Annotated in this window: 47 protein-coding genes (1 of these 47 cut by a window edge); 15 read left to right on the top strand and 32 right to left on the bottom strand. The window is 56.3% G+C overall.

Going from position 1 to position 44,720, the window contains the following annotated elements; all coding sequences use genetic code 11:
• Positions 1–183: 183 nt before the first annotated feature.
• The 15 genes from K5E19_RS08675 to gspC form a co-directional block, all read right to left on the bottom strand.
• Entirely contained in the window at positions 184–1,998 is a 1,815-nt protein-coding gene (locus tag K5E19_RS08675; protein WP_221550847.1) for a chitinase, read from the bottom strand.
• A 132-nt stretch (positions 1,999–2,130) separates the two neighbouring features.
• Complete coding sequence (iagB, locus tag K5E19_RS08670) at positions 2,131–2,571, bottom strand: type III secretion system invasion protein IagB (protein WP_221550846.1); 441 nt, start codon at positions 2,569–2,571, stop codon at positions 2,131–2,133.
• A gap of 110 nt (positions 2,572–2,681) precedes the next feature.
• Positions 2,682–5,387, bottom strand: a complete 2,706-nt coding sequence (locus K5E19_RS08665; protein WP_221550845.1) for a glycosyl hydrolase family 18 protein — start codon at positions 5,385–5,387, stop codon at positions 2,682–2,684.
• Positions 5,388–5,642: 255 nt separating this feature from the next.
• Entirely contained in the window at positions 5,643–6,440 is a 798-nt protein-coding gene (locus K5E19_RS08660) for an A24 family peptidase (RefSeq protein ID WP_221550844.1), read from the bottom strand.
• Positions 6,437–6,922 (bottom strand): type II secretion system protein GspM, encoded by a 486-nt coding sequence (gene gspM, locus K5E19_RS08655; protein WP_221550843.1) that lies wholly within the window; start codon positions 6,920–6,922, stop codon positions 6,437–6,439. Before gspM ends, K5E19_RS08660 begins: the two co-directional genes overlap by 4 nt.
• Positions 6,919–8,052: a type II secretion system protein GspL gene (gspL, locus tag K5E19_RS08650; RefSeq protein WP_221550842.1), complete on the bottom strand. Its 1,134-nt coding sequence runs from the start codon at positions 8,050–8,052 to the stop codon at positions 6,919–6,921. Before gspL ends, gspM begins: the two co-directional genes overlap by 4 nt.
• Before the next feature lie 15 nt (positions 8,053–8,067).
• Positions 8,068–9,078, bottom strand: a complete 1,011-nt coding sequence (gene gspK, locus K5E19_RS08645) for a type II secretion system minor pseudopilin GspK (protein ID WP_221550841.1) — start codon at positions 9,076–9,078, stop codon at positions 8,068–8,070.
• Positions 9,075–9,710, bottom strand: a complete 636-nt coding sequence (gene gspJ / locus K5E19_RS08640; RefSeq protein ID WP_221550839.1) for a type II secretion system minor pseudopilin GspJ — start codon at positions 9,708–9,710, stop codon at positions 9,075–9,077. Before gspJ ends, gspK begins: the two co-directional genes overlap by 4 nt.
• On the bottom strand, positions 9,707–10,087 hold the full coding sequence (gene gspI / locus K5E19_RS08635; protein WP_221550837.1) for a type II secretion system minor pseudopilin GspI: 381 nt from the start codon (positions 10,085–10,087) through the stop codon (positions 9,707–9,709). Before gspI ends, gspJ begins: the two co-directional genes overlap by 4 nt.
• Entirely contained in the window at positions 10,080–10,565 is a 486-nt protein-coding gene (gspH, locus tag K5E19_RS08630; protein ID WP_221550835.1) for a type II secretion system minor pseudopilin GspH, read from the bottom strand. Before gspH ends, gspI begins: the two co-directional genes overlap by 8 nt.
• Positions 10,565–11,014, bottom strand: coding sequence for a type II secretion system major pseudopilin GspG (gspG, locus tag K5E19_RS08625; protein ID WP_028012525.1), 450 nt, complete (start codon positions 11,012–11,014; stop codon positions 10,565–10,567). The genes gspH and gspG overlap by 1 nt, the downstream gene beginning before the upstream one ends.
• 3 nt (positions 11,015–11,017) lie before the next feature.
• Positions 11,018–12,226, bottom strand: coding sequence for a type II secretion system inner membrane protein GspF (gspF, locus tag K5E19_RS08620; RefSeq protein ID WP_221550833.1), 1,209 nt, complete (start codon positions 12,224–12,226; stop codon positions 11,018–11,020).
• Positions 12,226–13,704, bottom strand: a complete 1,479-nt coding sequence (gene gspE / locus K5E19_RS08615; protein WP_221550831.1) for a type II secretion system ATPase GspE — start codon at positions 13,702–13,704, stop codon at positions 12,226–12,228. The genes gspF and gspE overlap by 1 nt, the downstream gene beginning before the upstream one ends.
• Before the next feature lie 12 nt (positions 13,705–13,716).
• Positions 13,717–15,633, bottom strand: coding sequence for a type II secretion system secretin GspD (gene gspD / locus K5E19_RS08610; RefSeq protein WP_221550829.1), 1,917 nt, complete (start codon positions 15,631–15,633; stop codon positions 13,717–13,719).
• Between the two features lie 13 nt (positions 15,634–15,646).
• Positions 15,647–16,378, bottom strand: a complete 732-nt coding sequence (gene gspC, locus K5E19_RS08605; protein ID WP_221550828.1) for a type II secretion system protein GspC — start codon at positions 16,376–16,378, stop codon at positions 15,647–15,649.
• A 300-nt stretch (positions 16,379–16,678) separates the two neighbouring features.
• Here gspC and K5E19_RS08600 point away from each other — a divergent pair, with 300 nt between their 5' ends.
• Together K5E19_RS08600 and K5E19_RS08595 are read left to right on the top strand one after the other, a co-directional pair.
• On the top strand, positions 16,679–18,244 hold the full coding sequence (locus tag K5E19_RS08600) for a peptidoglycan-binding domain-containing protein (protein ID WP_221550827.1): 1,566 nt from the start codon (positions 16,679–16,681) through the stop codon (positions 18,242–18,244).
• Positions 18,244–18,870 carry a hypothetical protein gene (locus K5E19_RS08595; RefSeq protein WP_221550825.1) on the top strand — a complete coding sequence of 209 codons (627 nt, stop codon included), beginning with the start codon at positions 18,244–18,246 and terminating at the stop codon, positions 18,868–18,870. The genes K5E19_RS08600 and K5E19_RS08595 overlap by 1 nt, the downstream gene beginning before the upstream one ends.
• On the opposite strand, the gene K5E19_RS08590 is transcribed toward K5E19_RS08595, so the two are convergent.
• The 3 genes from K5E19_RS08590 to K5E19_RS08580 form a co-directional block, all read right to left on the bottom strand.
• Positions 18,871–19,494, bottom strand: coding sequence for a helix-turn-helix domain-containing protein (locus K5E19_RS08590; protein WP_221550824.1), 624 nt, complete (start codon positions 19,492–19,494; stop codon positions 18,871–18,873).
• Positions 19,495–19,765: 271 nt separating this feature from the next.
• Positions 19,766–20,596 carry an N-acetylmuramoyl-L-alanine amidase gene (locus K5E19_RS08585; RefSeq protein WP_221550823.1) on the bottom strand — a complete coding sequence of 277 codons (831 nt, stop codon included), beginning with the start codon at positions 20,594–20,596 and terminating at the stop codon, positions 19,766–19,768.
• Complete coding sequence (locus tag K5E19_RS08580) at positions 20,593–20,916, bottom strand: heavy metal-binding domain-containing protein (RefSeq protein ID WP_006174327.1); 324 nt, start codon at positions 20,914–20,916, stop codon at positions 20,593–20,595. Before K5E19_RS08580 ends, K5E19_RS08585 begins: the two co-directional genes overlap by 4 nt.
• Before the next feature lie 97 nt (positions 20,917–21,013).
• On the opposite strand from K5E19_RS08580, the gene K5E19_RS08575 reads away from it, so the two are divergent.
• From K5E19_RS08575 to artJ, 6 genes are all read left to right on the top strand, one after another.
• On the top strand, positions 21,014–21,532 hold the full coding sequence (locus K5E19_RS08575; RefSeq protein WP_221550822.1) for a lipoprotein: 519 nt from the start codon (positions 21,014–21,016) through the stop codon (positions 21,530–21,532).
• A 226-nt stretch (positions 21,533–21,758) separates the two neighbouring features.
• Positions 21,759–22,487, top strand: a complete 729-nt coding sequence (artP, locus tag K5E19_RS08570) for an arginine ABC transporter ATP-binding protein ArtP (protein ID WP_119934911.1) — start codon at positions 21,759–21,761, stop codon at positions 22,485–22,487.
• Between the two features lie 19 nt (positions 22,488–22,506).
• Positions 22,507–23,238 (top strand): arginine ABC transporter substrate-binding protein ArtI, encoded by a 732-nt coding sequence (gene artI, locus K5E19_RS08565; protein ID WP_020689903.1) that lies wholly within the window; start codon positions 22,507–22,509, stop codon positions 23,236–23,238.
• Positions 23,239–23,244: 6 nt separating this feature from the next.
• Positions 23,245–23,961: an arginine ABC transporter permease ArtQ gene (gene artQ / locus K5E19_RS08560; protein WP_221550821.1), complete on the top strand. Its 717-nt coding sequence runs from the start codon at positions 23,245–23,247 to the stop codon at positions 23,959–23,961.
• Entirely contained in the window at positions 23,961–24,629 is a 669-nt protein-coding gene (gene artM, locus K5E19_RS08555; protein WP_010429086.1) for an arginine ABC transporter permease ArtM, read from the top strand. The genes artQ and artM overlap by 1 nt, the downstream gene beginning before the upstream one ends.
• Before the next feature lie 179 nt (positions 24,630–24,808).
• Positions 24,809–25,540 carry an arginine ABC transporter substrate-binding protein ArtJ gene (gene artJ / locus K5E19_RS08550; RefSeq protein ID WP_221550820.1) on the top strand — a complete coding sequence of 244 codons (732 nt, stop codon included), beginning with the start codon at positions 24,809–24,811 and terminating at the stop codon, positions 25,538–25,540.
• 86 nt (positions 25,541–25,626) lie between these two features.
• Here the strand turns inward: artJ and K5E19_RS08545 are convergent, their stop codons facing one another.
• The 11 genes from K5E19_RS08545 to nfsA form a co-directional block, all read right to left on the bottom strand.
• Complete coding sequence (locus tag K5E19_RS08545) at positions 25,627–27,096, bottom strand: ATP-binding protein (protein WP_221550819.1); 1,470 nt, start codon at positions 27,094–27,096, stop codon at positions 25,627–25,629.
• Complete coding sequence (locus K5E19_RS08540) at positions 27,080–27,787, bottom strand: response regulator transcription factor (protein WP_221550818.1); 708 nt, start codon at positions 27,785–27,787, stop codon at positions 27,080–27,082. Before K5E19_RS08540 ends, K5E19_RS08545 begins: the two co-directional genes overlap by 17 nt.
• Positions 27,788–27,892: 105 nt before the next feature.
• Positions 27,893–29,032, bottom strand: coding sequence for a 23S rRNA (uracil(747)-C(5))-methyltransferase RlmC (gene rlmC, locus K5E19_RS08535; RefSeq protein WP_221550817.1), 1,140 nt, complete (start codon positions 29,030–29,032; stop codon positions 27,893–27,895).
• Between the two features lie 40 nt (positions 29,033–29,072).
• On the bottom strand, positions 29,073–29,546 hold the full coding sequence (locus K5E19_RS08530; protein ID WP_120158432.1) for a YbjO family protein: 474 nt from the start codon (positions 29,544–29,546) through the stop codon (positions 29,073–29,075).
• 65 nt (positions 29,547–29,611) lie between these two features.
• The gene (gene potI, locus K5E19_RS08525; RefSeq protein WP_028012508.1) at positions 29,612–30,457 is read right to left on the bottom strand and encodes a putrescine ABC transporter permease PotI; all 846 of its coding nucleotides are present in this window, start codon (positions 30,455–30,457) and stop codon (positions 29,612–29,614) included.
• Positions 30,454–31,407: a putrescine ABC transporter permease PotH gene (gene potH, locus K5E19_RS08520; RefSeq protein WP_221550815.1), complete on the bottom strand. Its 954-nt coding sequence runs from the start codon at positions 31,405–31,407 to the stop codon at positions 30,454–30,456. The genes potI and potH overlap by 4 nt, the downstream gene beginning before the upstream one ends.
• Positions 31,408–31,416: 9 nt before the next feature.
• Entirely contained in the window at positions 31,417–32,550 is a 1,134-nt protein-coding gene (gene potG, locus K5E19_RS08515; protein ID WP_024907855.1) for a putrescine ABC transporter ATP-binding subunit PotG, read from the bottom strand.
• Between the two features lie 103 nt (positions 32,551–32,653).
• Complete coding sequence (potF, locus tag K5E19_RS08510) at positions 32,654–33,766, bottom strand: spermidine/putrescine ABC transporter substrate-binding protein PotF (protein WP_221550813.1); 1,113 nt, start codon at positions 33,764–33,766, stop codon at positions 32,654–32,656.
• 352 nt (positions 33,767–34,118) lie between these two features.
• Positions 34,119–34,595 (bottom strand): YbjN domain-containing protein, encoded by a 477-nt coding sequence (locus K5E19_RS08505; protein ID WP_010429060.1) that lies wholly within the window; start codon positions 34,593–34,595, stop codon positions 34,119–34,121.
• A gap of 63 nt (positions 34,596–34,658) precedes the next feature.
• Complete coding sequence (rimK, locus tag K5E19_RS08500) at positions 34,659–35,561, bottom strand: 30S ribosomal protein S6--L-glutamate ligase (RefSeq protein ID WP_213751029.1); 903 nt, start codon at positions 35,559–35,561, stop codon at positions 34,659–34,661.
• Positions 35,562–35,630: 69 nt separating this feature from the next.
• Positions 35,631–36,353, bottom strand: a complete 723-nt coding sequence (gene nfsA / locus K5E19_RS08495) for a nitroreductase NfsA (RefSeq protein ID WP_221550811.1) — start codon at positions 36,351–36,353, stop codon at positions 35,631–35,633.
• Positions 36,354–36,537: 184 nt separating this feature from the next.
• Here nfsA and K5E19_RS08490 point away from each other — a divergent pair, with 184 nt between their 5' ends.
• Positions 36,538–36,807: a GrxA family glutaredoxin gene (locus tag K5E19_RS08490; protein ID WP_010429050.1), complete on the top strand. Its 270-nt coding sequence runs from the start codon at positions 36,538–36,540 to the stop codon at positions 36,805–36,807.
• Between the two features lie 30 nt (positions 36,808–36,837).
• Here K5E19_RS08490 and K5E19_RS08485 read toward each other — a convergent pair whose 3' ends face one another.
• Positions 36,838–37,212: an inner membrane protein YbjM gene (locus tag K5E19_RS08485; RefSeq protein WP_221550809.1), complete on the bottom strand. Its 375-nt coding sequence runs from the start codon at positions 37,210–37,212 to the stop codon at positions 36,838–36,840.
• A 273-nt stretch (positions 37,213–37,485) separates the two neighbouring features.
• Between K5E19_RS08485 and K5E19_RS08480 the strand changes: the two genes are divergently transcribed.
• The 4 genes from K5E19_RS08480 (at position 37,486) to arsC (ending at position 41,518) form a co-directional block, all read left to right on the top strand.
• Positions 37,486–39,171, top strand: a complete 1,686-nt coding sequence (locus tag K5E19_RS08480) for an aspartate:alanine antiporter (RefSeq protein WP_089598996.1) — start codon at positions 37,486–37,488, stop codon at positions 39,169–39,171.
• A 252-nt stretch (positions 39,172–39,423) separates the two neighbouring features.
• Positions 39,424–39,744: a metalloregulator ArsR/SmtB family transcription factor gene (locus K5E19_RS08475; RefSeq protein ID WP_221550807.1), complete on the top strand. Its 321-nt coding sequence runs from the start codon at positions 39,424–39,426 to the stop codon at positions 39,742–39,744.
• A 40-nt stretch (positions 39,745–39,784) separates the two neighbouring features.
• Positions 39,785–41,074 (top strand): arsenic transporter, encoded by a 1,290-nt coding sequence (locus K5E19_RS08470; protein ID WP_221550805.1) that lies wholly within the window; start codon positions 39,785–39,787, stop codon positions 41,072–41,074.
• A gap of 12 nt (positions 41,075–41,086) precedes the next feature.
• On the top strand, positions 41,087–41,518 hold the full coding sequence (gene arsC / locus K5E19_RS08465; RefSeq protein WP_221550802.1) for a glutaredoxin-dependent arsenate reductase: 432 nt from the start codon (positions 41,087–41,089) through the stop codon (positions 41,516–41,518).
• 22 nt (positions 41,519–41,540) lie between these two features.
• Here the strand turns inward: arsC and K5E19_RS08460 are convergent, their stop codons facing one another.
• Complete coding sequence (locus K5E19_RS08460; RefSeq protein ID WP_221550800.1) at positions 41,541–42,092, bottom strand: TetR/AcrR family transcriptional regulator; 552 nt, start codon at positions 42,090–42,092, stop codon at positions 41,541–41,543.
• A gap of 81 nt (positions 42,093–42,173) precedes the next feature.
• On the opposite strand from K5E19_RS08460, the gene K5E19_RS08455 reads away from it, so the two are divergent.
• A complete protein-coding gene (locus K5E19_RS08455; protein ID WP_221550799.1) occupies positions 42,174–43,388 on the top strand; it encodes an MFS transporter in 1,215 nt (404 codons plus the stop codon).
• Entirely contained in the window at positions 43,378–44,190 is an 813-nt protein-coding gene (locus K5E19_RS08450) for a Cof-type HAD-IIB family hydrolase (protein ID WP_221550797.1), read from the top strand. Before K5E19_RS08455 ends, K5E19_RS08450 begins: the two co-directional genes overlap by 11 nt.
• 69 nt (positions 44,191–44,259) lie before the next feature.
• On the opposite strand, the gene K5E19_RS08445 is transcribed toward K5E19_RS08450, so the two are convergent.
• Positions 44,260–44,720 carry the 3' portion of an MFS transporter gene (locus K5E19_RS08445; RefSeq protein ID WP_221550795.1) on the bottom strand. It continues 772 nt past the right edge of the window, so only the last 461 of its 1,233 coding nucleotides appear in the window; its start codon lies beyond the right edge, outside the window; it ends in the stop codon at positions 44,260–44,262.

The raw sequence follows: 44,720 nt of genomic DNA, 5'->3' as shown, positions 1-44,720 counted from the left end.
GTACGTAATGACATGGTATCTCTCGCATCCCAGGGCATAAGCGACTCCATAAACGGGTTCTTATGCCTTAGTTGTAAGTGTCTACCATGTCCCCGAACAAGTGTTCACTATGTCCCCGGACCGTACACCCACGGGGAGAGGGTGCAAACACTAAAACGGCAACCTTTCGGTTGCCGTTTGCTTTTACAGAGCCGTCCAGGCATCAGCCCATGCCAGACCTGCGCCTGGTTCATAGTATGTCGGGGCGCTGTTACACCAGCCGCTGTACGGGAATGGTTTGCACTGGAACAGTTTACCGTGGTTGTTCACGATATCACCTGCGTTGTACTTGCTGTTCGCGCTCCACGCGGCGTAAGAGCCGGAAGTGCCTTCGTCCTGAGACGGCGCCGCTTTCGCTTGCACGTTCAGCAGGTAGGACGTGGTGCTGCTCAGCTCGCCATCGCTGACGGTCAGGCTGACTTCAATCTGCTGAGCCGTTGCCGCTTCTGGCGCCTTGAAGGTCACCACCGCTTTATCCTGACCAGTGACGGTCTGACCATCCTGCGAACGCCAGGTGTAGGTCAGCTTGTTGCCATCCGCATCGGTAGACCCTTCCGCGCTCAGAGAGACCTGCGCGCCCGCTTCAACCGCACCGATTGGACCCGCAATATGCGCGACCGGGGCGTGGTTCACCGCCACTGGCTCAGCCGGGGTTTCATCCGGCGTTGGCGCTGGCGTTGGCTCTGGTGTCGGCGCTGGCGTTACCGGAGTTTCATCCGGCGTGGTGGCAGAGCCGTCGTCGTTCACGATGTTAACGTTATAGAACTTCTGCACACACTTGGTGTAGTCACCGTCTTTAAAGGCGCTGAACGGCGTCTGGTAGCCCACCAGCTGACAAGCGTAGGTTTGACCACTTGGGGTATCCGCGCTCCACCCCCAGTCCTGTTCCCAGTAAATCTTCAGGGCACCGGCACCGCCTTCGTCGAACTGCTTCATGTTGGCGCAGCCCAGCACTTCATTTGCCGGAACAGGCACTTTCAGGTAGTTCGCAAACTCTTTGTAGTACTTGATACGGTTCTGCGACTGAGCAATTTCAGTCGGGCCGCCGCACTCTACGCCGCCGTTGATGATCTGGGTGGTCACGCCAAAGCCCGGTACCAGACCGTTGGCCTTATCGTGATCGTTCGGCTGCCACGTGCCGTCGATAACCTGCAGCATGCTTGGTTTTGGCGGCTGCGGGTAGGCGAAGAAGAAGATCGCGCTCGCCAGGTTCAGCCAGGTGTCTGCCACCAGCTCAGGTTTGTCGAGCAGGGTACGCACGTCGCCGTACATCGCTTCAGAGAACGGACCGTAGTTGTAGTTGTAGGACAACTGCTTCGCACCGCGGCCGAAGTAGCTCAGGAAGTCACCGTCTTTATCTTTACCGCACGGCCAGGTCTGCCCCTGCCAGACGTCCGGGTTACATTCGCCGTTGTAGCCGCCCTTCTGGCCTTCGGTCCAGCCCATTTCACGCACGTGAACCAGCGCCTGACGCCACTCGGCTTCCGGACGCCAGCTTTCGTGGCCGCCGGTTTCCTGGGCAAAGTGGGCAAACATGGTTGCCAGCTCTTTACGGCAGATGGCGTCGCTGTCGCGACCGTCATTGTAGGTCTTACACAGCGCCGGGAATTTACCCACCGCTTTCAGGAAGTTGCTGTAGGTGTAGGCCTGCGCGCGCATCGGGAACAGGTATTCCCAGTCGCTGGCCTTCACGATCCCTTCTACGCGCTTCACGTTTTCCGGGTTCGCCGCACGGCCTGGCTCAATCATTTCTACCTGAGCATTGTCCAGCGTCTGGATGGTCTCTTTTACGGAGGCCATCAGCGGGAAGCTGGTCAGCTCTTTTTCCTTCTTCGCCAGATCGCTGGCTTTCATGGTGTACGGCTCACTGGTGGTCGCTTGCAGCGACGCAGCCTGTGCCATAAAGGGGGCTACGCACGCGCCGGCAACGAGTACACTCAGTAACGTCCTTTTGTTCATTTCAGTATTCCTGTTAATTGAAGTTAAAGTTAAATCCCGGCTTATGTATTAATCCATTAATAAATAAACCACAGACAGCTGTTTTCATTTTTCGAAGAACACCCCTGGGGAATTCTTCAAAAATAAAAAACCTTAATAACGTGCCGCTAATTTCAACTGCTGATATTTTTTCCAGACCTTATGTGCATATAGCATTCGCTGAGGATAATTCTCTTTTTTTAATCCGGCGTTATAGGCGCCTACCGCCTCCCAGTTATAGCCATAGACTTTAATCATTCCGGACAGGATGGACGCGCCCACCATAATGGAGGTACAGGGCTCGGTCATCAGCTGGTACTCATCAATCCCCCTGCTCTCCAGCTCCGTAAAATGCGAGCTGTTTATCTGCATCAGCCCGACATCGCGGGTGCCGTCGTGGTTTTGCCCAACCGCATACGGGTTCATTCCGGATTCAACGTTAGCAATGGCATACAATAAATAGGGATCGACATGATAATAATGCGCCGCTTTATCCCAACAGTTTGCCAGTGCGCTTTGGCTTATTATCAGTAACAATAATATTAACTTTTTCATTTTTACCTGCTGACAGTTTCGGTTATTTCTCCTTGCCCACATCCTGTAAAATGAATTTTTGAATCGCTCACCACCCTCACAAGAGAGCGGTGAGCGTTTATTGGGTTAGATTATTTGCAGTCTGTTGCTGCGCCCTCTTTCACCCATACGTCGCTATTAGCCGGGTTATCACCGCGGGTCCACCATTTGGCACGGTAAACGTTGCCCTGGTAAGTGGTGGTTTCGCCGCCGTTGTAAACCAGGTCAGAACGCCAGTTCATCTGCACGTCACTCACCAGTTCCCATGCATCCACACCGAAGCCAGGCTTGTTGCCCTGCGTCCAGTACTTCGCTTTCCACACCAGATGATCGGCACTTACGGTGTCGCCACTGTTGTAGATTTTGCTGGCATCCCACGCGGCATATTTGCTGGCGTTAGCATCGACAGGCGCGTCGCAGCTACCGGTTGCCGTGCCTTCGTCAGATGGCGGAGTCACGTCATCAGCCGGAGGGGTAACGTCGTCCGATGGAGGCGTCACGTCATCAGCAGGCGGCGTGACGTCTGCTGGTTTCGGATTGACCGTTACCTGCACGTTTGACTGCACGCTGGTTTTGCCGTCGGTCACGACAACGCTCAGGGTGTAGGATGAGGTGTTGTTGACCTCTGGTGCAGTGATGCGAACGTTAGCGGTATCGGTACCCGTTGCGTTCATATCCGCCGGTACGCTCCAGCTATAGGTCAGCGCGTCGCCGTCTGGATCGGTTGCCTGTGCATGCAGGGAAATCGCTTCACCGGATTCAACGGTGACGGCTTCCATGGCATTGATCACTGGCGCCTGGTTCGCTTTCGGCGCTTTGTTCACAACCTGAACATCAATCGCGTTGCTCAGACCCTTCGCGTCAGTCACGGTCAGACGGAAGAGCAGATTCTGGTCGCTGGTGACGGCCGGTAAGCTGAAGCTGGCTTTCGCACTGGTGCTGTTTGCCAGCGTCACGGTCGCGCCGGACACCTGAGTCCATTTGTAGGTCAGCGCGTCGCCGTCCTGGTCGCTGGATGCAGAGCCGTCCAGGGTGACGGTTGCCGGGCCGGTTACCGTCATATCGGTAGCGGAAGCCACAGGCGCATGGTTGGTCACAACCGGCTCAACAGGCGTTGAGCTGCCGCCCAGCAGGCCTTCATTCATGGCATTCAGGATATCGCCGTTATCGGATTCGATAGACCATGCGAACAGACCACCCAGGTTTTTGTTCAGCACGTATTTGCCTTTCGCCATCACGGAACGGGCGTTGTCGTAAGTCACCAGCTCGCCGGTAGACTTGTTGAACACGTACGGCGCTTCTGCCGCTTCATCGTATTTGTATTCCCAGCCTGGTTTGCCCAGCATCTGGTTCACAATCTGACGATAGTCAACAATGCCGTTTTCCCATGTGCCTTTGATTGGGCCCGTTGCCGTACCGGTAAACGGATTATCGCCGGTATAGCCGTGAACGCCCGTCCAGCCGCGGCCGTACATGCCTGCACCCACTACGATCTTGCCAGGCTTAACGCCCTGCTCCAGCATCGCTTTCACGGCGTTATCGGTGGTGTAGTTGGTATCCGGTTTCCAGGACGCACCGTACAGCGCGGTCTGGTGGCCGAGATCGGTATTGCTCCACGCGCCGTAGAAGTCATAGCTCATCAGGAAGATATGGTCGATGTACTGCTGCGCGGTGTTGTAATCCACGTCTTCGATCTTATCTTTGCCCGCACCGATTGCGGTGGTCAGCTCGTAGGTACGGCCCGTTTCTGCAGAGAGTTCGTTCAGCATCTGACGCAGGTCGTGCATCAGCGCGGTATAGGTCGCTTTATCGGTCTGAGGGTTGCCCAATTTGGCGTTCTCACCGCCGCCGCCCGGGAATTCCCAGTCGATATCCACGCCGTCGAACACTTTCCAGGTGGTCAGGAAGTCTTTCACGGAGGCCACGAAGCGGTCACGCAGGACTTTGTTATCCATCTGATAGAACGGGTCAGACAGGGTCCAGCCGCCTACGGATGGCAGAATCTTCAGGTCAGGATGGGCTTTTTTCATCGCCATCAGCTGGCCGTAGTTGCCTTTGTACGGGTCGTCCCAGTTGCTTACGCCCTGCTGCGGCTTCTGCAGCGCAGCCCACGGGTCGTGGATCGCCACGGTGTAGTCCGGACGGCCCTGGCAGGCGCGCTTCAGGGATTCCAGCGCGCCGGAAGATTTAGCGCTGTCGTTAATGCCGTCACCGCCGCAGATTGGGATGAAGCCGTACAGCAGGTGGTTAATGTTCGCCACCGGGATTTTGTCCGCTGAGAAGTTACGGTCATACACGCCCCACTCAGGGAAATACGCACCAACCACTTTATCGGTGTGCTGCGCGAAGGCTTTGTTGTTTTCCAGCAGAGGGGTATTCAGCGGCAGCAGGTGGCTACCGTCGGTATCCGCAACGATGATCAACTTGCTGGCGCTCTTGGTGCAGCCGCTGTCGTTACAGAGCTCAACCTGCTCCTGATAACGGCCACCTTTTTTCACTTTAAAGGTCGCTGAGCCTGCGGCGCTGCCCGCGCCGGTCCAGACGGTCTGGCCGTCCAGCAGCACTTTTGCAGACGTTGGTGCGTCGCCGCTCCAGACGTTCCACTCAACCTTCACATCCACGCCATCTTTGTGCACTTTGATAAGGTTGTTATAATCTTGTGCCGCCTGATCTACTTCTACCAGCGCAAATTTATCATTGCCTGACGTAATAGAAGGCGTACCCGGTGCCGCTGCAAATACTGAGCTTGTTGCAGCTGCAACAAAAAGCGCCAGATATTTAGGCTTCATAAATTTCATTTTTATATCCTGATAAATTTATTCGTAACGTTAATAATCCATGTCTTCCGTGAGCACATGGATGCGTTTCGCGTAATGCGTATTTAACCAACCTGAAAACCGTGACAAGAAACGTATTGCTGCGTTGTATTCCTCCATAAAAAGATACAAGCCTAAATTCCGTGTAGCTTATATCCTTTACGATACACTGAGCGCAAAGAGACGTCCTTCTCTTCCACCGTCGAAAAAATTTATAAAAAACCTTGACCTGAATATTTAAAATATGAAAGCAAACTGCTGCCCAATAAACACCACTATTCCAGCAAATGAGAGGTAGGGTCCGAAAGAAATCGTGAGGTTATTTTTATTTAAATTATTTAGCGCGAAATAGCCGATAATACCGCTTAGTGCGGCGGCTAATTCAATCGTGGGTAACGCCTGCCAGCCGCACCACGCGCCCAGGGCCGCCAGCAGCTTAAAATCGCCATATCCCAGCCCTTCCCGCCCTGTGATCAGGCGGAATGCCCAGTAGAGCAGCCAGAGCGAGAGATAGCCCGCGACCGCGCCGAACAGCGCATCGCACAGCGCCAGCCGGTGGTCAACCGCGTGAAGCAGTAAACCCGCCCACAGCAGGGGTTGCGTCAGGCAGTCCGGCAGCAGCTGGTGCCGCCAGTCGATCATCGCCAGGGGCAATAAAAACGCCGCCAGCAGCCACAGGGAGAACAATGCCTGGACGTCGGGCATACACCAGGCGGTGATGCCAAAAAACAGGGAGGAAAAAAGTTCGATTAAAAATATCCGCAGCGGGATGGCGGTGCCACAGCGGCTGCAGCGCCCGCGTAAAACAAGCCAGCTAATGAGCGGGATATTCTCCCAGGCGGCCAGCGCGTGCTGGCATACCGGGCAGTGCGACGCCGGGAACAGCAAATTGCCGCCCCCTTCCTCTTCCATCACCATGCCCGGTACGCGCTCGGCGACGACGCCCAGAAAGCTTCCCACAATACCGCCCAATATCGCACTCATCACCGGGAACCCCACCGGGTAAACCTCCCGTATCAGCGCGAAGGTGTTCATGCGGTTTTGCTCCAGGTAAGCTGCACCTCGGCCTTCACATCGCTAAGGTGATCGACTGGCGTAAGGTTCATTTTTTGCAGCCTGACGCCGGAGGTCTGGTTAATTTCCCGCAGCCAGTTCTTTAATTCATACACGTTTACGCGGTTCACGATGAACGATAATGTTTGCCCATCCTGACGTACATCCGTCAGTGAAAGATTAATTTCATGCGCGCTGCTCTCCACCACCGTGCGCGGATTATCCGTTTTGATAATCTGCACCTGGAGATGGTTTTTATCTATTTCACTGCGCATCCAGTTCAGGGTCTCTTTTTGTCTGGTCAGCGTTGCTCTACTGTTTTGAATCATATTATCCAATGGGATCACCCCTGCGTAATAAATGGCTGCACCTAACAGCGACACGGCACATATTTTTAAAATGACTTTTTCCCGGGCGCTGTAATTCTGATAGCGAGACTTAAGCTGCGCGATTCGCTCTTTCATTTATATTTCCCTGCGATCATGGCGGTATAAGGTGCAGTGGCGGAAACAGGCTGTAGGGTAAAATCGAAATTCTCACCGGCCTGATTCACAAACGTCTGCAACGCGGTTTGGTTTTGCGAACTGACGCTCAGCGTCAGCGTGTTCTGTTGGGCATCGTATTCCAGCAGATCGATTTCCATCGCAGGCACCGCCTGCCTGGCTTTCTCCAGCTCTTCAAGCTGCAAAAAGACCCCTTTGGTCTGCTTCTTCATGTTTTGACCAAAGTGATATTTGATGTTGGTCTGCTGGCGCATGCTGGGGAAATGGTGCTGGTATACCTGCAGGATCTCCTGCTGAACCTGGTTTTCCTGCTGTACAAGCATCCAGGCCATGGCGACGCGCGGGCCCAGCAACAGGCCGAGAGACAACAGACCCGCGGTGGCCATCGCCACTTTCATGCCTTTCGCTGCCCGGCCGTTTCCCGCTTTGGGGCTAAACTCACCGTGCAGAAGCGTGACGCGGCAGGCTTGCCACTGCGGCTGGATCAGCACCAGCGGATGCTGCCAGGGGTGCCCGACGTCAACGTCGACGCCAGCGGGCGCGTCACCGTAGCAGCACACATCGCCCTCTCCGGCTTTCTGCATCAGCAGCGGCAGCAGGCTCGCCTCCATTTCACCCGCGACATGCGGCGATAAACGCAGCCAGTAGCCGTCGTCCTGGGCGACAAGCGTGCTTCCGCCCGCCGTCACCGGCAGCAGCCAGGCATCCGGCAGCGCCTGAATCACCTTCAAACCGGCCTCCTGACAGCGGCTTAACCACCCGCGCAGGCAATCGGCATCGATGGCCACCGCATCAACTTCGGCGCCCTTTTTGTGAAGCACCGTCCAGTGCAGGTTGTCCACGTCGCCAATCAGCGTCTCTTCCGCCATCCAGGAGAACGCGGTCGCCTGAGAGGCAACTTTCTTCGGCAGCGTAAAGTGGCGGAAGATCATCGTGCTGGCGGGCAGGAGTAAACAAACGCGTGCCGCAAGCGGGTGGTCTGCCAGCGCGTCCAGGCTTTCAAGCTCCTCAACCTGCTGGCTGCCGGAGAGACACCACATTATTTTCCCGCCCTCGCGGCTGTCGGGACGAACAAAAAGGACCTGTTTCATAGCGTTCAACTTTTCTTATTCAATCATTCGGTAACGACGTTGCCACGTCACGATCTCACCGGCTTCGTTATTCACCTGAAGCTGGCTCACCACGCGAAGCGTTAATTCATCGGTATTGCCGGTATAGTTCACGCGGAAATACCGGCTATTAATGGAGAGATAGTCGGCCACCTGCGGGAGGTCGTCTTTTAACTGCGGGAAGGTCTGCTCCAGCGCTTTGCTGAAGGTTTCCATATTTTCCCAGCCGGTTTCAGGACGCGATTCAATCAGGCGAACGGCATCATCTTCATTGAGTTTTCCCGGGAACAGCGCGGCCAGCAAGGCGGCCTGCTCCGGTTTCAGGGTATTCACATCCACCTTGCTGGCGGAGTCAGGCAGCGCGCACAGCAGCTTGCTCACCTTCGGGTAAGCGGCAGCCGGGAATGCGGGCAGCAGCTTGATCTCGGCAATGGTGCGCATCATCTGATTCGCCGGTTGGCGAGCAGGCACCACGCCTGCCCAGGCATCGGTCTCTGCGCCCTCTTTTGCCGTCGTCGTGTCGCCATCGAGATAGTCCACCAGTTGCTGATACACCTCTTCCGCGTTGGTCTGGCTCAGGCCACTCTGCGTCAGAAGCTGTTCAACAATCTGCTCTCTGCGCGGCTTTTCAGGCACCGCCGGGGCGTTCTGCCCCTGCGCAATTTTTTCCACCGCCAGCAGGTTGTTGACGTTAAAGCAGTCCTGCGCGTCTTCTACCTGGCTGACCACCGTGTAGTCTTCGCCCCGGGTTTCCAGCGGCTGATGCCAGTCGCCGTCGAGGGTGAGCGCTTTGCTTTCCCCGCTGGCGTCGGCCTGCAGCCGGTCTTTCACCACCTTTTCCTGGGCCTGCATCGCCCAGCGCAGCTGCTGCTGGCTCACCTGGTAATGCGTTTTTTGCAGATTGCGGCAGAACTGCTGGCTGATTTTGGCGGCCAGCGCCGACATAATCACCAGCAGGATCAGCACCACCAGCAGGGCAACGCCTTTCTGTTTGCGTAATGCACTCATGATTTTGTTTCCGGTGCCGGCTGCGGCGCAGGCGCGGCCTCTGGCGCTGCGGCAGGCGCTGGCGTAGCCGCTTCAGGCAGATCGCCCGGCGTCGTAAAGACCCAGCGCCAGGTATCGCCGTTTTCCATGGTCAGCGTCAGCTCCACGCCGTCCGGCAGGTGGGCCGGGTCGCTCCAGCTTTTCAGCCAGCTCTGACGGTAAAAACGCCACTCCAGCGATTTCACCTCGCTGACAATCGGTACTTCATCGGGTTTAACGTCCGCCGGGCCGTCAATCACCGGCCAGACGTCGCGATACAACCGCCCCGCTTCCAGCCGCCAGCGCACGCGCTCCAGCTGGACCGTTCCGCTCACGCCGTTCAGCGTGGTCAGTTCAAGCGCATCGTCCGCCTGGCGGAACAGATCCGGCTCGTTGCGCGGCGCGCGCGCCTGCAGCTGGTAGAAATCGCGCTCCATCAGGCTCCAGGCCCGCTGGAGCTGATTGAGCTTCGCCGCGCTGGCATCGGTGGCCGAACTGGTGCGCATCGCCCCGTCCAGAATTTGCCAGGCCAGGGTGCTGATCACCGCAAAGATGGTCAGCGCAATCATGATCTCCAGCAGGGTAAAACCGCGCTGGCGTCGGGTGTTCTTCACTTGCTCTCTCCCGGCGGAGCGATCTGCAGCGCGATAACCGGCTGGCTGTCGTCGCCTTCCGCATACACGCGGATCGCGTTAGCCCAGCCGCTGTCGGCGGTTTTGACCCGCTGCTTGCGCCAGTTCCAGCTGCGCCCGCCCATGATTTCCGTTCCCTGCTGCTCAGCATCCGGGAAGTCGGTTTTCGCGAGCTGCGCTTCTGCCAGCTGATTTTCCGCCACCCAGCTCGCCTGCAGGGTGTCGGCCAGCCCGTGGGTGAAGCGCACGTTCAGGGAAACGGAGTTCATCAGCGCCAGCGCGGCGGTGGAAAAGATCACCAGCGCGACCATCACCTCCAGCAGGGTCATCCCCGTTTGCTTGTTCTTGCCGTTAGCCATCGTTTTCCACCGATACCGGGGCCGCGCCCTGCGACACCACGCGGAAATGGTGCTGTTTGTCGTAGCTTTGCAGCGTCAGCGTGAAGCGGCTGATTTCGCCGTCCGGCAAAAAGAGCACCTGCGGGTCGGACGTGACCGTGGCGGCCAGACGCTGGGGAGAGAGCGAAACGTGCATCTCCTCCGGGAAATCGCCTTTGGTGGTAATACGGCCCGCGGATAACGGCACCCAGCGGCGCTCGCCGTTTTTATCTTCGAGCGTCACCAGCTGATAGCTATCCGTGGTCATCACCAGCCCCACAATATTTCCGTCCATCACCGCGCGGTCAGAACCATAATCAACGAGGGCTTTTAATTGCTGGCCAAATATATCCGCACCGCTGCGCGAGGGTATTGTTGACACCACCATCATGGCGCAGCTGGCAAATATCACCAGCGCCAGAATAATTTCCAGCAACGTAAAGCCGCGTTGACGTTTCATTATTTCTCTTTCTTATCCAGAGACCAGTTCGTAATATCGTCAGCGGTATTGGCTTCACCGTCCGGACCGGCCGAGAAGACGTCAACCGCGCCGTGTTCGCCCGGGCTCACCAGGATATAATCCCCGCCCCACGGATCCTGCGGCAGGCGGCGGATATAGCCGTCCGCGCGGTAGCCGTTCGGGATAGGTGCGATTTCAGGCTTGGTCACCAGCGCCTGTAAACCCTGCTCGGTCGTCGGGTAGCGGTGGTTATCCAGCTTGTACATATCCAGCGAGCCTTCGAGCGCGACAATATCGCTGGTCGCTTTTTGCGTATCCGCTTTTTCTTTATTCCCCATTAAGTTTGGCACCACCATACTCGCTAAAACACCGAGAATAACGATCACCACCATTAATTCGAGCAACGTGAAGCCCGCCTGGCGAGCCAGGTTTTTACGTTTTAAAGCCATGATTTAACCTACCATATTATTAAGTTGCAGAAGCGGTTGTAATATTGACAGCACGATGAATAAAACAATCGTCGCCATGGATACCACCAGCGCCGGTTCAAATACCGACAGCGTTAACGTAATTCGATGCTGTAATGCCGATTCCTGGTTTTCCGCCGCGCGGTCCATTAAATTGCCTAATTCCCCGCTCTCTTCGCCGGAGGCAATCATGTAAAGCATGGTTGGCGGGAATAGCTTCGCCTGCTCCAGCGCCGCATAAAGCGATGCCCCCTGGCGCACGGTATCCGCCGCCTGCTCCAGCACCTGCCGGGCGTAGAGGTTTTCGATACCGTCCATCGCGATATACATCCCCTCCAGCAGCGGCACGCTGCTGGCCTGCAGAATGCTCAGGGTGCGGATATAGCGGGCGCTGTTGATGGCGCAAACCAGCTTTTTAATCGGCGAACCGTTTACCAGCCAGCTGTTCCAGCGAAAACGGTTTTTGGCATTCCTGAGCCAGGTTTTGAAGCCGATAAAGCCACCGCCCAGGATCCCGACAATATAGATGCCGTAGGCCTGCAGGAAATCGCTCACCGCAATCAGCGTACGGGTGGTAATCGGCAGCTGCTGCTTCATGTGGGTGAACTGCTCGATCACCTGCGGCACCACCGCCACCAGCAGAATGCTGATGACCGCGATGGCCACCACCGTCAGGGTGATCGGGTAGACCATCGCCTGCGTCAGCTTGCTTTTCATCTTCTGGCGCTGCTCGTTGTACTCCGCCAGCTTCTCCAGCACGTCACCCAGGTGGCCGGTCTTTTCACCGGCCATCACCAGCGTGCAGTAGAGCTTGTCGAAGGTGCGCGGAAACTGGCTGAAGGCGTCAAACAGCGTGTGCCCTTCCACCACTTTTTCACGAATTTCCACCACCATCGCCGCCAGCTTTTTGTCTTCCGTCTGCTTAGAGATGGCCTTCAGCGCGCTCTCCAGCGGCAGCGCGGCGTTGACCAGCGTGGAGAGCTGGCGGGTAAACATCGACAGCACCGGCGTGGAGAGCTTTACCCCGGTCTTTGCCTTACCGGACGCCGCCGCCTCGCGGGTTTCGGTGATGGTGACGGGCATCAGCTTTTGCTCGCGAAGCATCTGACGAACCTGCTTTTGCCCTTCGGCCTGCAGCGTACCGCGCCGGGTTTTCCCCGCCGCATCCGTTGCCGTCCAGGCGTAGAAGGCCATTATTCATCCCCCCCACGCTCGGCGGTGACGCGCATGACTTCTTCCAGCGAGGTCACGCCGCTAATCACCTTCAGCAGCCCGTTTTCGCGCAGGCTGTAGGCCTGCTTAAAGAGCTGCGTTTCGATGGACATCTCGTCTTTATCTTCATGAATGGCGCGGCGCATGGTGCTGTCCACTACCAGGAACTCATGAATGCCGGCGCGGCCCTGGTAGCCGCTCTGGCGGCAGTGCTCGCAGCCCACCGCGCGGTAAATCGCTTTAGGCGGCGTGTCCATAAAGCTGAACAGCGCTTTTTCATTGGCGTCCAGCGGACTGGTGGTCCGGCAGTGGGTACACAGCCGACGCACCAGACGCTGGGCAATGACACCGAGCAACGATGAACAGATTAAAAAGGACTCCAGCCCCATATCCCGCAGGCGGGTAATCGCCCCTGCGGCGCTGTTGGTGTGCAGCGTAGACATGACCAGGTGACCGGTGAGCGACGCCTGCACCGCAATTTGCGCGGTTTCGCCGTCACGAATTTCCCCGATCATCACCACGTCCGGGTCCTGACGCAGAATGGCGCGCAGCCCGCGGGCAAAGGTCATGTCCACGCGCGGGTTCACCTGCGTCTGCCCCACCCCTTCCAGCTCGTATTCAATCGGGTCTTCAACGGTCAGGATGTTGCGTTCATGGCCGTTCAGCGCCGAGAGAATGGCGTACAGGGTGGTACTTTTACCGGAACCTGTCGGCCCGGTGACCAGGATGATGCCGTGCGGGCGGTCAATCAGCCCTTTTAACTTCTCCAGCTCTTCATCAATCAGCCCCAGCTTGTTGATGTCGGGCTTGAGGTTACTTTTGTCGAGCAGACGCATGACCACGCGCTCGCCGTACTGGGACGGAATGGTCGACACGCGCACGTCGATGGCCTTGCGGCCAATGCGCAGGGAGATACGGCCATCCTGCGGCAGGCGCTTCTCGGCGATGTCGAGTTTTGACATGACCTTGATGCGCGACACCAGCAGCGGCGCGAGCTTACGCGCCGGCTGCAGCACCGGGCGCAGCACGCCGTCGACGCGAAAACGGATGCTCAGCGTGCGCTCGAAGGTTTCGATATGAATATCCGACGCGCCGTCTTTGACCGCCTCGCCGAGAATGGCGTTGATCAGGCGGATCACCGGGGAGTTTTCGTCGTTATCAAGCAGATCCTCGTTGTCCGGGATCTCCTCGGTTAATGCCATCAGATCGATATCCGCGTCCATGTCGTCCACAAGCTGCTGCGACACGCCGCTGCTCTGCTGCCAGATTTTGGCCAGCATCTCGTCAAAGGCTTCCGGCGTCAGGGTCACCGGGACGAACGCGCGTCCCAGCACCCGGCGCACCTCCAGCAGTGCAAACGCCGGGGTGTCATCACGGATAAAGACGTCATTGTTGTAAAACAGAACGCCGTTATCTTTCGCGTAGCTGCTGCTACACAGGGTTTTAGTCAGTTCGTCCACGGTGCCCCCGCCTTAATCTTTAAACGGATTGCGTGTCGTACTGGTTTTTACCGGTGCGGCAGGGGTTGAGGGAAAGGCTGGCAGAATGGCGTTATCCACCGGTTCGATAATGCCGAGCTTTTTCTCTTCAACGCGCTGCTGCTGACGGGCGCGGATCTGGTCATATTTCTCTTTCGACGCCGCGCTGTAATTGTCGTCGTCGCGCAGGACGGTGGTATGGATAAACACCATCAGGTTGCGCTTCGACGTATCCTGCGAGGTGTAGCGGAACAGCTGGCCGACCAGCGGGATATCGCCCAGCAGCGGCACTTTGGAGACCGACTGCTTGGTGACGTTTTCCATCAGGCCGCCGAGCACCACCGTCTGCCCGCTGTGAACCATCACTTCGTTATTGATGGTGCGGGTGTTGAAGGTTGGGCCGAGGCTGGCGTCTTCCGTCGCGCTGTTGTCAACGCTGGAGACTTCCTGCTCAATCTTCAGGTGGATCATGTCGCCGTCGTTGATTTGCGGCACAATTTTCAGCTTGGTACCGACCGTCTTACGCTCGACGGAGTTAAAGACGTTGTCGCCGCTGGTGGTCTGCGAGCCGGAGAGCACCGGCACATCCTGACCGACGTTGAACGACGCCTCTTTGTTATCCAGCGTCACGACGCTTGGCGTGGAGAGAATGTCGTTTTTGCCGTCGGTGGAGAGCGCGGTCATCAGGGCACCGAAATCGCCGTTAAAGAAGCCGGTCGCCAGGCCGGTAAAGCTCGCCCCCTTCATGGTGCCGTTCTTAATCTGGCTGATTGGCAGGCCGGTAGATCCGAACTGCACGCCGCCGTGCTTGCTGGTCCACTGCACGCCGAGATCCAGGCCGTTACCGTCCTGCACTTCAGCAATGATCGCTTCCACCAGCACCTGCGGACGGCGGATGTCGAGCTTGTCGATCACCTTCTCAAGCGAGTTCATCACGTTAGGCTGGGCGGTGATCACCAGCGAGTTGGTTGATTCGTCGGCGGTAATGTTCAGATCCGTCGAGGCGCTCGCGGTTTTCGCTTTTGCGGTACCCGGCTTGTCCTTCAGCTGTTCGCCAATTCCGGTAAGCACCGGCACCACCTTCGTGGCGTTGGCATATTTGAGGTAGAAGACGCGGGTATTCCCCTCGTTGTTCTGCTCGCGATCCAGCTGATGGATCAGGGAACGGGTGCGCATGCGCGCATCTTCCGAGCCGCTGATCACCAGGCTGTTGGTTTCGTCATCCGCCACCACTTTGGTCGCCAGCTGCGGCGCGTTCTGCCCCTTCTGCTCTTCGTTGTTGAGGTTGTTCAACATGTCGGAGAGATCTTTGGCGGAGGCAAAGCGCAGCGGCACGATCTCGCGGCGCTGAATACCGTCTTTATCGACGCGCTGCACCAGATCCACCAGGCGGTTTACCACCGAGGCTTTACCGGTCAACAGCAGCACGTTGGACGGCTCAAAATGCACCACGTTGCCGATGCCGGTGGCGTCGTTGAGCTGGCGCAGCAGCGGAGCCAGTTCGCGCACCGGCACGTTTTCCATGCGCACCACGCGGGTGATGATCTCATCGCCCTTGCCGGGATTTTTGCTGTCGGCCAGCGGCGCGCCGGCGGTGCGGGCGACGCTTGAGCGCACCACTTTCACCATGCCGTTGTCCATCGGGATCACCGACAGGCCGTACAGGTCCAGCACGCTCAGGAAGAACTGGTAATACTCATCTTCCGTCAGCACGTTGTAGGTTCTTACCGACACCGAGCCCTGAACGGACGGGTCGACGAGAATGGTTTTATTCAGATTGCGGCCTACCGTATCGATAAACTCGCGGATATCGGTATTTTTAAAGCTCGCGCTAAAGTTGGCTGCAAGCAGCGAACTCGAATATAACGACAATGCGGTCAGCGCCACGCACGCCCAAGGAAATTTCTTCATGTCTGTACACTTGTTAATTGTTTAGAACATTAACCCGAATATTTTCAAGGTGAGCGTGACGTCTGACGACGACCTCCGCTTCTTTCATTTTCGACCAGCTGGCAATAATACTTTTTGCCTTTGCTTCATCGGTCATATCGACAGAATTGACTTTTACTGCCACATCACCCTTTTTCAGCCCTGAATGGCTGTAGAAGGAGGAGGCATTCCTTGGATTAATGTTGTAGCCTTCCAGCTGGCCCTTATCGATTAACGGCTTTAACACCAGATAATCATCCAGATGCACGCTGTCCGCGCCTGCATCTTTCGTCGATTTGCTTGCCGGGCCGCTGTCAACGCCGCCCTTAAAATAATCAGGCTTATTTAACGCCAGTACCTGCGTAGCACCTTCGTAATTAACCACCACATTGTCTTTATTAATTTCCTGTATAAAGGCATCGTTGAAACCAGTCAGCGCCTCACCCTCACGATAGCTCTTTTGTCCTCCCGGCGTTTTGATGACCGCGAAGGAGAGCCAGGCGTCATCGCTGCTCACGATCCCTTCGATTTCCGCCGCCAGCGGGGCTTTTACCGCCGTCGGAACGTTATCCTGGCGAACTGCTGCGGTAAAAAGCGTGAATGTCTTTTCATCACGGCGGTTTTTAAGCGGCTGTTCATCTAAATTAGCCAACTTATTCGTAACTTTTTTATACTCTTTAAACGTGAGATAACCTTGTTGGCCGCAAAAAATTAACAGCACAAACATAATGCAAGGCGTTATCCACCGTGACAGAAATGAGAACCTCATTTTTCATCTGGCCTTTAGCAAAGCGAAAATAAGCAGCGTCGTACTGCGCCAATATGTGGGAAAATAGTAATTATCTGTTGCTAATACGACCACCGGCTTCGCCACTAACTTTCATAAAGAAAAATATTGACCGTATAAAATCCAGATGTTAGGCCTCACCGGCAGGATATTTTTACCCTGTGCGCAAATTGACCACCCTATAGCGTTGCTTTACTTTCTCGTCCTGTTGCTATTCCTAATCAGAGACGGTAAGTCGTTATGTATCAGAGCCACTTCAATTTTAAAAATCCGCCCTTTCGGAAGATCGTCCGGTTATCCGGTGATTTTCTGGTGCCTTATCATCAGGACGTGTTCAACCTTCTGAAAGAGAAAGCCCAGCAGGCGGGAATTAGCGGCCTCTTTTCAGACGACGCCCAGCTGTTGAGCCAGTTCAGCAATGCGCTGAAATTCACGACCCCCGGCGTGCTTGCCATCAATGCGTTTCCCAAACTGAGTGCCAGTAGCCTGCTGTACAAGCTCAGTCCGGGGACGAAAGAGAGCAAGAACCGTATTCAGGCGGTGGATGCCGTGCTGCGTCAGTGGCAGGAAGGGAAAACGAAAGCCAAAGTGCTGGTCATCGCCCATACCGAAGCGATGAAAGACAACTGCCGGGAAGTTCTGGCGATGCTGCTCACCCGCGCTCACGAGCTGGATTTCCGGTTATCCGTGGTGTTGATGGGCGCAGCGGATCAGGAAGCCGTTCTGATGCAGCAGACTGAGCTGCGCGAATACACGCACACACATCATGCCTTGCGTCCCCTGACCTGCCGGGAATTCCTGAGCTATGTTCAGGCGCAGTGTGAAGAGCACGGGTGCGAGACTTCGCCGTTAACGCCGGCGCGCGTGCGCAAGATGCATGCCCTGACCAAAGGAAATATCAGCAAGCTTAACGAGCTGGCGCACCTGTCGCTGCTGGCCGCCTGGACCGAACGTGCACGACAGGTCAGCCCGCGTCATTTACGCCTGGCGGCTGGTGAGATCCTGCCCGCGAAAAAACACGGTAAGCGCCTGGCAACCGTGGGCTTATTCGCGTCCGTGCTGTTTGCCGCCTGCGGCTGGTATTTAACGTCCTCGATTAGTGCAAGACTGCCGGTTCAACTGCCCGTTCCCGTCAGCTGGCAACACCAGACACCAAAAGTACAGGCGCCCGTGGTGCCGGCCATCGACAACGAAGTTGTTAATCAGCCGGACGCCATGCATCAGCTTTATCAGATGTGGGGCTATGACGCCTCGGCGGAAGATGCCCTGTGTCAAAACGCCGCGAAGGTGAACCTGATGTGTAAACAGGGAAATGCCTCGCCGGATGTACTGGCGAAAGAAGGCTATCCGTGGGTCAGTGAACTCAAAACCGGCAACCACCTTAACTACGCCGTGGTCGCCCGCGTTGGGGATACCTCTCTCGACCTGCTGATGAACAACCGTACCTGGCAGGTGAGCCGCAGTTGGTTTAATCAGCATGCGACCGGTAACTATACCCAACTGCACCGTCTGACGCCGGAAGGCAAAGACGCCATTAGCGCCGCCAGCGATGCAAAAGACATGGGCTGGCTTGACCAGCAGTTGAGCGTAGCCCTTAACCAGCCGGAAACCCATGCCCAGACCTGGACGGCAGAGCTGATGAAACGCACCCGCGAGTTCCAGCAAAAAATGCATCTGCACGTGGATGGCATTCCTGGGGAAGATACGCTGATGCAGTTAATGCGAGAAACCGATACCGCGCCGAGCGTATTGATTCAGGCCTCTCGTTCCACACCGGACGCGAAAACGCAGGAGAAGCATTCCTAATGTCTACCATCTGTCTTGCGGCCCAGCGCAGCTACTCTACCGGGGAGGCGGTCTGGTTTTCGTACCGCCTCCCCAGCCTGAAAAAAACGTTTGGCAACGCCTTTCTCTGGATGCTTGGCCTTTGCGCCATGCTGACGGCGGGACTGTACGCGCATATTTACTGGAACCTGCGCCACCCTGCGCCGGAACCGGTAAAAGTGAGCGTCGCCAAACCGGAAACGCAGCTTTCGGATATGCATTATGTGTATGTGAGCAAGCCGTTCCCGCATCCGCAGCCGAAACCCGTTCCCGTGCATACCGATGTCCCGGCCATGCAGGATTTGCCGATTAACAGCGATGATGCCGACTGGCAGCAGGCGCCCGATGGCACCGTTCCGCACGATACCTCGCGGGATACCTTACCGGGAACCGAAGCGCACGACGTTGCCCCCGCCAGCGCAGGCAGCGATGATTCATCATTAACGGCGTTATTTAAGCAGGCGTTAAAAGAACAAGAGCAGGATTATTCTCAAGGCAAAATTCCCGCGCCGCCGGTAGACGAAACGCAGGATAATCCTCAAAGCAGTGTGCTACACGAAGATAAGGCGCGATCTCCCTTAAGTATTAAAGGAGACCGGCTGGAGTAATTAATATTTTTCTGGCAGAGCGGTGAGATTAAGCAGTCGACCTTTTTCCACCACGATATATTGACCTTTCTTCAGGTCGGAGAGAATTTTAATGATGGTGCTGCGTGCCAGGTTGGTATATTCCTGGATGTAATCATAAATATTGATATCGCGCTGATGATGAACAATAAGCTCATTAATCTCGTACAAGAATTCACGCACCACAGAGTAAGCGCTGCGGGCAACCAGCACATCGTCACGTTTGCTCAGCATACAGATGTACCAGGAGAGCACTTTGGTCAGTTCAGGCCATAAGTTGTTATCGGTCATCAGCTGCGCGAAGACCTCTTTCCTGATCGAGCGCACTACGGTGTTGGCGCGAACGAGGCCGTACATATGGGTTGCGTTATAGTACATAGCAGAGAGACCAAAAATGCACTGGCCCGTGACCGAGAACATGCACAGTTCGTCAGATTCGCGGCGGAATTCAACTTCACCGCTGACGATGATATGAATATATTGCGAATCAGACGTGGATATTTTCTGCCATTTTTTTAAGGTTTTCTCTTCAAAACCTGACGTTGCAGAAATAATGGCTTCCATTTCTTGTTGCGGACGTAATTTTTTTGCATAGATGCTTAACATTGTTATACCCGATTTAAGATGTGAAATTTACAAGTTCAGGCACAAGGCAAAAAAAAGCCTTAACCTTCGAATATTTTCCTGATGATGTTCTCAAGGAGAAAAATAAAGAGTAAATGCGATATATTTATTTGCTGCATTACTTAGCAAGCTATGTGTCCATCTTAAATCCGGATAATTTTAAGTCAATTAACTAAAAATGAATTGAGTTTGTACTTAAGATTAATCTTAACGAAAACAGTCTAAAAATACTCATTCGGGGGTAACCGAAGGATTACCCCTGCCCATATTTTTCTAACAGTGCTTCTGCAATCGCCAGGGTTTCTACATCCGCGACGCCGTTCCACAGGTCAGGCCGGAAATGCATCTGGAACGCCGTGATGATGCGCTTTTGCTGCGCCGGGGTGCCGTCAACCGGCACCTCATAGCCATACCGCGCGAGGAGATCGAGTAATGCTCCGGTATCCACCTGCTGATAGCGCGGACGACCGTTTATATAGAACGCGACCCGTGCCGGATCGGGCCATGCGCCAATGCCCTGCTGAGCAAGCTGTCGCCACGGGAACAGCGGACCGGGATCGTCCTTACGTTGCGGGGCGATGTCCGAATGGGCCACCACATTTTCAGGCCTGATGTTGTAGCGGCTAATAATGTCTTTGGCGAGCGGCACCAGCGCCGCAATTTGCGCAGGCTCAAAAGGGGTAAAGTGCTTAACGCCAGCGTTTTTTTGCCAGCCACGGTTCTCCAGCTCAATCCCCACGGACGTATCATTGATACGGTTGGTGCCGCGCCAGAAGCTGATCCCGGCATGCCACGCCAGTTCGCTTTCAGGCACCAGCTGCCAGATACGCGGTTTGCCATCAGGTGCAGGAGGAATAGCCGGAATGAGATAGTGGGAGCTGACATTTTTGTCCGTTAAGGTCGCCAGCGAGCTGTCAAAATCATCCGCGGTATAGTGGATCACCAGCACCTTGATACGCGGGTAGGCCGCCTGCGCCTGATGGCGGGTATCCAGCTCGTAGGCACCTTTATCAATAATGCCCTTTTCCGTGGCGCACCCTGCCAGCAGCAGCGCCAGCAGGAGCGTTGAAAGCGAACGCTTCATCGACGGGTTTTCACCGCCGTACCGCTCACGCTCACCATCAGCATACTGGCATCTTTACCGACCGTTTCGTAGTCGATATCAATACCCACAACGGCATCGGCGCCCAGCGCTTTTGCCTGCTCGCCCAGCTCTTTAAAGGCAATCTCGCGGGCCTTACGCAGCTCTTTCTCGTAAGCACCCGAGCGTCCGCCGACGATGTCGCGAATCCCGGCAAAAAAGTCGCGGAAGATATTGGCGCCCAGAATCGCTTCGCCCGTCACGACGCCGCAATACTCGGTAATCGGCTGCCCTTCCAGGGTTGGGGTGGTTGAAAACTGCATACTTTCTCTCCTTCTTTAGCGTTCAATGCCTTACCACCAGCATTATCGGTTCGTTACGCTATGATTGAAAGGATAGTTAATAAATAAGGAAATCAACATGCGCTACTCTGCTTTAACGCTTTTAGTGCCTTGCGCGCTGGTGCTCAGCGCGTGCACCACCCCGGTCACGCCAGCCTTTAAGGATATCGGTACCCGCAGCGGCCCCTGCATTGACGGTGGCCCGGATACCGTGGCGCAACAGTTTTATGATTATCGTATTCAGCATCGCGGTAACGATCTTACTGCCCTTCGTCCGTATTTGAGCGACGGTCTGGCCAAACTGCTGAACGATGCGACCCGCGATCCGCAGCATAACGCGCTGCTTCAATCGGACCCGTTCTCCAGCCGCACCACGCTGCCCGACAGCGCCGAGGTCGCGAGTGCTTCCACCATCCCAAATACCGATGCGCGAAATATCCCGCTGCGCGTGAAGCTGACGCAGGGCACCCAGTCCTGGCAGGATGAAGTGCTGATGATCCGCGAAGGGCAGTGCTGGGCCGTCGACGACGTACGCTACATCGGCGGCAGCGTTCATGCCCCGGCAGGCACGCTGCGCCAGTCGATTGAGAACCGCTAATTCATCAGTAAAATAATTGTTAACCCCGTAAAATGTCCGGCATTTCTCGCGGAATGCCGACATTTATACTCGCCCCCCTTGCCCTTCGCTATTTTGTGCTATGTTTAAGAGGAAACACGGGTTATATTTAACTTTTAACGCAGAAATATTGCATAACTATTCTGTCAACGGTACTATCTGCGGCCTCAATTGCTATAGATTGCCTGGATGAGTAAAGACTGCCCCGATGAGTATTAAACTAAACGGCATTAACTGCTTCTACGGCGCACACCAGGCGCTGTTCGACATCACGCTGAACTGCCCGGAGGGCGAAACGCTGGTTTTGCTCGGCCCAAGCGGCGCAGGTAAAAGTTCCCTTCTGCGTGTCCTTAATCTGCTTGAAATGCCCCGCTCGGGTACGCTGGCGATTGCCGGTAACCATTTTGATTTTGCGAAAACGCCGTCTGATAAAGCGATTCGTGAACTGCGTCAAAATGTCGGCATGGTCTTTCAGCAATACAATCTCTGGCCGCACCTGACCGTTCTGCAAAACCTGATTGAAGCGCCGTGCCGCGTGCTCGGTTTAAGCAAAGACCAGGCGATGGCGCGTGCCGAAAAGCTGCTGGAACGTCTGCGTCTTAAGCCGTACAGCGATCGCTATCCTTTACACCTCTCCGGCGGTCAGCAGCAGCGCGTGGCGATTGCCCGCGCGCTGATGATGGAGCCTGCGGTTCTGCTGTTTGATGAACCGACCGCAGCGCTGGACCCGGAAATCACCGCCCAGATCGTGAGCATTATTCGCGAGCTGGCGGAAACCAACATTACCCAGGTCATCGTGACCCATGAAGTGGAAGTGGCGCGCAAAACCGCCAGCCGCGTGGTTTACATGGAAAACGGGTATATCGTTGAGCAAGGTGACGCGAGCTGCTTCACGAACCCGCAAACCGATGCCTTCAAAAATTACTTATCTCACTGATGTGTTAGGGAAAATGATAATGAAAAAAGTATTGATTGCCGCGCTGCTTGCTAGCGTCAGCCTTTCCGCTACCGCAGCCCAGACCATTCGTTTCGCCACCGAAGCGTCTTATCCTCCGTTTGAATCCATCGATGCGAACAACAAAATTGTTGGCTTCGACGTGGACCTGGCTAACGCCCTGTGTAAAGAGATCGACGCGACCTGTACCTTCAGCAACCAGGCGTTCGACAGCCTGATCCCAAGCCTGAAGTTCCGCCGTATCGACGCCGTGATGGCCGGGATGGACATTACCCCTGAGCGTGAAAAGCAGGTGCTGTTCACCACTCCTTACTACGACAACTCCGCCCTGTTCATTGGTCAGAAAGGCAAGTTCACCTCTGTCGATCAGCTGAAAGGCAAGAAAGTGGGCGTGCAGAACGGCACCACGCACCAGAAATTCATCATGGATAAACATCCGGAAATCACCACCGTTCCGTATGACAGCTACCAGAACGCCAAGCTGGATCTGCAAAATGGCCGTATCGACGGCGTATTTGGTGATACCGCGGTCGTGACCGAGTGGCTGAAAGCCAACGACAAGCTGGCGCCAGTGGGCGACAAAGTGACCGATAAGGATTACTTCGGTACCGGTCTGGGGATTGCCGTTCGTCAGGGCAACACTGAGCTGCAGCAGAAATTCAACGCTGCGCTGGAAAAAGTGAAGAAAGACGGCACCTACGAAACCATCTACAAAAAATGGTTCCAGAAGTAATTCCTGATGAATGAAATTCTTCCATTAGCAAGCGCCGCCGGGATGACCGTCGGCCTTGCCGTTTGTGCACTGATTATCGGCCTTGTGCTGGCGATGTTCTTTGCGGTGTGGGAATCAGCAAAATGGTTCCCCGTTGCATGGACGGGCTCCGCGCTGGTGACCGTACTGCGTGGGCTGCCGGAAATTCTGGTGGTCCTGTTTATCTATTTCGGCTCCTCACAGCTGCTGCTGACGCTGTCGGACGGCTTCACGATCAATCTCGGCTTTGCGCATATCCCTGTGCAGATGCAGATTGAAAACTTCGACGTCAGCCCGTTCCTGTGCGGCGTGATTGCCCTCTCCCTGCTCTACTCTGCCTACGCGTCACAAACGCTGCGCGGGGCGCTGAAGGCGGTTCCGCAAGGACAGTGGGAATCCGGTCAGGCGCTCGGCATGTCGAAAGCGGCGATCTTTTTCCGCCTGGTAATGCCGCAGATGTGGCGTCATGCCCTGCCGGGGCTGGGTAACCAGTGGCTGGTGTTGCTGAAAGATACCGCGCTGGTGAGCCTCATCAGCGTGAACGATTTAATGCTGCAGACCAAAAGTATCGCCACCCGTACCCAGGAGCCGTTTACCTGGTACATCGTGGCGGCGGCAATCTACCTGGTGATCACGTTGCTGAGTCAGTACATCCTCAAACGCATCGACCTGCGTGCAACGCGTTTTGAACGGAGACCGGGCTGATGCTTGACTACTTACCCGAGCTGATGAAGGGGCTGCACACCAGCCTGACGCTGACCGTCGCGTCCATCGTCGTGGCGCTGATCCTGGCGCTGATATTCACCATCATCCTGACGCTGAAAACGCCGGTGCTGGTGTGGATTGTGCGTGCCTACATCACCCTGTTTACCGGCACGCCGCTGCTGGTGCAGATCTTCCTGATTTACTATGGCCCGGGCCAGTTCCCGTCGCTGCAGGAGTATCCGGTTATCTGGCATCTGCTCTCTGAGCCGTGGCTGTGCGCCCTGATTGCGCTCTCATTGAACAGTGCGGCCTATACCACCCAACTGTTCTACGGGGCGATCCGCGCCATTCCTGAAGGACAATGGCAGTCCTGCGGGGCGCTGGGCATGAGCAAGAAAGACACGCTGGCGATCCTGCTGCCGTACGCCTTCAAGCGCGCGCTCTCCTCCTATTCCAACGAAGTGGTGCTGGTGTTCAAGAGTACCTCTCTGGCCTACACCATCACGCTGATGGAGGTGATGGGCCACGGACAGCTGCTTTACGGACGCACCTACGACGTCATGGTGTTCGGCGCGGCGGGTCTGGTGTATCTGGTGGTCAACGGTCTGTTGACGCTGATGATGCGCCTGATCGAGCGTAAAGCGTTAGCGTTTGAGCGCAGAAATTAATCGGCTTAATGCATAAATTTGTGTTTCGAATGCGGGTAACCTGATGGGTTATCCGCATTTTTTTATGCATAAAATAATATTTAATCATATTTATTGCATATAAATTCATTCAATGGCATTGTACATCCATGCCGCAGACACGGCGCATAATGACAAGATAGACAGACGGGAGCATTACAATGAAAAAGTTAGTTCTGGCCGCATTACTGGCAACCTTCGCCGCTGGCGCATCCGCTGCAGATAAAATCAATTTTGGCGTTTCCGCCACCTATCCACCGTTTGAATCGCTGGATGCCAGCAACCAGATCGTCGGTTTCGACATCGACCTGGCGAAAGCGCTGTGCAAACAAATGCAAGCCGACTGCACCTTTACCAACCATGCCTTCGACAGCCTGATCCCGTCGCTGAAATTCAAGAAATACGACGCGGTGATCTCCGGAATGGACATCACGCCAGAGCGCAGCAAGCAGGTCTCCTTCACCGACCCGTACTACGCCAACTCTGCGGTAGTGATTGCGAAGAAAGGCGCTTATACCTCTTTCGATCAGCTGAAAGGCAAACGCATCGGGATGGAAAACGGCACCACGCACCAGAAATACCTCCAGGACAAGCATCCTGAAGTGAAAACCGTGGCTTATGACAGCTACCAGAACGCGATTATCGACCTGAAAAATGGCCGCATCGACGGCGTGTTCGGCGATACCGCCGTGGTGAACGAATGGCTGAAAACCAACCCTCAGCTGGGCACCGCAACCGAGAAAGTGACCGATCCACAGTACTTTGGTACAGGCCTCGGCATCGCGGTACGTCCGGATAACAAAGCCCTGCTGGAAAAACTGAACGGCGCGCTGAAAGCGATTAAAGCGGACGGTACGTATCAGAAAATCAGCGAGCAGTGGTTCCCGCAGTAACGTTTTTTGCCGGGTGACGGCTGCGCCTTACCCGGCCTACGGGGGGAGTTGTAGGCCGGGTAAGCGCAGCGCCACCCGGCAATTTCTTAAAGCGGCACAAAGAACCTGAACCGCGCCCCGCTCACCGACTCCATCAGCCTGATCCCACCGCCGTGCAGCTCCAGCATTCTCTTAACGATTAACAGCCCCAACCCGCCGCGATTCTCCCGCGATGCCTGGGTATTAAGCGCCGATGGCCGCTGGAACAGATCGTCGCGCAGCGAGGCATCCACGCCCGTTCCGCTGTCAGCCACTTCGACCTGAAGCCGTTCATTCTCCTGCCAGACCGCCAGACGAATTTCCCCGCCGGTTGGCGTATGGCGCATCGCGTTATCGAGCAGGTTGGTCACCACGCGTTCGATCATCGACACATCGGCGTTAATCAGCGGCAGCGGTCCCGGCACGTCAATATGCAGATTCACTTCCCGCGTGCGGGCGGTGAGCTCAAACTTCTGCGCCACGTCGGAGATCAACTCCCCCATCGCGAAACGCTCTCGCTGCGGCTTAATGCCGCCGTGCTCAAGGCGCGCCAGCTCAAACAGCTGCTGTGACAGATGACGGACTTTTTGCCCCTGACGCAGCGCGGTGGCGAGATACTGCTGGTGCTCCTGCGGCGTCAGCGTGGCGGATTTTAGCGAAAGGGTTTCCAGATAGCCCAGCAGTGAGGTCAGCGGCGTACGGAGATCGTGCGAAATGTTGGCAATAAACTCCCGGCGCTGGCGATCGCTGTCGGCCAACTGGTCCCACTGGCGGGTGATTTTGCGCGCCAGCTCGATAAAGCTGTTGCGCAGGATAGCCACTTCATCCTTTGCCGCCGCGTCCGACGGCTGCGCCGCCAGCTGCCTGATAGCGCTGATGCTGTCCTGCTCCAGCCCGGCGACTTCGACCGTCAGCTGTTTTACCGGGCGCGTGACCCAGTACCAGATGAGCAACCCCGCCAGCAGGCCAAACAGCGCGACCCACAGCAATGACCACAGCACCGTGCTCCACAGCGCCTTATGCCAGGCCATCTCCGCCAGCGCGTTGGACTCCTCTCCCTGCAAAATGATGTAGAGGTAGCCTTTTAGCTCGCCGTCCTGCCGCAGCGGCGTGGCGCTAAACACCTTTTTATTTTGACTGCGCGGATCGTCGCCCAGGATCGGTATGGCGGTACCGCTCAGGAAGGTCTGAACCGGCGCCAGGTCGATTTTTTGCCGCTGAATATGCCCCGGCGGTGCGGCATCGGCCAGGATATCGCCGTCCGGGGAGACGACATACAGCTCAACGCTCGGATTAAAGGTCATCAGCCGGTCAAACAGCGGCTTGAGTGCCGTTCGGTCGACCCTGCCCTGTGCGTCCAGAATCGGTTCGCGCTGAACGATCTGCTGCGCCAGCCCGCCCGACAGCCGCTGCACCATCGCGTTACCGTACTGCGTGCTGCTGTAGAGTTGTACCGCGCAGGCGACGGTGGCGCAGAGCATCATCAGCAGGATGAACAGCAGCGTCAGCCGCTGGCTCAGGCTAAAGCGGCGCATCATGGTTTTGCTCCGCAAACTTGTAGCCCTTGCCCCAGACGGTGCGAATAATCTCCGGCTCGGCGGCGTCCTTCTCAATCTTGATGCGCAGGCGGTTGATATGGGTGTTAACGGTGTGCTCATAGCCTTCGTGCTGGTAACCCCAGACCTGCTCCAGCAGCGCTAAGCGGGAAAACACCTCGCCAGGATGACGAGCAAAGAAGTACAGCAATTCGAACTCGCGAGGGGTGAGATCCACCACCTGGCCGTGAAGCAGCACGCTGCGCGCCAGCGGATCGATGGTCAGACCCTGGGCCTGAATTTGACCGTCGGTTTGCGCCTGGCCCATCGCCTGCTGGCGGCGGAACAGCGCTTTGATGCGCGCAATTAATTCCTGCACCGAGAACGGCTTAGCCAGATAATCATCGGCACCGGTTTCCAGCCCGGTGATTCGGTCGGTTTCGCTGCTGCGGGCGCTGATGATGATCACCGGCAGGTAGCGCGTCATCTGACGGATGCGACGGCAAATCTCCAGACCGTCAACGTTGGGCAGCATCAGGTCGAGGATCACCGCATCCCACGGCTGTTTTTCAAGGCGCAGTAAGGCATTGCCCCCGTCGGGCTCGTGGGTGATGGCGTAGCCTTCGTCTTCTAAATTGAGTCGCAGAAGCGCCGCGATATCGTGGTCGTCTTCCACCAGCAGGATCTGCTTCATGGGTAAGCCTTTATTCATGTCTTATGACGTAAGCTTACCTGATTTCGAGCGGGGGAAGAGTTCACATTTTGTTGAACATTGTGCGGGGTTCATGCCGGGTGGCGGCTACGCCTTACCCGGCCTACGGGTTAACAACGTCAACACTTCGTAATGCGCGGTATGCGGGAACATATCGAAAAGCTGAACGCGTTCAATGCGGTAGCCCGGCAGGCCGGCGATGTCTTTCGCCATAGTCTGCGCGTTACAGCTGGAATAGACAATGTAGTCCGGTGCCATCTGGCTCAGATAGTCGCACAGCGCTTTTCCGATGCCACGACGCGGCGGGTTCACCAGCACCAGCTCCGGCACGTTGCCCTGGCCGGTCGCAAACTGCGTGGAGTCCAGCGCCTGAAAGCGCAGATTCGTTAACCCCAGCCCGGCGGCGGACTGTTTCGCGCAGGCAATCGCCTCGGCAGAGATCTCAATGCCGGTCAGCTGCATCTCTGGCGTGGCGCAGTGCAGGCCAAAGCCGCCCACGCCGCAGAACAGATCCCACATATGCTGGATGTTTAACGCGCGCACCCAGTCGCGGGCGGTGGCGTACAGGCTGCTAGCCACTGTCGGGTTAGTCTGGAAGAAGCTTTGCGGGCGGATCCACAGCGGCACGCCGTTGAAGCTTTCGGCCAGCGCGTGCTGTTCGGTGAAGAAAATCTCTTTTTCCCCTTCCATGATCGCCATATGCACCGGCTGAATATTCGCCGTAATGACCTTAAGCTGCGGAAGCTGTTCCTGCAGCCACGGCAGCGCCGCGCGCAGCTGCTCCAGCTTGGCCTCCGAGCGCAGCACGAAGCGCAGCATCATGCCGCCGTCTTTCTGGCTTTCGGTCAGCAGAAGGTATTTCAGCTCGCCGCGTCTGCGGGCGACGTTGTAAGGCGTTAACCCTGCACGCGCAATAAAGGGTTTCAGCGCGGCAAAGACGGGCTCAAAGGAAGCGGGATACAGCGGACAGTCGGTTAAGTCTTCCGGCGTGCCGTCGCGGTGCAGCATTCCCAGCAGCGGTTTTTCAACACTGCCGCTGACGACCATTTTGGCTTTATTGCGAAAGCCCTGCTCCGGGCCGCTGACGGGTGCGCACCACTCGCCCACCGCGTGTGCTGCCAGCAGCTGTTGCAGGTCGGCCATTTTGGCGGTGAGTTGTTGAGAGACCGGCTGTTCTATCCACTGACAGGAGCGGCAGCGTCCGGCGTCATAGAGTGCGCACTGCATATGAAAACCTTAAGAATCACGAGGGCTGCGATTATACACATTATTGCAGGCGGAAGAACCGCCGACTGGAGGCAGGAATATAAAGCAGGCAGAGCACCAACATGTCCGGAAGCTTTTGCATCACCAGCGACTGGAAAATCTCCCGTCGGGAGCCGCCGGGAATGCTAAACAGTTCAGGATAGCCATAACCCAGCGAAGCTGCCCACAAATAGCCCGCAGCAATGATTTGCGTCAGCAAATAGACCCAGCGCGCCCAGTTGCGCCCTTTGACCAGCGAGAATGCACAGTAGATTTCAATAAACACCAGCACCAGGCTGCTCAAAAAGACCAGCGTCAGATTCCACGTCTGCACGCTGCGGTGAATGAATTCACCGATGCCGCGCACGCCCAGGGTGTTCAGAATCATCAGCACGTCCAGACAGCGGATCATAATAATGGCGAGCGCCGCCACCTGCACCAGCGCAGGAACGTTCGGACGAGCATGCGTATGACGTGTTTTTTGAAAGAATCCCAATGTTTTACTTCCCTGAAAAACAGTGCCGCGTCATGCGCGGCACTTCACTGGAAATTTTAAATGCTTCAGCCGCGTCTTGCACGCTGGATATCACGCACCCGCTGCTTTTCCGCGCGCGCCATCAAATACCAGGCGATAAATCCGACAATTCCGACCACGCCGAGGATGATAGAGGCCAGGGCGTTGATCTCCGGATTTACCCCCATACGCACGCTGGAGAAGACCAGCATTGGCAGCGTCGTCGCGCCCGGCCCGGAAACAAAGCTGGCGATGACCAGATCGTCGAGCGAGAGCGTAAACGCCAGCAGCCAGCCGGAGATCACCGCAGGCATAATCATCGGCAGCGTGATGATGAAAAAGACCTTCAGCGGCGTGGCGCCGAGATCCATTGCCGCCTCTTCAATGGAGCGATCCAGCTCGCGCAGGCGCGAGGAGATCACCACCGCCACGTAGGCGGTACAGAAGGTGACGTGGGCCAGCCAGATGGTGAGCATGCCGCGATCCGCCGGCCAGCCGATGGCGTGCGCCAGGGCAACGAACAGCAGCAGTAGGGACAGGCCGGTGATCACATCCGGCATCACCAGCGGGGCGGTGATCATAAAGGCAAAGCCGTTCGAACCGCGAAAACGCCCGAAGCGCACCATCACCAGCGCGGCGATGGTGCCCAGAACACAGGCCATCGTGGCCGCCAGTGCGGCGATGGTCAGGCTCAGCCCCACCGCGCTCATCATCGCATCGTCGTGGAACAGCTCGCTGTACCAGCGCGTCGACCAGCCCGCCCAGACCGTCACCAGCTTAGAGCTGTTGAACGAGTAGATCACCAGCATCAGCATCGGCGCATACAGGAAGGTAAAGCCAATCACCAGGATCAGAATTCGCCACGGAGAGCGCACTACCGGTAAGTTGTTCATCCGTGGTCTCCCATCTGTTTCTGCTGATGCTTGTGGAACCACATGATCGGCACGATCAGCAGCAACAGCATCACGATCGCCACCGCCGAGGCCACCGGCCAGTCGCGGTTATTGAAGAACTCCTGCCACAGCACGCGGCCAATCATGATGCTGTCCGGGCCGCCGAGCAGTTCCGGGATCACGAACTCCCCTACCGCCGGGATAAAGACCAGCATTGACCCGGCGATAATGCCGCCTTTGGTCAGCGGGACAATCACGCTAAAGAACGTTTTCAACGGGCGCGCGCCGAGATCGAGCGACGCTTCCACCAGCGAGTAATCAATGCGCGTCAGCGCCGTATAGATCGGCAGCACCATAAACGGCAGATAGGCGTACACAATGCCGATATAGACCGCGAGGTTGGTGTGCAGGATCGTCAACGGCTGATCGATAACCCCAAGCCACATCAGAAAGTTATTCAGTATGCCGTTGTTTTTCAGGATCCCCATCCACGCGTAAACGCGGATCAGGAACGAGGTCCACGACGGCAAAATCACCAGCAGCAGCAAAATATTCCGCGTCGACGGCTTGCTGTGCGCGACCGCCCAGGCCAGCGGATAGCCCATGAGAAGGCAGCAGATCGTCGAGATTGCCGCCACCTGCAGCGACTGCAAATAGGCTTCGAAATAGAGCGGGTCGTCGGTGAGCTGCAGGAAATTGCCCAGGTTTAAGGTCAGCGTCAGCTGCCCGTCGGCCCAGTCCAGCAGGTTGGTATACGGCGGGATCGCCCGCGCCATTTCCGCCAGGCTGATCTTGAAAACAATCAGGAACGGCAGCAGGAACAGCAGGATCAGCCACACGTACGGCATGGCGATCACCAGCTTGCGGCCGTGGTTCATCTTAAGGCGCGCCAGCCAGGGGGAAAAACCGCCCGGTGTTTTGACGCGGGCTGGAGGTTCAAGTGTACTCATGATCGCTCCTTATACCGTCAGCACGACGCAGCTGTCCGCGTCCCAGCACAGGCGCACTTCGTCGCCCCAGGTCGGCTGCCCCTTGCGATAACGGTGTTCGTTCTGCAGCTGGGCGCTGAGCATTTGTCCGCTTTTCAGACGCACGTGGTAAATAGACAGGTCGCCCAGATAGGCAATGTGCACCACTTCGCCCACGGCAAAGTTATAGCCATCGGCAGGCGGATCCTCACAGAGCATGATCTTCTCCGGACGCAGCGCGACGTAGACCGGCACGTTGTCCACCACGGAGTTATCAGGATCGACCTTAAGCGGATGCTGCAGCCCCGGCGATTCGATGACCAGACCATCTTCCTGACGATCTTTCAGCAGCCCTTCGAAGACGTTAACCGAGCCGATGAACTCCGCGCTGTAGCGGGTGGTTGGGTGCTCATAAATCTCTTCCGGCTCGCCAATCTGCACGAACTTCCCGCGGTTCATGATCGCAATACGCCCGGCCATGGTCATCGCCTCTTCCTGATCGTGCGTAACCATCACGCAGGTCACCCCCACGCGCTCGAGAATGTCCACCACTTCGAGCTGCATGCGGTCGCGCAGTTTTTTATCCAGCGCGCCCATCGGTTCGTCGAGCAGCAATAATTTCGGGCGTTTTGCCAGACTGCGTGCCAGCGCCACGCGCTGACGCTGGCCGCCGGAGAGCTGGTGCGGCTTACGCTTCGCGAACTCCTGCATGTGAACGAGGCTGAGCATCTCGGCCACGCGCGCGGTGATTTCCGCCTTCGGCAGCTTGTCCTGCTTCAGGCCAAAAGCGATGTTTTGCTCCACCGTCATGTGCGGAAACAGCGCGTAGGACTGGAACATCATGTTAATCGGCCGCTGATACGGCGGCACGCTGGAGAGATCCACGCCATCGAGCATGATTTGCCCGGCGGTGGGCTGTTCAAAACCCGCCAGCATACGCAGCAGGGTGGATTTACCACAGCCGGATGCGCCCAGCAGCGCGAAGATTTCGCCTTTGTAGATCGTCAGGCTGACGTCGTCCACGGCATGCTGGCCGTCGAAAGATTTGGTGAGGTTACGAATTTCAAGCAGCGGGGTCAGCGCTTTACGGACTTTCGCCTGCGGGCGGGGGATCGCGTCATTCACGGGGTGTTCTCCGGTAGAGATCAAATCATGGTGCAGGCGCACCAGAACGGTGCGCCTGTTGCCGGGGGCGCTAACGCTTGCCCGGCCTACGACTCACGGTAACTTATTTACCGCTCTTCACCTTGGTCCACGCGCGGGTACGCACGCGGTCAATTTTTGGATCCTGAACTTTCAGGGTGAAGAGCTTGGCGAACACGTCTGCCGGTGGATAAATCGCCGGGTTATTGCGGATCTCTTCGCTGACCAGCGGCACCGAGGCCTTGTTACCGTTCGCGTAGTAAACGTGGTCGCTGATGTGGGCAATCACCTCAGGACGCATCAGATAGTTGAGGAACTGATAGGCTTCGTCTTTGTTCTTCGCATCAGCAGGCATCGCGAAGACGTCGAAGAACGCCAGCGCCCCTTCTTTTGGAATGAAGTAAGAGACATTCACACCGTTTTTCGCCTCTTTCGCGCGGTTAGCCGCCTGCCACACGTCCCCTGCCCAGCCGATCGCGACGCAGATGTCGCCGTTCGCCAGGTCGTTGATGTACTGAGACGAATGGAAGTAACGAATGTTTGGACGCAGCTTGAGCAGCAGATCGGTCGCCGGACCGGTGTAGTCATTGGCCTTGTTGCTGTTCGGGTCTTTGCCCAGGTAGTTGAGCACGGTGGCGAAAATCTCTTCCGGCGCATCGAGGAAGGAAATGCCGCAGCTTTTCAGCTTCTCAAGGTTTTCCGGCTTCAGCACCACGTCCCAGCTGTCCAGCTTGACGTCCGGACCGAGCGCCGCTTTTACTTTATCGACGTTGTAGCCGATACCGGTGGTCGCCCACAGATAAGGCATCGCGTATTTGTTGTCCGGATCGTGCTTCGCCACCAGCTTCAGCACTTCCGGGTCGAGGTTTTTCCAGTTCGATAACTTGCTCTTATCCAACGGCTGGAAAACGCCTGCGGTCAGCTGACGCTCCAGGAAGCTTGCAGAAGGCACCACGAGATCAAACCCGGTGCTGCCTGCCATCAGTTTGCCTTCCAGCACTTCGTTGGAATCGAAAACGTCGTAGACCACTTTAATGCCGGTCTCTTTTTCAAAATTAGCGACTGTGTCCGGTGCGATATAGTCAGACCAGTTGTAAACGTGCAGCGTTTTTTGTTCCGCAGCGAGCGTGCCGGCAGAGACGGCCATCAGAGCACCCGCAACCAGACCCGATAACCATTTTTTATTCAAGGCGATCATATCGTTATTCCTTCTGAAAGCTCGTTAACAAACGAACCAAAACTGTGCAATCCGGATATATGCAAAAACCATGCATAGTTTGTCGTTCTGCCCGAAATAAAAATAAACCCCTTTCCTGGCAGGTTCCGCTCGCTTCTTTGTAAGCATCGCAAGAATAACTGTAGCCCGTGTCTCCGGCTATAGCCCAGACGAAAAAACGCCTTTTATCAATTTTTTATGCAGGTTATGTCTACGTGATAAGCCGAAACGGCCTTCAGGGAGGTGAAAAATTCTTTACGGAAAGGTTAAAAGCAGCAGAAAAAATGGCGTTATGCAGCCGCTCTGGCAGCGACTGCGCAAAAGTCAGACAGGCTTAGTGGAGAAAATTGGGAGATGCATCATTATTCTCTGCATCATCTTCCGCGCTATACAGCAAATGATGTGCATTGGCTTCCATCATAACCATGGAAATTTGCTCTTCACTCAAGCGCATAAACCAGGCGAACTGCTTGAACGACAGCCCGGCACCGGAGAATAAAGACTGGCAAACGACCAGTTTTGGCAGATTATCATCCTGTATGTCGAGAAACGCTTTCACCGTCAAAGAACTGGCGTTGATGGCCGAGAGATCGGAGGCCAGCGCCAGCAGCGCGGAGGGCTTCACTTCGGCCAGCGCGGAAAAAAGGATCACGTCGTTAATCAGATCGACTTTAGCATCAAAAATGCCGTCGAAATTTTGCATATGAGGCAGATGCAGCGCCTGGCAGGAATCGCATTCAAAGAAGGTGATACCGGCATCATCGAGCCATTGACGTAACGTATCCAGTGTAGGAACGACCTGTAAATCCATCGCTGTGCAGCCTCTTTAATAAAAACTTCGCATAGAGTACGCAAAAAGTGCGCAGTAATCCATTTAACCGCCCGTTTTCAGACAGTAACCTGGCGTGGCATGACGCTCGATCCATGCGATCATTTTACCCGCAATATCGACCCCGGTGGTTTTTTCCACGCCTTCCAGCCCCGGGGAGGCATTCACCTCCATCACCAGCGGCCCGCGCGTCGCCCGCAGAAGATCCACACCGGCCACGTCCAGCCCGAGGGTTTGCGCCGCTTTGACGGCAATTTCCCGCTCCCGATCGCTGATATCAGCGATTCTGGCAATGCCGCCCCGGTGAAGGTTAGAGCGGAAATCGCCCTCTTTCGCCTGACGCTCAATGGCCGCTACCACTTCATTGCCCACCACGAAGCAGCGGATATCGCGCCCTTTGGCCTCTTCGATGTACTCCTGCACAAGAATGTGGGCATTCAGACCGCGAAAGGCGTCAATCACGCTTTCCGCCGCCTGACGCGTCTCCGCCAGCACCACCCCAATGCCCTGCGTACCTTCCACCAGCTTGATCACCAAAGGCGCGCCGCCCACCATATCGATAAGATCGCTGGTGTCGTCCGGCGAATGGGCAATCCCGGTGACAGGAAGATCGATCCCCTGACGGGCGAGCAGTTGCAGCGAGCGCAGCTTGTCGCGGGCGCGGGAAATGGCGACGGATTCATTGAGCGGATAGCTGCCCAGCATTTCAAACTGGCGCAGCGCGGCGGTGCCGTAATAGGTGATCTGGGAGCCGATGCGGGGGATCACCGCATCGAAATGCGGCAGCTTGCGGCCTTTGTAGTGAATCGACGACGCAGCGGGGTCGATGTTCATATAGCAGGACATCGGGTCGAGGATCTCAACCTGATGCCCGCGTTTTGCCGCCGCCTCACGCAGGCGTTTACATGAATAGAGCGTTCCATCCCGGGACAATATGGCAATTTTCACCCTGCACCTCTCTAAAGACATGGGAAAAGCCTGCATATCATATACGCAGGCAGGCGCAGGAGGAATGGACTATCGCGTCGCCCATCCCTGTTTGTGCAGGTAATCAAGAATAAACGGGCGGTTTTCTTTGATGATGGTGCGGCGAATATGGTCGGTCCAGGTATCGCGACGGTTATTGCTGCCGCGCGTCATGTAGTAGTTCGCCAGCTCTTCATCATATTGATTCAGGACGTTCTGATCGACCGGCTGGTAGAGGTTTTCGTGCACCAGCATCGCGGCAGGAATGCGCGGCTTGAGATCCGGGTTATCCGCAGGCCAGCCGAGGCACAGACCAAAGAGTGGCAGAACATGTTTTGGCAGCTTCAGCAGCTCGGTCACGCTTTCGATATTATTACGCAGGCCGCCGATGTAGACACCGCCTAACCCCAGCGACTCCGCCGCCGTAAAGGCGTTTTGCGCCATCAGCGCGGTATCCACCACGCCCAGCAGCAGCTGTTCGGCCAGCCCCAGTTCTGCCTCAGGGCAGATCTGCAGGTGGCGGTTAAAGTCGGCGCAGAACACCCAGAACTCTGCCGCCTGCGCCACATGTTTCTGCCCGCCGGTCAGCGTCACCAGCTGCTCGCGCATGGCCGGGTCGGTGATGCGGATAATGGAACTGCACTGCAGAAAGCTGGAACTGGAGGTCGCCCTTGCGCTGTCAATAATCGCGGCACGCTGCGCCTCGGTAATCGGCTCATCTGTGAAGTGGCGAATGGAACGGTGGGATGTTAGCAGGTCTATGGTTGGCGTCATCTTGTCTCTCTTTGTCTTGCTTAAACCGTATGGCAGCCAGTATAGGCAATGATTTGCGCGGTGTAATTGGCGAAACATAGCCTTACTGTATCAAAGCGACAGGCGAAACCTTCTTTAATGACGGCAGGTTATCGGGCACTATACGTGTTATTCGCCGTCAGGCTTGTTTTTTGAGGAGAGAGAAATGTTTGCAGTAATTTTTGGTCGTCCAGGGTGCCCTTACTGTGTTCGCGCAAAAGAACTGGCCGAGAAACTGACTGAAGAGCGCGATGATTTCAACTTCCGCTACGTGGATATCCACGCGGAAGGCATCACCAAAGCGGATCTGGAAAAAACCGTCGGCAAGCCGGTTGAAACCGTACCGCAGATCTTCCTCGATCAGAAACACATCGGCGGCTGCACTGACTTTGAAGCCTACGCCAAAGAAAACCTGGGCCTGTTTGCCGCTCAGTAATGCGAAGACGCCCTCACCGCGAGGGCGTTTTTATTGCGGATGTTTGCGCCGGTGCAGCAGGCTGCGCACAAACAGATAGCAAAGCGCCCCCAGCGCACACCAGAACACCCCGCTCAGTAACCACGCCAGCTCCTGCCAGAGGCTTCTTGTCGGGACATACATCAGACGCATCATCAGCAGGCACAGCGGTGCTGCCAGCATGGCCCCGAGCAGAGGCTTGATCACCTCTCCTTTACGCGAGAGAAAACTGGCTGCGGCACCCGGCAGGATAAAAAAGAGCAAACCCAGTTCCGGATGACCGGACGCCCTGAATGCCCCCTTCACATTATAAGCGAGCGACATGCAAACGACCGTAAACAGCAAAAAACAGCTGACCACGCCCGCCCAGTTTCGTTTAATGTTCAAACTATCCTCCTGACTTATCTCTATCAAATACAACTTCGTCCAGTGGACGCCCAGTCAGATAAAGCAGTACGGCAATCCTTGCCAAAGCACGCACAGGCTGATGCGATAATAGGTGGCTGTCAGTAGCTAATACGATTAAACTAACCGCCAGCGCATGTTTTAGGGAATTTATTAGGAAGCAGGGAGTCGTGAAGTCTTTCCCTGACCCTGAAAACAGTAGCCCAAATAGTCCTTTCATTCAACAACTTACTGGTAAACAAGAAGTTAGCCTCCGTGAATATAAACGTCGCAGACTTGTTAAATGGGAATTACATCCTGTTATTATTTGTGGTACTGGCGTTGGGCCTTTGCCTGGGTAAATTGCGCCTGGGTTCTGTTCAACTGGGTAATTCCATTGGCGTTTTAGTCGTCTCTTTATTATTAGGTCAGCAGCATTTCAGTATTAACACGGATGCGCTCAACTTAGGCTTCATGCTGTTTATTTTTTGTGTTGGCGTGGAAGCGGGACCGAACTTTTTTTCAATTTTCTTCCGCGACGGCAAAAATTACCTGATGCTGGCGCTGGTGATGGTCGGCAGCGCGCTGCTGATTGCGTTAGGACTGGGCAAACTGTTTGGCTGGGATATCGGGTTAACGGCCGGTATGCTGGCAGGCTCGATGACATCCACCCCGGTGCTGGTGGGTGCGGGTGATACCCTGCGTCATTCCGGCATGCAGGGCGCACAGCTCTCCACCGCGCTCGATCACCTGAGTCTGGGCTATGCACTGACTTACCTTATTGGTCTGGTGAGCCTGATCGTAGGCGCACGCTACCTGCCAAAACTGCAGCATCAGGATCTGCAGACCAGCGCACAGACAATTGCTCGCGAGCGCGGTCTGGACACGGACACCAAGCGTAAAGTCTATCTGCCGGTGATCCGCGCCTATCGCGTCGGGCCGGAGCTGGTGGCCTGGACCGACGGCAAAAACCTGCGCGAGCTGGGCATTTATCGTCAGACGGGCTGTTACATCGAACGTATTCGACGCAACGGCATTCTGGCAAACCCGGACGGCGACGCGGTACTGCAGATGGGCGACGACATCGCGCTGGTAGGTTACCCGGACGCCCACGCACGCCTCGACCCGAGCTTCCGCAACGGCAAAGAGGTGTTCGACCGCGACCTGCTCGACATGCGCATCGTCACCGAAGAGATCGTGGTGAAAAACCATAACGCCGTGGGCCGCCGTCTGGCGCAGCTGAAGCTGACCGATCACGGCTGCTTCCTCAACCGCGTGATCCGCAGCCAGATTGAGATGCCTATCGACGACAACGTCGTTCTCAACAAAGGTGACGTTTTGCAGGTGAGCGGCGACGCGCGACGCGTGAAAACCGTTGCTGACCGCATCGGCTTTATCTCCATCCACAGCCAGGTCACCGACCTGCTGGCCTTCTGCGCCTTCTTTATTGTTGGCCTGATGATCGGGATGATCACCTTCCAGTTCAGCAACTTTAGCTTCGGCATCGGTAACGCCGCCGGGCTGCTGTTCGCCGGGATCATGCTGGGCTTCCTGCGAGCGAACCACCCGACCTTCGGCTACATTCCGCAGGGCGCACTGAACATGGTGAAAGAGTTCGGTCTGATGGTATTTATGGCGGGTGTGGGCTTAAGCGCGGGTAGCGGCATTGGCCACAGCCTGGGCGCCGTCGGCTGGCAGATGCTGGTTTCCGGACTTATCGTCAGCCTGGTGCCGGTGGTGATCTGCTTCCTGTTCGGCGCCTACGTGCTGCGCATGAACCGCGCCCTGCTCTTCGGGGCCATGATGGGCGCGCGTACCTGTGCGCCTGCTATGGAAATCATCAGCGACACCGCACGCAGCAACATCCCGGCGCTGGGCTATGCGGGCACGTACGCTATCGCTAACGTACTGCTGACACTGGCGGGTACGCTGATCATCATCATCTGGCCAGGACTCGGATAAGTCCTAAGTTTGCGCGTAGCGAAAATATTTTCGTTACGCGCAGAACTTTTTTATCAGGGGGCAGTCATAACTAGTGCCACTGCTTTTCTTTGATGTCCCCAATTTGTGGAGCCCATCAACCCCGCCGTTTTGGTTCAAGGTTGATGGGTTTTTTGTTGCCTGAAATTCCCCTTCCTCTCATCTTATCTTTTCTCTCGCCACCAAAACATATATGATTAAACGCATATAAAAATCACACCTGCAGGAACACCCATGCTCCACCCGCTCCAGCTCTTCAAAACCCTCTCCGACGAAACGCGGCTCTCCATCGTCATGCTGCTACGTGAAGCCGGCGAGCTTTGCGTCTGCGATCTCTGCTCTGCAACCAACGAGCCGCAGCCGAAGGTCTCCCGCCACATGGCCTTGCTGCGCGAGTCAGGGCTGGTTATCGACCGTCGCGAGGGGAAATGGGTCCATTACCGTCTCTCTCCCAACATGCCTGCGTGGGCGGCAACCATTATCGATAACAGCTGGAACTGCCTGCGGGAAGAGACGCGCATGAAGCTGAAAAACCGACTTCCGGGCGCGTGTTGATTACAACACATTCACAAAATCACATATAACGGAGTAAAAGATGTTTCTGGCAGGAGCAATTTTTTTATTCACGCTGGTACTGGTCATCTGGCAGCCCAAAGGGCTCAGTATTGGCTGGAGCGCCACCATTGGCGCCGCGCTGGCGCTGATTAGCGGCGTGATTCACATAAACGATATCCCAGTCGTGTGGAATATCGTCTGGAACGCCACGGCAACGTTCATTGCCGTCATCATCATCAGCCTGCTGCTGGATGAGTCCGGCTTTTTCGAGTGGGCGGCGCTGCACGTTGCCCGCTGGGGAAACGGTCGCGGGCGATTGCTGTTTACGTATATCGTGCTGCTGGGCGCAGCCGTGGCGGCGCTGTTTGCCAATGACGGTGCGGCGCTGATCCTGACGCCTATCGTTATCGCCATGCTGCTGGCACTGGGGTTCAGCAAGCAGGCCACGCTGGCGTTTGTGATGGCGGCAGGTTTTATCGCCGATACCGCCAGCCTGCCGCTGATTGTGTCCAACCTGGTCAACATCGTGTCGGCAGACTTCTTTAAGCTGGGGTTCAGCGAATACGCCTCGGTGATGATCCCGGTAGATATCGCCGCCATTGCCGCAACGCTGGTGATGCTGCATCTCTTCTTCCGCAAGGAAATTCCTCCGGAATATGACCTGACAAAACTCCGCGAGCCCGCGCGGGCCATTCACGACCTCCCGACGTTCAGAACGGGCTGGATCGTGCTGCTGCTTCTGCTCGTGGGCTTCTTTGTGCTTGAACCTCTCGGCATTCCGGTCAGCGCGATTGCAACCGTCGGCGCGCTGATTTTATTTGCTGTCGCAAAACGCGGACATGCGATAAACACCGGGAAAGTGCTGCGCGGCGCACCGTGGCAGATCGTTATCTTCTCGCTGGGGATGTATCTGGTGGTGTATGGCCTGCGCAATGCCGGGCTGACGGACTCTCTCACAGGCGTACTGAATAGCCTGGCCGGACACGGTCTGTGGGCGACCACGCTGGGAACCGGGTTCATCACCGCGTTCCTGTCATCCATAATGAATAATATGCCCACGGTGCTGATTGGCGCGCTCTCGATTGATGGCAGTACGGCAACAGGACTGATCAAGGAAGCGATGATTTACGCCAACGTGATTGGCTGCGATCTGGGGCCGAAAATCACACCTATCGGCAGCCTCGCCACCCTGCTCTGGCTCCACGTGCTGGCGCAGAAAAACATGACGATCACCTGGGGCTACTATTTCCGGACGGGCATCATTATGACGCTGCCGGTCCTGCTTGTGACGCTCGCCGCGCTGGCGCTACGTCTCTCCTTCACACTGTAATGAGCCACTGATATGAGCCACATCACCATTTATCACAACCCTGCCTGCGGCACCTCGCGCAATACGCTGGAGATGATCCGCAACAGCGGCACGGAGCCAGAGATCATTCTTTATCTGGAAACCCCACCTTCGCGAGATGAACTGACCACCCTGATTGCCGATATGGGCATTTCAGTGCGGGATCTACTGCGTAAAAACGTGGAGCCCTATGAGCAGCTCAGCCTTGCCGAAGATAACTTCACCGACGACCAGCTTATCGATTTTATGCTGCAACACCCGATCCTCATTAACCGTCCGATCGTGGTGACGCCGCTGGGCACTCGCCTGTGCCGCCCGTCTGAAGTCGTCCTCGACATCCTGCCTGATGCGCAGAAAGGGGCGTTTACGAAAGAGGATGGCGAAGCCGTCGTGGACGCCAGCGGGAAAAAAATCGACCACAAGTAGGTGTCACTGGGGCGAGCGGTGCCTAACGGCCGCCCTCGCCCGCTATCCGCCCGACCATCGCGCGGATCTCCTCCCGGCTTAACGGCTTGCGGTCGGTAACAAAATGCAGCGTCATCCCTTCGATAAACGCGTCCAGCGCGCGGGTGGTGACCGGGTCGAACCACTGCTCCAGCGTGGTCTGGCTCATCTTCATCCAGTCCTGCATCACCGTTTTAAGCACCGGGCTGCGGTGCATAAAAGCGTACAGTTGATACATCAGCGCCATGTTGTGCGGCGTGGTCACCTGCGAGCTGTGGATCAGCGTAGTGATGGACTCACACGCCATTTCCGGCCCGGTTACACCGGTGAAGAAATCCCGGTACTGCTGAGACATCTGCCGGGTGAACCACGTGAAGGCCTCTTCAAGCAGCGATTCCATACCGTCAAAATAGTATGTCATCGACCCCAGCGGTACGCCCGCACAGGAGGCGATTTTACGGTGCGTGACGGCGTGAATACCGTGCTCGGCGATGGTGTCCAAAGCCGCCTGGAGTATTTTTTCCCGGCGGTGCGGATCGTTGGGTGGTCTGCTCATAAATTCCTCATCCGGTTTGTGTACAAATGTACACAAACTTGTTAGTGTTGTCGCTATTGTTGTACTTCTGGTGCTACCCCAATGACGCTGACCTCTCCCCGTAAAGCCCTGCAGCTACGCCTGTGGGCGCTGTTTATGTTCTTCTTCATTCCCGGCCTGCTGATGGCCTCCTGGGCCACGCGCACCCCCGCCATTCGCGATATTTTGTCCGTTTCTACCGCTGAGATGGGTATCGTGCTGTTTGGCCTGTCGATAGGCTCCATGAGCGGTATTCTCTGCTCCGCGTGGCTGGTTAAACGCTTTGGCACGCGGGCGGTGATCCGCACCACTATGTGCTTTGCCGTGTTCGGGATGGGAATATTAAGCGTGGCGCTGTGGTTTGCCTCGCCGGTTCTCTTCGCTCTGGGGCTGACGGTGTTTGGCGGCAGCTTCGGTTCGGCTGAAGTTGCCATCAACGTTGAAGGGGCGGCGGTCGAGCGCGAAATGAATAAAACCGTACTGCCGATGATGCATGGTTTTTACAGTCTGGGTACGCTGGCGGGTGCGGGCGTGGGGATGGCGCTGACGGCCACCGGCGTGAGCGCCAATCTGCATATCCTGCTGGCGGCGCTGGTGTGCATCATTCCGATCCTGACGGGCATCCGCGCAATTCCTGACGGCACCGGTAAGAATTCCGCTGACGAACAGCACTCGGCCGAAAAAGGGCTGCCCTTCTACCGCGATTTTCAGCTGATGCTGATCGGCGTGGTGGTGTTGGCGATGGCATTTGCTGAGGGTTCCGCCAACGACTGGCTGCCGCTGCTGATGGTGGACGGTCATGGCTTCAGCCCAACCTCCGGCTCGCTGATTTACGCCGGGTTTACGCTGGGGATGACCGTCGGGCGCTTCACCGGCGGCTGGTTTATCGACCGCTACAGCCGCGTGGCGGTGGTGCGCGCCAGCGCCCTGCTCGGCGGATTAGGCATCGCGATGATCATCTTTGTGGACGTGGACTGGATTGCAGGCGTTTCCGTGATCCTGTGGGGACTGGGGGCTTCGCTCGGCTTCCCGCTGACCATTTCCGCCGCCAGCGATACCGGACCGGATGCACCAACGCGCGTCAGCGTGGTGGCGACCACGGGCTATCTCGCCTTCCTGGTGGGGCCTCCGCTGCTCGGTTTCCTCGGGGAGCACTACGGGCTGCGCAGCGCCATGCTGGTGGTATTAGGGTTGGTCATCATCGCGGCGCTGGTGGCGCGCGCGGTGGCAAAGCCGGAAACGAATCAAACGACACTGGAGAAGGGATATGAGCGTTAAACTGATTGCAGTTGACATGGATGGCACCTTCCTGAGCGATGCGAAGACGTACAACCGCGCACGCTTTCTGGCGCAGTACGCGCGCATGAAGGCGCAAGGCATTCGTTTTGTGGTCGCCAGCGGCAACCAGTACTACCAGCTGATCTCCTTTTTCCCGGAGATAGCGCATGAAATTGCGTTTGTCGCCGAAAACGGCGGCTGGGTCGTGAGCGAAGGTGAAGATGTCTTTAACGGCGAACTGTCGAAAGCCCATTTTGAGACCGTCGCGAACGTCTTAAACGACGTTCCGGGCATTGAGATTATCGCCTGCGGCAAAGGCAGCGCCTACACCCTAAAAGCCTATGACGATGCCTTCATCGATATAGCCTCAAAATATTATCATCGCCTCGAAAGGGTCAGTGATTTCGACAACCTGAACGATATTTTCTTCAAGTTCGGGCTCAACGTTTCTGATGATGAAATTCCGCGTATTCAGGCGCTGCTGCATGAAAGTCTGGGCGATATTATGGTGCCCGTCACCACCGGTCACGGCAGCATCGATCTGATTATTCCCGGCGTACATAAAGCCAATGGACTGCGCATTTTGCAAGAGCGCTGGGGCATCGAGAACCATGAAGTGGTGGCCTTTGGCGACAGCGGCAACGACGTGGAGATGCTGCGTCAGTCCGGGTTTAGCTTTGCGATGGCCAATGCCAAACCGCATATTAAAGCGGTGGCGCGTTTTGAAGCACCACACAATAACGATGAAGGCGTTTTAAACGTGATTGAGAAGGTGTTGAACGGGGAAGCACCGTTTAATTGACCGCGTGCGGTCTGGTGCCCTCACCCCTCACCCTGGCCCTCTCCCCAAAGGGGAGAGGGGATAAACAGATTAAGGTTGCAGGGCGCTGCCGACGCGTTTGTCTTTCAGGAACACTACCATTAATCCCACCCACAGCACGCCGTTGGCGAGGTTAAACAGGCTGAACAGCCCGTTGCCGCCAAACGCGTAAGCGTGCTTGCTCACCTCAATACCCACGGTAAAAATCAGCATCTGCAGCATGCCCATCGCCGCGGACACCGTGCCTTTACTCATTTCGCTGGCAAACAGCGTCAGGCGCACCAGTCCGGCATTCGCCACGCCAATACCGAAGGCATAGACGCTCAGCCCCGCGGTCATCCACAGGTAGGCGTGGGAAGAGGCCACCGTCGCAACGGCCGCCATGATCAACCCTGCCGCAATCGGCCAGCCACCCATAATAATCAGCGAGCGAACGGTGCGCCGCGACGTCAGACGTGCCAGCACGAGGTTACCGGCGATCAGCGCGCCAAAGATCGGCACCTGTAACAAAC

The sequence above is a fragment of the Enterobacter sp. RIT637 genome, from assembly GCF_019718755.1.
Taxonomy (GTDB): Bacteria; Pseudomonadota; Gammaproteobacteria; order Enterobacterales; family Enterobacteriaceae; genus Enterobacter.
Note: the sequence above shows the minus strand (reverse complement) of the source record. Positions and strands in the feature narration are given on the sequence as shown.

Excerpts from the sequence above, each read along its gene's own strand:
- potF (WP_221550813.1), bottom strand. The coding sequence starts at position 33,766 with ATGATCGCCTTGAATAAAAAATGGTTATCGGGTCTGGTTGCGGGTGCT.
- gspG (WP_028012525.1), bottom strand. The coding sequence starts at position 11,014 with ATGGCTTTAAAACGTAAAAACCTGGCTCGCCAGGCGGGCTTCACGTTG.
- K5E19_RS08660 (WP_221550844.1), bottom strand. The coding sequence starts at position 6,440 with ATGAACACCTTCGCGCTGATACGGGAGGTTTACCCGGTGGGGTTCCCG.
- artQ (WP_221550821.1), top strand. The coding sequence starts at position 23,245 with ATGAATGAAATTCTTCCATTAGCAAGCGCCGCCGGGATGACCGTCGGC.
- gspD (WP_221550829.1), bottom strand. The coding sequence starts at position 15,633 with ATGAAGAAATTTCCTTGGGCGTGCGTGGCGCTGACCGCATTGTCGTTA.
- K5E19_RS08460 (WP_221550800.1), bottom strand. The coding sequence starts at position 42,092 with ATGAGCAGACCACCCAACGATCCGCACCGCCGGGAAAAAATACTCCAG.
- K5E19_RS08585 (WP_221550823.1), bottom strand. The coding sequence starts at position 20,596 with ATGAAGCGTTCGCTTTCAACGCTCCTGCTGGCGCTGCTGCTGGCAGGG.
- K5E19_RS08675 (WP_221550847.1), bottom strand. The coding sequence starts at position 1,998 with ATGAACAAAAGGACGTTACTGAGTGTACTCGTTGCCGGCGCGTGCGTA.
- potH (WP_221550815.1), bottom strand. The coding sequence starts at position 31,407 with ATGAGTACACTTGAACCTCCAGCCCGCGTCAAAACACCGGGCGGTTTT.
- gspI (WP_221550837.1), bottom strand. The coding sequence starts at position 10,087 with ATGGCTAACGGCAAGAACAAGCAAACGGGGATGACCCTGCTGGAGGTG.
- gspF (WP_221550833.1), bottom strand. The coding sequence starts at position 12,226 with ATGGCCTTCTACGCCTGGACGGCAACGGATGCGGCGGGGAAAACCCGG.
- artM (WP_010429086.1), top strand. The coding sequence starts at position 23,961 with ATGCTTGACTACTTACCCGAGCTGATGAAGGGGCTGCACACCAGCCTG.
- K5E19_RS08475 (WP_221550807.1), top strand. The coding sequence starts at position 39,424 with ATGCTCCACCCGCTCCAGCTCTTCAAAACCCTCTCCGACGAAACGCGG.
- gspL (WP_221550842.1), bottom strand. The coding sequence starts at position 8,052 with ATGAAACAGGTCCTTTTTGTTCGTCCCGACAGCCGCGAGGGCGGGAAA.
- K5E19_RS08545 (WP_221550819.1), bottom strand. The coding sequence starts at position 27,096 with ATGATGCGCCGCTTTAGCCTGAGCCAGCGGCTGACGCTGCTGTTCATC.
- K5E19_RS08600 (WP_221550827.1), top strand. The coding sequence starts at position 16,679 with ATGTATCAGAGCCACTTCAATTTTAAAAATCCGCCCTTTCGGAAGATC.
- K5E19_RS08575 (WP_221550822.1), top strand. The coding sequence starts at position 21,014 with ATGCGCTACTCTGCTTTAACGCTTTTAGTGCCTTGCGCGCTGGTGCTC.
- K5E19_RS08470 (WP_221550805.1), top strand. The coding sequence starts at position 39,785 with ATGTTTCTGGCAGGAGCAATTTTTTTATTCACGCTGGTACTGGTCATC.
- K5E19_RS08505 (WP_010429060.1), bottom strand. The coding sequence starts at position 34,595 with ATGGATTTACAGGTCGTTCCTACACTGGATACGTTACGTCAATGGCTC.
- K5E19_RS08590 (WP_221550824.1), bottom strand. The coding sequence starts at position 19,494 with ATGTTAAGCATCTATGCAAAAAAATTACGTCCGCAACAAGAAATGGAA.
- artP (WP_119934911.1), top strand. The coding sequence starts at position 21,759 with ATGAGTATTAAACTAAACGGCATTAACTGCTTCTACGGCGCACACCAG.
- artJ (WP_221550820.1), top strand. The coding sequence starts at position 24,809 with ATGAAAAAGTTAGTTCTGGCCGCATTACTGGCAACCTTCGCCGCTGGC.
- K5E19_RS08455 (WP_221550799.1), top strand. The coding sequence starts at position 42,174 with ATGACGCTGACCTCTCCCCGTAAAGCCCTGCAGCTACGCCTGTGGGCG.
- gspM (WP_221550843.1), bottom strand. The coding sequence starts at position 6,922 with ATGAAAGAGCGAATCGCGCAGCTTAAGTCTCGCTATCAGAATTACAGC.
- K5E19_RS08490 (WP_010429050.1), top strand. The coding sequence starts at position 36,538 with ATGTTTGCAGTAATTTTTGGTCGTCCAGGGTGCCCTTACTGTGTTCGC.
- nfsA (WP_221550811.1), bottom strand. The coding sequence starts at position 36,353 with ATGACGCCAACCATAGACCTGCTAACATCCCACCGTTCCATTCGCCAC.
- artI (WP_020689903.1), top strand. The coding sequence starts at position 22,507 with ATGAAAAAAGTATTGATTGCCGCGCTGCTTGCTAGCGTCAGCCTTTCC.
- K5E19_RS08595 (WP_221550825.1), top strand. The coding sequence starts at position 18,244 with ATGTCTACCATCTGTCTTGCGGCCCAGCGCAGCTACTCTACCGGGGAG.
- K5E19_RS08540 (WP_221550818.1), bottom strand. The coding sequence starts at position 27,787 with ATGAAGCAGATCCTGCTGGTGGAAGACGACCACGATATCGCGGCGCTT.
- gspK (WP_221550841.1), bottom strand. The coding sequence starts at position 9,078 with ATGAGTGCATTACGCAAACAGAAAGGCGTTGCCCTGCTGGTGGTGCTG.
- gspC (WP_221550828.1), bottom strand. The coding sequence starts at position 16,378 with ATGTTTGTGCTGTTAATTTTTTGCGGCCAACAAGGTTATCTCACGTTT.
- K5E19_RS08450 (WP_221550797.1), top strand. The coding sequence starts at position 43,378 with ATGAGCGTTAAACTGATTGCAGTTGACATGGATGGCACCTTCCTGAGC.
- gspH (WP_221550835.1), bottom strand. The coding sequence starts at position 10,565 with ATGAAACGTCAACGCGGCTTTACGTTGCTGGAAATTATTCTGGCGCTG.
- potI (WP_028012508.1), bottom strand. The coding sequence starts at position 30,457 with ATGAACAACTTACCGGTAGTGCGCTCTCCGTGGCGAATTCTGATCCTG.
- K5E19_RS08665 (WP_221550845.1), bottom strand. The coding sequence starts at position 5,387 with ATGAAATTTATGAAGCCTAAATATCTGGCGCTTTTTGTTGCAGCTGCA.
- arsC (WP_221550802.1), top strand. The coding sequence starts at position 41,087 with ATGAGCCACATCACCATTTATCACAACCCTGCCTGCGGCACCTCGCGC.
- rlmC (WP_221550817.1), bottom strand. The coding sequence starts at position 29,032 with ATGCAGTGCGCACTCTATGACGCCGGACGCTGCCGCTCCTGTCAGTGG.
- iagB (WP_221550846.1), bottom strand. The coding sequence starts at position 2,571 with ATGAAAAAGTTAATATTATTGTTACTGATAATAAGCCAAAGCGCACTG.
- K5E19_RS08580 (WP_006174327.1), bottom strand. The coding sequence starts at position 20,916 with ATGCAGTTTTCAACCACCCCAACCCTGGAAGGGCAGCCGATTACCGAG.